Source organism: Billgrantia hypersalina, from assembly GCF_052584175.1.
In genome coordinates this window covers 1-55668 of the sequence record NZ_JBMIQI010000020.1, presented here as the reverse complement: position 1 = coordinate 55668, position 55668 = coordinate 1, and the positions used below count along the sequence as shown (strand labels likewise).

The following is a 55668-nucleotide window of genomic DNA, read 5'->3' as shown; positions in this document are numbered from 1 at the left end:
GGTTAGCTCTTCGGAGAGTCGCTATGTTTCCGCTGCCCTTGTCGCATTTGCCACGTCCGCCCGCCCCGACCCGCCTGATCCGTGCCATCGATCCCCGCGTGCCGCTCACATTCAAGCGCCATCTGATCGAGCCGTTGCTCAATCGCACCTTCGCCGAACCCCTGGCCGAGGGCGAGTTCGATGCGCTCGAGGGGAGGTGCATTTCGCTGCACATCGAGGACCTGGGTGTGGCACTGACGCTGACCCTCGAGGGGGGGCGGTTCAGGCTGACGGCCGAAGCGGGAGAGGCCGCCATCCGTGGCGGTTGGCGCGAATTTCTTTGCCTCGCGACCCGGCGCGAGGATCCCGACGCGCTGTTCTTCCAGCGCCGGTTGGTGATCGAGGGCGACACGGAGCTGGGCCTGATGGTCAAGAACTTGCTGGACAGTCGCGAGGAAGGGCTGGCCCAGGGCCGGCTCGGAGAATGGCTGGCGCGCTTCGAGCGCATGGCGCGTCAGGAACGTTGAACGATTTGAACTTTTGACCCTTACTGGAGATCCCTGCATGAGTACTTCCACCAAGGCCGTCAAGACATCCAACGAGGTGCCTATGCAAGCGCCCTCACGCGATATCTGGGACTCCAAGTATCGCCTCAAGGATCGTCATGGACGCCCCGTCGACAAGGACGTGGCAGCGACCTGGGACCGTGTGGCACGCGCCCTGGCGGCGGTGGAAGGCGAGCGTGCCGAGGAGTGGCTGCCCAAGTTCCGCTGGGCGCTGGAGAACGGCGCCATCCCGGCCGGCCGCATCATGTCCAACGCCGGCGCCGAGGACTACAAGCCGGCGGTGAGCCTTATCAACTGCACCGTCTCGCGCACCATCCGCGACTCCATGCACGACATCCTCTCCTCGGTGGTGGATGCCGGCATGACCCTCAAGGCGGGCTGCGGTATCGGCTACGAGTTCTCCACCCTGCGCCACAAGGGCGCCTTCGTGTTCGGCGCCGGTGCCGGCACCAACGGCCCGCTGGCGTTCATGGATATCTACGACAAGATGTGCTTCACGGTGGCCTCGGCGGGCGGCCGCCGCGGCGCGCAGATGGGTACCTTCGACGTCGGCCACCCCGATGTGAAGAGCTTCATCGAGGCCAAGCGCGAGGCCGGCAGGCTGCGCCAGTTCAACCTCTCGCTGCTGATTACCGACGAGTTCATGGAGGCGGTGAAGAACGACGCCGACTGGCCGCTGGCCTTCCCGCTGCACGCTGGCGAGAAGGAGGACGTCAAACCCGAGGACCTGATCTACCGCGACTGGCCGGTGATCGAGGACGGCTACAGCGTCGATGCCGAAGGCCGCGTGGCCTGCCGCATCGTCGAGGTGATCAAGGCGCGCGAGCTGTGGGACACCATCATGCGTTCCACCTACGACTTCGCCGAGCCGGGCTTCATCCTGATCGATCAGGTCAACCGCATGAACAACAACTGGTTCTGCGAGGAGATCCGCGCCACCAACCCCTGCGGGGAGCAGCCTCTGCCGCCGGAAGGCGCCTGCCTGCTCGGCTCGGTCAACCTGACCCGTTTCGTCATCGACCCCTTCGGCAAGAAGCCGCGCTTCGACTGGGAACGCTACCGCCAGGTAGTGGCGATCTTTACCCGCATGCTCGACAACGTCGTCGAGATCAGCGGCCTGCCGCTGGAGGGCCAGCGCCGCGAGATCGAGGCCAAGCGCCGCCATGGCATGGGCTTCCTCGGCCTCGGCTCGACCCTGACCATGCTCAAGATTCCCTACGGCTCGCCCGAGTCGCTCGCCTTTACCGAGGAAGTCAGCCGCAACCTGGCCCTCGAGGGCTGGAAGCAGGCGCTGGAGCTCTCCCGCGAAAAAGGCATGGCGCCGGTACTCGCCGAGGACTTCGAGATCACCCCGAAGATGATGCGCGAGCGTCCGGAGCTGGCGAAGGACGGTTACGAGATCGGCGATAAGGTGCCGGGGCGCATCCTGCATGCCCGCTACAGTCGCTACATGCAGAAGGTCGCTGAGGTAGAGCCGGAGCTGGTGGCCGCACTCGCCGAGCACGGGGCGCGCTTCACCCACCACAGCTCCATCGCGCCGACCGGCACCATTTCGCTGTCGCTGGGTAACAACGCCTCCAACGGTATCGAGCCGTCGTTCTCACACCGCTACTTCCGCAACGTGATCCAGTCGGGCAAGAAGACCAAGGAGCAGGTGGAGGTGGTCTCCTTCGAGCTCGCCGCCTACCGCCATTTCATCGCCAGCGATGCGGTGGAGAGCGACCTGCCCGACTACTTCATCACGGCCGACGCGGTCACGCCGCAGCAGCACGTGGCGGTGCAGGCGGCAGCCCAGGCTTGGGTCGACTCGGCCATCTCCAAGACGGTCAACGTGCCCACCGAGTTCCCCTTCGAGCAGTTCAAGGATCTTTACCTGGACGCCTACCAGAGCAAGCTCAAGGGCTGCACCACCTTCCGCTTCAACCCCGAGGCGTTCCAGGGCGTACTGGTGCGCGAGGACGACCTCAAGAACACCACCTACGTCTTCGAGCTTGAGAACGGCGAGACGCTGGAGCTCTCCGGCGACGAAAAGGTGGTTTACGACGGCGAAGAGCACAACGCGGCGAACCTGTACGACGCGCTGAAGGAAGGCACCTATGGGAAATGGTAAGCCTCTGCTCTCCCAACTGCCGGTAGCGAGGGGCGCCGGGGACAGGCCGAAGAGGAGGTCCTTCGCCATGGATGGCGAAGGTAGCGCCCAAGGAGGGGTTTACAGCGCCTCCTCGCAGGCCTGTCGACGGACAAGCCCCGAGCGAGTGAAGCTTCGCGCCTTTGAATTCTTTTCCGCAGGAGCCTGCTGATGGCCGTCGAAATCAAGTCCAAGATCGTTTCCTACAGCGTCAAGAAGGCGGTGGAAGCGCCGCCGCTGGCTGACGAGAATCCGCTCACGGTTCGTATTCCCTCGCGCCCGGAAGGGACGCTGGAAGCCGTTTCCGAGAAGATCTCCTACGTCGGCGCCGAAGGCCGCAAGAAGGTCTACCTGCTGGTGTCGTTCATGCCGGTAGAAGGCGTGCTCGACGGCAAGCGGGTGGTGATCGAGCGTCCGGTGGAGTTCTTCTTCCCGTCCGGCCAGCTCTCCAGCGAACACCAGTGGATCACCGCCACCATGCGTAGCCTGTCACTGGCCGCCCGCGGTGGTTACGTCACCCAGGCGGTGGCCGACCTGCGCAAGGTGGCCTGGGACAAGGGCCTGGTGCGCTGCGGCATGAACCGCTGGGGCAAGCCGATGTTTCACGACTCTGAGGTGGCGGCCATCGCCTGGTCGATCCAACAGATCCTATATCGCCGCGGCTTCCTCGACCAGGACGGCAACCAGGTGCCGGTGGAGGACCTGGTCAGCCGCTACGCCCACCGCCTGGCCCACGGCCACCCCTGGCAGCCGCCCACTCCTGAAGAGGAGGCGAAGGCTGAGCAGCAGGTGCAGCAGGCAAGCCAGGGCGAGGCCACGACCGAGCAGGGCGACGGCCCCACGGTGGTGGGGCACTGCCCGGAGTGTCGCGGCGAGCTGATCATGATGGATGGGTGTCCGACTTGCTACGCGGGCTGCGGCTGGTCCAAGTGTGGCTAGGCTGGGACGATAACTGGCGGCGCTCGGTCACCACCTCCTCCCCCGAAGCCGGACTTGCTCCGGCTTCGTCGTGTCCGGGCTTCAGGCGACGACGATTCTGGGGCCGCCGCTCTTGGTGGAGTGTGGCATGGGGCCGTCAGTGATCATCACGTCGAAGTCGTCGAGACGGGCGAAATAGGCGGGGCGGACCTGGCCGATCTTGCTCGCGTCGACGACCAGCAGGCGCTGCTCGGCGCAGGCGATGGCGGCCTGTTTGGGCGCGACCTCATGGAAGTGGAAGCAGCTTACGCCGCGTTCGGCGTGAACGCCTGCCGCGGACAGGAAGGCGCGGTTGATGCCCAGGCGCCGTATCGCGGCGTTCATGTCATCACTGCTGAATGAGTGTGAGCTGTCATGGTAGAGGCCACCCAATAGCACCAGGCGCACCTCGGGCAGCAGGCTCACTGCATTAGCCACATTGAGCGCATACGTCACCACGGTGAGACGCTTGTGGGCAGCCAGCAGGCCGACTAGCGGGGGCAGCGTGGTGCCGCAGTCGATGAACAGAGTATCGCCATCCGCAATGAAGCCGGCGGCCCGCTCGCAGAGTCGGCGCTTGGCCGGGGCGTGGCTGTCCTTCTGCATATCGAGATCGTAGACCGGCGCGTAGCGCGGGTGGGACGTCAGCACCAGGCGACCGCCAAGCAGCGTCATGGCGCCGTTGCTGGCGGCCACGTCACGACGGACGGTCATCTCCGAGACGCCACAGAGGCGGGCGGCTTCACTGAGACGAAGGGCGCCGCCGCCGGCGAGCGCCTGTTGCAGACGGGCCAGGCGCATGGCGCTGCGGTCGTTCATGTTCCACTTTCCTCCATGCTCTACGTTGTCACCGCTCGGCCGACGTTGCGGTTCCTTTGCATGCCTTGGCACCGTGCAGGCGAGCGCGATGCCCACGTTGGAATTATCACAACGAATGTTATAACTTTAACATTCCTGCGCGACTCCTGCGCGCTTCAACCACAATCAGGTGTGGTCCGTACCGCGGGCCAACCCAGCACGTACGGAAGGGACCCCCATGACGGCGCTCATGAGCTTGGTCGGTATGACGACACTGATCGTCATTGCTCTAATCTTCTCCAGCAACCGCCGCGATATCCGCTTGCGAACCGTGGGTGGCGCCTTCGCCATCCAGGCCGGCATCGGTGCCTTCGTGCTCTACGTGCCGTTCGGCCAGGCGGTGCTGCAGACGATTTCCGCAGGTGTCAGCCAGGTGGTGCTGTATGCCAATGACGGCATCGACTTCCTGTTCGGTGGCCTGGCCGACGTCGAGAGCATCGGCTTCGTTTTCGCGATCAAGGTATTGCCGGTCATCATCTTCTTTTCGTCCCTGATCGCCGTGCTCTATTACATCGGCATCATGCAGTGGGTGATTCGCATCCTCGGCGGCGCGCTGCAGAAGGCGCTGGGCACCTCACGCACCGAATCGCTCTCGGCCACCGCCAACATCTTCGTCGGCCAGACCGAGGCGCCGCTGGTGGTGCGCCCCTTCATCGCCCGCATGACCCCTTCGCAGCTGTTCGCGGTAATGTGCGGCGGGCTGGCCTCGGTGGCGGGTTCGGTGCTGGCCGGCTATGCGGCGCTGGGCATCCCGATGGAGTACCTGGTGGCGGCGTCGTTCATGGCCGCTCCCGGCGGGCTCTTGTTCGCCAAGCTGATCATGCCCGAGACCCAGGAGCCGGTGGACGACACGGAAGAAGCGAACCAGGTCATCGAGGAGGAGGACCGGCCGGTCAACGTTCTCGACGCGGCGGCCACCGGTGCCACCTCGGGGCTGCGCCTGGCGGCCAACGTCGGCGCCATGCTGCTCGCCTTCATCGGCTTGATCGCGCTGATCAACGGCATGCTCGGCGGCGTGGGCGGTTGGATCGGCGTCGAGGAGCTGAGCCTGGAGCTGATCCTTGGCTGGCTCTTCGCCCCGCTCGCCTTCGTCCTCGGTGTGCCCTGGGAGGAGGCGACGCTGGCCGGCTCCTTCATAGGCCAGAAGCTGGTAGTCAACGAGTTCGTCGCCTTCATCAACCTGTCGCCCTATGTGGAAGGCACCTCGATGGTGATGAATACCGGCCAGGCCATGAGCGGGCATACCGTGGCGATTCTTTCCTTCGCCCTGTGCGGCTTCGCCAACCTCTCGTCGATTGCCATCCTGCTCGGCGGCCTGGGGAGCATCGCCCCCAGCCGGCGCCATGACATCGCCCGCTTCGGCGTCAAGGCGGTGCTGGCCGGCACGCTCTCCAACCTGATGTCGGCGGCCATCGCCGGCTTCTTCCTCTCCATAGGCGGGGTGATCTGATGGCCACCGCAAATCCATTCCGTAGCGACAGGTAACGTCATGACCGAACTGCAGCAGGCCGCGCGCCAGGCCCTGGCGTTGATGGACCTCACCAGCCTCAACGACGACAACAGCGATGCCGTCATTCGCGAACTCTGCGCTCGCGCCGATACGCCAGTAGGGCACCCGGCGGCGATATGCATTTACCCGGCTTTCATCGCCACCGCAAGAGACGCGCTGGCCGAGCAGGGCCTGGCCGGCAAGGTGAAGGTGGCCACGGTGACCAACTTCCCCCGCGGCGAGGCCGATATCGAGCGTGCCGCGGCCGAGACACGCGCGGCCGTCGCCGCGGGGGCCGATGAGGTCGACGTGGTCTTTCCCTACCGCGCGCTGATGGCGGGCGACGCCGAGGTGGGCCGCGAGCTGGTTGCCGCCTGCAAGCATGAGTGCGGCGACAAGGTGCTCAAGGCGATTCTGGAAACCGGCGAGCTCAAGGAGGCGGGCCTGATCGACCGCGCCGGCATGCTCGCCATCGAAGGCGGCGCCGACTTCCTCAAGACTTCCACCGGCAAGGTGAAGGTCAATGCCACGCTGGACGCGGCCAAGATCCTGCTCACCGCGATCAAGGCGAGCGGGCGCGACGTGGGCTTCAAGGCCGCCGGCGGCGTGCGTACCGCCGAGGATGCCGCCGCCTACCTGCAGCTCGCCGAGCAGGTGATGGGGGCGGAGTGGATCACTCCGGCGCACTTCCGCTTCGGCGCCTCGGGCCTGCTGGGCAGTCTGCTCGACACCCTCGGCGAGACGGGCGGCAACGCACCGCATGGCGGCTACTGATGCGCTCGGGTGCCCTGCCCCAGGAGCGGATCCGTGCCAAGCGCGACGGTGAGGCGCTCCCGCCCGAGGCGATCCGTGAACTGATTGGTGACATCAGTGACGGCAGCCTCTCCGACGCCCAGGTGGGGGCGCTGGCCATGGCGATCTATCTCAACGGCATGAGTGCCGCCGAGACGGTGGCGCTGACCGAGGCCGTACGCGACTCCGGCGAAGTGCTGACGTGGCACGACCTCGACCTGTCGGGACCGGTGCTCGACAAGCACTCCACCGGCGGCGTGGGCGACCTCGTTTCGCTGGTGCTGGGGCCCTGGGTTGCCGCCTGTGGTGGTTTCGTGCCGATGGTCTCCGGCCGGGGCCTGGGCCATACCGGGGGCACCCTGGACAAGCTCGAGGCGATTCCCGGCTACGACATCGCCCCCTCGCGGGAGCGCTTTCGCCGCCTGGTGCGTGAGGCGGGCGTGGCCATCGTCGGCCAGACCGCCGAGCTGGCGCCGGCCGACCGGCGGCTCTATGCCATCCGCGACGTCACCGCCACGGTGGAGTCGCTGCCGCTGATCGTCAGCTCGATCCTGGGCAAGAAGCTCGCCTGCGGCCTCGATGCCTTGGTGATGGACGTCAAGACCGGCAGCGGCGCCTTTATGCCCACGCCCGAGGCATCACGCGAGCTGGCGCTGACGATTGCCGAGGTGGCGAGTCGGGCCGGCACGCCGACCACGGCGCTGCTCACCGACATGAGCCAGCCGCTGGCGCCCTGCGCCGGCAATGCCGTCGAGGTGCGCGAGGCGATTGCGCTACTGACCTGCGAGAAGAGTGGCGAGAAGCGGGGCGGTCGCCTGTTCGAGGTGACCCGCGAGCTCGCCGCTGAGCTGCTGCTGGCCGGTCGGCTGGTCGAGAACCGCGTTGTGGCCTTGGCCCTGCTCGACGAACGGCTTGCGAGCGGTGCCGCCGCCGAACGCTTCGCGCGCATGGTAGCGGGCCTGGGCGGCCCCGCCGACCTGCTCGAGCGTCACGACCGCTATCTGCCCCAGGCACCCGTCGTGCGCCCCGTATACGCTGAGCGTAACGGCAGGATCACGCGGATGGATACCCGCGCCGTGGGCCTGGCCGTAGTGGAACTGGGCGGCGGGCGGCGTGCGCCGGAGGATGCCATCGACCCCGCTGTCGGCCTGACCGGCATCGCCGCCCTGGGCGAGGCCCTCGACCGCGAGCGCCCCCTGGCCTGGGTGCACGCGCGAAGCGACGCCGAGGCCGAGCGCGCCGCGGTGCAGCTGCGAGCGGCCATCGAAGTGAACGACGTCGCGGCCGCCGGCGTCAGACTGCCTACACTCATTCAGGACGTGATACGTCGGGAGGCGCCATGACCCGTGCCATCGTGCTGGTACTCGATTCCTTCGGCATCGGCGGCGCGCCGGATGCGGTGGATTTCGGCGATGCCGGGGCCGATACCCTGGGCCATATCGCCGCCGCCTGTGCCCGGGGCAAGGCCGAACTGGCGCCCGGCCCCGCCGACGGTAGCGGCCGCAGTGGCCCGTTGTACTTGCCCAACCTGGCGCGGCTGGGGCTGTTCCACGCCCACCGCGAAAGCAGCGGCGCCTGGGCCGAAGGCGTGGCATCGCCCACGGAGGTAGTCGGTGCCTACGGCCATGCCCGCGAGATCTCCTCGGGCAAGGACACCCCCTCCGGTCACTGGGAGATCGCCGGCGTGCCGGTGCGCTTCGACTGGGGCTACTTTTTCGATCTCGAGGACAGTTTCCCGCCCGAACTGCTCGAGGCGCTCGAGCGCGAGGCAGGGCTGTCCGGCGTGCTGGGCAACTGCCACGCCTCGGGCACCGAGATCATCGCCCGGCTCGGCGAGGAGCACATGGCGAGCGGAAAGCCCATCGTCTACACCTCGGGCGACTCGGTGTTCCAGATCGCCGCCCACGAGGAGACCTTCGGCCTCGAGCGGCTCTATGCCCTGTGCGAAATCGCCCGCCAATTGCTCGAGCCCTACAACATCGGCCGGGTAATCGCACGGCCCTTCGTCGGGCAGGGCGCCGATGACTTCACCCGTACCGCCAACCGCCGCGACTACAGTGTCGAGCCGCCCGCACCGACAGTACTGCAGAAGCTCGAGGACGCTGGCGGCGAGGTGATCGCCATCGGCAAGATCGCCGACATCTACGCCCATTGCGGCGTGACGCGTACGGTCAAGGCCAGCGGCCACGATGCGCTGATGGATGCCACCCTGGCTGCCCTCCAGGAAGCCGGCGAACGTTCCCTCGTCATGACCAATTTCGTCGACTTCGACACCCTCTACGGCCATCGTCGCGACGTGGCCGGCTACGCCGCCGCACTGGAGGCCTTCGATGCCCGTCTGCCCGAGCTGCTGGAAAGATTGCATGACGACGACCTGCTGGTGATCACCGCCGACCACGGCTGCGACCCCACCTGGCACGGCAGCGACCACACCCGCGAGCGGGTGCCGGTACTGGCGCTGGGAGCGGGGCTCGAGCCCGGTTCGCTCGGTGCGCGCGACACCTTTGCCGACATCGGCCAGAGCGTGGCGGCGCACCTGGGCCTTTCGCCCATGGCCGACGGAAAGAGTTTCCTCCACGGCGTTTCCTCCGCCACCGAACAGTGACAGCCACAGGAGAACGTGATGGCGACCCCCCATATCCAGGGCGAACGCGGCATTTTCGCCGACACCGTGCTGATGCCCGGTGACCCGCTGCGCGCCAAGTACATCGCCGAGACTTTTCTCGAGGACGCGCGCGAAGTGAACAGCGTGCGCAACATGCTCGGCTACACCGGCCGCTATCGCGGTCGCGAGATCTCGGTGATGGGTCACGGCATGGGTATCCCTTCGGTGTCGATCTACGCCAAGGAACTGATTACCGACTATGGCGTGAAGCGGCTGATCCGGGTGGGCTCCTGCGGTGCAGTGCGCGACGACGTGGCGGTACGTGACGTGGTGATCGGCCTGGGCGCGAGCACCGACTCGGCAGTCAACCGCACCCGTTTCATGGGGCATGATTTCGCCGCCATCGCCGACTTCGAGCTGACCCGCCATGCGGTGGACGCCGCCGCGGCCCAGGGCGTAGCGGTGAAGGTGGGCAACCTGTTCTCGGCGGACCTGTTCTACAACCCCCAGGCGGAGCTGTTCACGCTGATGAAGCGCTACGGCATCGTCGGCGTGGAGATGGAGGCGGCGGGGCTCTACGGCGTGGCGGCGGAGTTCGGCGGCCGGGCGATGACCCTCTGCACGGTGTCGGATCACATCCTCAAGGGCGAGTCGCTGCCCAGCGAGGCCCGCGAGCGCAGCTTCAACGAGATGGTCGAGGTGGCGCTGGAGGCGGTGCTGCGCGACGACGAGGGGAGTGCAGCATGAGCGAGACCTTCGGGCAGAGCATCGATCCGGCCATCGTCGAGGCGCTGATCGGCGTACGCGGACGCGCCTACGCGCCCTACTCGGAGCATCCGGTCGGCGCGCTGGTGGAGAGCGAGAGCGGGGCGCGCTATACCGGCGCTAACGTCGAAGTGGCGCACTACAAGGGGCTGTGCGCCGAGGCCTCGGCCATCGCCGCTATGGTCAGCGCTGGCGATCGACGCCTGCGCCACGTCTACGTCATCGGCCCCGGCGAGCACCTGTGCTCGCCCTGCGGCGATTGCCGCCAGCGCATTCGCGAGTTCGCCGACGCCGAGACGCGAATCCACGTGCTCGACGCCCAAGGAGCACCGCTCAGGCACTACCGCATGGAAGAATTGTTGCCCGATGCGTTTGGGCCGGAGAACCTGGGGCGCTGAGCCGGCTGCATGGCGTGGCGTCCGCGCACCAGGAGCCTCAGGCGCTCGCTTCCTCCGACAGAATCAGGCACTCGACGAGCAGCTGACCTTCGATGTTGCGGCACACCCCGTTGAGCTGCACGGGCAGTTCCGTGCCGTCTCGTCCGAGCAACGTCATATGGACCCCTTCCGCCTTGCCGTGCAGCCGGATCATGGGGAAGAAGAACATCTGATGGAAGAGCCGGCTGGAGGGCGTGAGCACCGTGTCGATGGCGGCATTCTGAAGTTCGTCGGAAGTGAAGCCAAGCCAGCCGAGCAGCCGGTCGTTTACGGCGTGAATACGGCCTTCCAGAGTGAACGACAGGAAGCCGCACGGAAGCTGGTGAAGTTCGCTGCTGGTTCGCTGCCGGCCGGCGGGTGTCTGTCCGACCAGGTAGTCGCGCATCGCCGCGATGATCGCTTCGGGGTGGCTCATGTGCGGGCAGTGCCCGGTGGCGGCGAGAAGACGGTAGGTGCTGTTCGGCGTATTGTCGCGCATGTACTCCCCGACACCGATCGGTGCGATGGCGTCCTCCTCGGACTGTAGTATCAACGAGGGCACGGTCGCTTTCGGCAGGTCCTCCCGGTTGTCCGAAAAGAACGTGACCTTGGCGAAATTGTGGGCAATGACCGGATCGGTCGAACAGAAGCTCGTCTTGAGCTCTTCGGTCAGTTCGGGGCGGTCCTCGTTTCGCATGATGACCGGCGCGAGAAAGCTGGCCCACCCCAGGTCGTTCTTCTTCATCATGTCCAGCAGCCCTTCCAGGGAGGCCCGCTCGAAGCCCCCCTGATAGCCGCCTTCCTCGTTGAGGTAGCAGGGAGAGGGGCCGATCATGACGCTTCGGTCGAAGCGTTCGGGCTCGCGGAGGGAGGCCAGCAGCCCGATGACGCAACCCACGGAGTGCCCGACGAAGATGGCATCCGTAATGTCCAGGGCCGTCAGCACATCGATCACATCCTGGGCGTAGCCGTGCAGGCTTCCGTACTTGTCCGGACAGTAGGCCGACAGGTCCGACTCCCCCGCACCAACGTAATCGAACAGGACGACGCGATAGTCGTTGGCGAACGCAGGCACGATGTAGCGCCACATGTTCTGGTCGCAGCCGAAGCCGGCGGCGAAAATCATGGCCTGAGTGCCGTAGCCCATGACTTTGACGTTGTTCCGCTTGATGATGTTGCGCTTGATAGCCTGCTGCACGTGGGCTCCTGCCTGTCGTGATGGAATGTTGGCGTGTTCGGCTCTACTTCAACCCCAGGCGTTTCCCCAGTCGATGCAGGTTGCCGTTGTCGATGGCCAAGGTGCGTGCCGTTGCCGCCCAGTTGTTCTCATGGGATGTGAGTGCATGCTGAATGTACTGGCGCTGAAAATTCTCGGTCGCTTCCCGCAGGGCAAGCCACTTTTCGGGCGTCGCGGACGTCTCGGCGATGGCCACATCAGGCGTAGGCTGAAGGGCTCCGGAGAAGTCGAGGTGCTCGGCGGTGATCGTGACGATACCGCGTGGATAGGTTGCCGCGGCGCTCCGCTGCGCCTGAAGCTGCTCGCCCAATGCCCGCAGCGCCGCGCGGCTCAAGGTATGTTCCAGCTCCCTGACGTTGCCGGGCCAGTGCCAGGCGACCAGGGATTTCTCGGCGTGATGATCCAGGCGCAGGCTGGCCAGGCTCAGGCGAATGCGGTTGTCCTCGAGAAATTCACGGGCGAGAAGGGGAATGTCCTCCTGGCGTTCTCGCAGCGAGGGCACCTGGAGAGGAAAGGCGCTCAGCCGGTGGTACAGATCCTCGCGGAAACGACCTGCCGCCACCTCTTCGGCAAGGTTGCGGTTGGTCACCGTGATCACGCGAACGTCGATCTTAAGGGTATGTTCGCTGCCCAGCGGCTGTATCTCGCCCTCTTGAAGGGCTCGCAGCAGCTTGGGCTGAAGCGTCAGCGGTAATTCGCCAATCTCATCGAGCATGAGCGTGCCGCCATCCGCCATGGCGAAATGGCCGCGATGCTCCTTGATGGCGCCGGAAAAGGCGCCCCGCTTGTGGCCGAACAGTTCGCTCTCGACCAGATGCTCGGGCAAGGCAGCGCAATTGATCTTGATGAACGGCTTGTCGTGGCGAGTCGAACGCCTGTGCAGTTGCCTGGCGACTCGCTCCTTGCCGACCCCGGTCTCACCCAGCAGGAGTACACCCATACTGGTCGGGGCGACAAGCTGTATGGCCTCGTCGAGCCGGCACATGGCAGGGCTGCGCCAATGGGTGTGCCGGTCCCGCGCGGATGCTTCGCCATCGCCTTCGAAAGCATGGGGCAGGGCGAATCGCTGGCGATGGGCCAGACGCAGGCAGGCACCCAGCAGGTCGGCCGTGGCAGAGAGTCGCTCATCGTCGTTTGTATCGAATCGCCCAGGCGTCCGGCTTAGCAATACCAGCGCCCCGTTGGGGCGGTCGGCGTCGTGAAAGGCGATGCCGATAGCATCCCGGACATCGGTCAGCTCCTTTGCCAGCAAGTGGCCGAACGGTTCCGATAGTGGCGACTGCAGGTCGAGTCGCCATCGTTGCGGATGTTCTGTTACGGCGGGTGGCAGAGGGAGCGCCGCCTGGGTCAGTCGATGGTGACTTTTCGGGGCAAGCCCGTGAGAGGCGGCCAGCCGCAAATTTTCGCCATCGCCAGCGAGGAGAAGGGTGTAATCGGTAGCGAAGGAGGTCGAGAGCGCCTCGAGGCAGTTGGCCCAGGTGTCGTGCAGTTCCTTGCCGGCAAGCCCATCACTTAGCTGATGCAGCAATTTTCGCAGGGCCAGAAGTAGGGGCGCCATCGTTGTCATCCGTGTGTGTTTTTGACAATTCCTGAGTCTGTTAGACGCGTGTCATTTTCACATTGACGGCCAGCATGAGCAACCTGGCGTTGGTCATGGCGACAGAGGAAAATACAAGTGTGGGTATATAAAGGCTTTTTACTTTCTGACCAAGCCCTGGCTTTGTGGCACAGAGGTTGCAGGTACAAGACAATGCCTCGTCATTCAGGCGTTTGTACATTTGGGTCGATAGAGATACAACGTGATCCAAGGGGTAACACCCAGCTGTATATAAGCGTACCAGGCGCTTTGCCTTTACCTTACGTTAAGGAAGACCATGGGTAAGGCGCTTGTGAATTAGACAACTCTCAAGAGGTACATATACAGATGCTCATCCTGACCCGCCGTGTCGGTGAAACGCTAATGATTGGCGACGATACGAGCGTGACCGTTCTCGCAGTGAAAGGAAACCAAGTGAGAATCGGCATTCACGCACCTGCCAACGTCGCCGTACATCGTGAGGAAATTTACGAGCGCATCCAGAGTGAAGCGCGAGAAGGTATCACCAAGGAACACCAGCAGGCCGGACAATACCAGGTGGTCAGCCTGGTAGAGTGATGTCACCGCCTCAACCGCGCAATTCGATCCGTTCGAAGTGCGGTGCCAGGCGCTTGACCAGTCCCGCCAGCATGGCACGCGGCGGGGCGCCCGCCACCGGTTGGCAATAGGTCGGGTCGAGACAGTCGCGGGTGCGGGCCACCTGGATGGCGTAGCGGCGCACGCCACAGTCGGCCAAGGTCAGCGCCAGACGCTCCACGTCGGCCAGATCGAAGTCGCGCCAGTGCACGGTGGTGCGGCATTCGAAGGCCACGCCGCTGTCGAGCAGCGCCATCAGGCTCTGGCTGTTGCGCTGCCAGATGCCCGGCCGCCCGCAGATGCGGTCGAAGTCACGGCCGCGTCCCTTCACATCGAGCCCCACCCAGTCGAGATGCGGCAACAGGCGGTAAAGCCGGGCCGGGTAGGGTCCGGCGGTGTGCAAGCCTACCTTGAAGCCCATCGCCTTCACCTCGCGAATGGCGATTGGCAGGGCGTTATGCAGTGTCGGCTCGCCGCCGCTGAACACCACCGCCTCGAGCAACCCCCGACGCTCCTCGAGAAACTCCCGTACCGCCTGCCACTCGCTCTCATCACCACGTCGCGGCGGCATCCGCTGGCTATTGTCGCAGTAACCGCAGCGCAACGGGCAGCCCTGCAGGAACACCACGCAGGCCAGATGATCCGGGTAGTCCAGCGTTGTCATCTGGGTCATGCCTGCCACCGGCAGGCGGATGCCGTCGAGTGGTGTCGAGACTCCGTCTATGGCAATCAGCGACATGGCGATCTCCCTTGCACGTCAGTGATCAGTCCGCGGACAGGCGGGTGTTGTCCATGCCCGGGCGACCGTGCCAGTAGCCGTCGCAGACTTCGGCTTCGGCCAGGGCCAGCGGGTCGGCGGCGGGCAGCTCGCCGCGGCGGGCGGCATCGAAGGCGGCGACCACATGGGCCATGCCCTCGGCGCGCGGGCTCAGGCGTGCTACCGCCACGCCCATCGCGGCCATGTCGGCGACCTCATGGCGCAGGTCCTGGCAGGCGCCGGAGAGGGTCTGGATGCCGTTGAGGGTGAACACCTCCTTCGACTCCTGGGAGCGCAGCGCCAGGCCCTCGGGGTATTTCTGACAAACGAACTGGCAGCGATCCTTGGGCTTCTGGTGGCGCCGAGCGGTGAAGCAGCGCGACGACCAGGCCAGCGGCAGGTGGCCGTAGGCGAACACCTCGCAGGGCAAATCGAGCCCCTCGGCGGCGCAATCGGCAAGCAGGCGGGCGAGGTCGTGTCGCGACATCTCCACCGGTGCTTGCCAGCGGCGCATGCCGGCCCGGGCCATCACGCCGATGGCTGCCGGGTTGTAGAGGTTCAGCGCCGCTCCGGCGACGAACGGCAGGCCGGCCGCGGCCAGGCGCTGCAGCGCGCTCTGGTCGTTGGCTTCGACGGTAAACTCGCCGTTGTCGCACAGCTTGCGCAGGTCGCGTAGGTCGGCCTCGGACTCGATCAGGGTCTGGCTCGCCAGCACCACCTGCTTGCCGCTCTGGGCCAGTTCGCGACCAATGCCGAGCCAGTCGTCGAGCTTCATGTCGCGGCGTCGCGAGCAGACGGACTCGCCCAGGGTGACGATCTCCACCGGCCAGTCGGCGGCCTCGCGGTAGAAGTCGGCGTAGCGTTCTCGTGTCCAGTAGAACAGCACCGGGCCCAGGGCGAGCTGCAGGGTTGCGGAAGTCGGCATGTCGGCTCCTATTTCCAGCGGCGTTCGTAGGCGCCCAGGGTGGTGGTGGCGCCCTCGGAGACCTCACCGAGGCCGGCCATCCAGGCGGGCTCGGGGTGGAAGCGATCCGGTGTCTTCGCCAGGCGGTCCAGCGCCTGACGCCAGATGCCCGCGACCTTCGATACGTAAGCGGGGCTGCGCTGGCGGCCTTCGATCTTCACCGCGCTGATGCCCAGCTCGGCGAGTTCCGGCAGAAGTTCGAGGGTGTTGAGGCTAGTGGGCTCCTCGATGGCGTGATAGGTCTCACCGCCCACCTCGAAGCGTCCCTTGCACAGGGTGGGGTAGCCGGCCCGCTCGCCGTCGCCGTAGCGGTCGATCAGCACGCCGTTGAGCCGCGACTCGAGTCCTTGCGGGGTTTCCTCCCAGCGCACATGAGCCGCCGGTGAGCAGACACCGCGGGTATTGGGCGACTCGCCAGTGAGGTACGACGACAGATAGCAGCGCCCCTCCGCCATGATGCACAGGCTACCGAAGGCGAACACCTCGAGCTCCACCGGGCTCTGCTTGGCCAGATCGCGCACCTGGGTAATAGAGAGCACGCGCGGCAGTACGGCACGCTTGATGCCGAACTGGTCGTGGTAGAAGCGCAGCGCCTCATGGCTGGTGGCCGAGCCTTGCACCGAGAGATGGCGGGCCAGGTCGGGATAGCGCCGCGCGGCGTAATCGAGCAGGCCCATGTCGGCCATGATCAGCGCGTCGACGCCGAGCTCTGCGGCCTGGTCCACCGCACGGGTCCACTGTGACCAGCCGTCGGGTTGCGGATAGGTGTTGATGGCGCAAAACACCCGCTTGCCGCGGGCATGGGCGTAGTCGATGCCTTCGCGGGCGCGCTTGTCGGTGAAGTTGAGGCCGGCGAACTGCCGGGCGTTGGTGGCGTTCTGGAAGCCGAAGTAGACGGCATCGGCGCCTTCATCCACCGCCCGCTTCAGGGCCGGCAGGTTGCCGGCCGGGCAGACGAGCTCCATGTCGCTCTCCTCGCAGTCTGGATAAACCCGACCATGCTAGTCGACTACGAGAAAAGGACTTTTGATGCGAGTCATGGAGATGGAGAATAGCCTACAACGCCCACACCAGGGCCAGCAGCACTCCCCACGCCATCAGGCCGAACGCCATGACCGTATAGGTCGCCGACATCACCATCACGTCGTCGTCCTCGCGTTCGGTGAGCGCTTCCAGCCCGTGGTAGATCAGGCCGCACGACACCATCATGGCCAGCAGCACGCCACTGACGATGAACAGCATGTCGGGGATGAACAGCGTCAGGGAGGAGAACCACAGCGGCAGCGGTGCCATGGCAGCCAGCAGGTAGGCGTCGGCACGGTTGAGCCGAAGGCGGTGGGCATGGGCCACGCCGTGAATCAGCCAGCCCATCACCAGGAAGGTGAGCAGCTCGGCAGTGAACAGCGCCGGGGCGATGATGGCCCAGGGGCGCTCGGCCAGTCCGCTCAACAGGGTGTCGCCATGCCGGTGGATGGCGTAGTGCAGCATGAGCGGTGGCAACAGCGAAAGCGGCAGCACCACGCGCAGGATCAGGGCGTTGAGGGAGGGGCGCTCGCGGCGCAGCTGCTGCCAGCCACCCTCACGGGTGAAAGGGAGTTGCAGGATATGATTGATATCCATCAAGAGGCTCTCGCGTCAGGAAAATCATTATAGTTTTCCTTGGTTTAGCCGCGAAGCGAGAGCGTGTCAAGACACGAAGACGCCGGACAAATCAACGAGCGAGATGAAGCGCAAGGCGCAACACAGCGATTCGCTCGCGTAGTCATTCGTCTATAGCCCGATCTGGTGGGCTCGGTGGGTGAAGAATATCCCGCTCGGCGACTCCGCCGGTAGCCGCGCCAGCTCCTCGAAAGTGCGGGTGTCGTAGACCACCACCTGGTCGCTGTCCCGCGCCGAGATCCAGATGTGCTCGCCGCGAGGCGTGAACTCCTTGTGCAGGATCGACTCGCCCGGTTCGAGGGTCTGGATCACCTCGAGGCTCTGGGTATCGATTACCTGCACCCTGTCGTTGTTGGGATGGGCGAAGGTGACCCACACCTGGCGTTCGTCAGGGCGGCTCATGACGAAGATGGGTTGGCCGTGCACCTCGATCCGCTCGGTCAGCGACCAATCCTGGGTATCGGCCACCAGCACTTCGTTGCGCCCCACCGCGGGGAAGAACGCGCGGTTGCCGGCCATGGCCCAGCCCTCCAGGTGCGGCATCTTGTAGACCGGCAGGCGCTCCTCGCCTTGGCCGTAGTCGGGCAGGATGCGCTGCACGCCGTTTTCCGGATTCCAAAGGTCGAGCAGGGCCATGCCGTCTTCGCCGAATAGCCCGGCGATGTAGTAGCGGCCGTTGGGGGTCGTCAGGGCGTCGTAGGGCATGCTGCCCACGTTGCGGTATTTGGTGAGTTTCGGCGCCTCGGGCGTCATGTCGAGGGTCCAGATCTCGCCGGCCTCGAACAAGCTGAAGACAAAGATGTTGCCCGGCACGTCCACCACACCCACGACCTTGGCCTGGGCGCTGTTGCCGTCCGCCTGCTCGTAATTGGCCGGCACGTCGATCACCAGCTCCAGGGTGTCGACATCGAATACCTTCACGCCACCCGGCTCGTAATTGCCCACTGCGACGAAGCGGCCGTCCTGCGAGATGGCGCCACCGATACTGTTGCCCGACTGGACGATGCGGCCCGCGATTTCGCCGGTGAGCAGATCCAGCTTGGTCAGCCCACCGTCGCGACCGAAGACGAAAGCGTAGCGCGCGTCCCGGGTGAACTTGACCGAAGCGTGAGAGAGATCGCCGAAGCCCTCGATATGTCGCAGCACCGTTCGCGCCGTGGTATCCACCAGCGCTACGCTGCCGGTGGCACGCTCGATGACGACGCCGAGGTCGCCCGACCCGCGAAGTTCTGCCTGGAGAGCAGGCGGTTCGGCGAGTGCCTGGCTGCCGTTCATCAGCGTCAGGGTGGCGGCGGCCAGCAGGGTCTTAAGGCGCGACGGGGTGGGCATGCAAGGCCTCCGAATCAGTCTTGTTGCAACGTTTGCAGGCGGTTGTCGGTGCGCAGGTGCTCGGCCAGCCAGCGCGCCTCCGCCTCGCTGAGCAGGGACTCCCAGCCCGGCATGGCACTGCCGGGAACACCGTGGCGGATGATGTGGGCCAGCGCCTCGACGCTGAAGCCCTCCATGCGATCACGGGGCAGGGCCGGGCCGAGCCCGCCGCGCAGGGTCATGCCGTGGCAGGAGCCGCAGTCCTGATAGAGCAGGGTCTCGAGCTCGGCCTGGCGCTCGGTCCCCGGCACAAGGTCGCCTGCGGCTGCAGGCAGGGCCAGGGTGCCGAGAAGAAGCGGGATCAGGGCCAACGGGCGCATGGGCAACCTCGCACTAGCGGAACGATGTGTCACGGCAACCGCTGGGAGCGGCCCGTCACGGCAGTGTCGGGCCGCCGACGATGCGCCGCCTTGACCATCGTCAAGACGTTGACGTGTCGCATGACATCTTTGATGTACGTCAACGGCAGCGGCGATGAGAGCTGTCGCGCGTGATGGTGTATGTAATATACCGCTTAACGACATGCCGTCTTCGTTCCGCCCGGTACCCGCCCATGGCCACACTCTCCGCCCTCGACCGACACCTTATCGATGCCTTCCAGCGCGGCCTGCCGCTCTGCGAGCGGCCTTTCGCCGCCATGGCCGAGCGCCTGGGGACGAGCGAGGCGCAGGTGCTCGATTGCCTGAAGGCCCTGCAGCAGAGCGAGGTGCTCAGCCGAGTCGGGCCGGTCTTCGACCATGCCCGGGCCGGCGCCAGCCTGCTGGCGGCGGTGGCGGTACCCGAAGCCGAGCGCGATGCCGTAGCGGCGGTGATCAATGGTTCGCCGGGCGTCAACCACAACTATGCGCGCCAGGATCTGGCCAGCCAGCAGCCCTACAACCTTTGGTTCGTCATGACCGCCGCCGACGAGGTACAGCTCGAGGCGCGACTCGATGCGCTGGAGGAGGCGCTGGGCCGGCCGCTGCTTCGCCTGCCGATGGTCGAGGGCTACCACATCGATCTCGGCTTCCCCATACCCTGGGCCGACCTGGAGGCGTCATGAACCGGATGGCATCCCTTACCGCCCCTACGGCTCATGACCGGGCCGCTCCGCAGCGGCTACGGGCCCTGCTCGAGCGCGGCCTGCCGCTGACCGAGCGGCCCTGGCAGGCGCTCGCCGAACAGTGCGGCATGAGAGAGCAGGAGGTGCTGGCCTGGGTCGAGCGCTGGCAGCGTGAAGGATTGATCAAGCGCATGGGGCTGGTCGTGCGTCACCACGCCCTGGGCATCCGGGCCAATGCCATGGTGGTGTGGGACCTGCCCGACGAGGCCGTGGCCGAGGTGGGGCAGCGCCTGGCCGCGGAGCCCGCCGTCACGCTCTGCTACCGGCGCCGACGCCAGCGACCCGAGTGGCCCTACAACCTGTTCTGCATGATCCACGGCACCCGGCGCGACCGTGTGTTGGCCGCGCTCGACGAGATCGTCGCGCGGCAGGAGCTGCAGGAAATACCGCATCGCGTGCTGTTCAGCCTCAAGGCCTACAAGCAGTGCGGCGGTCGCTACACCCGCGAGGCGCAGCCATGAGCATCGTGCCTGCCCAACGGCCCGAGCCGGCTGACCTGGACGGCGCCGATCGGCGCATCGTCAACCGCCTGCAGGAGGGCTTGCCGCTGTGCGAGCGGCCCTACGCCGCGGTGGCCGCCGAACTCTCGCTCTCCGAGGGCGAGCTGCTCTACCGCCTGGAGCGGCTGTTGGAAGCCGGTGTGCTGAGCCGCTTCGGCCCCATGTATCACGCGGAGCGCCTGGGTGGCGGCCTGACCCTGGCGGCGCTGGAAGTCCCGGAAGCCGACTTCGAGCGGGTCGCGGCGGCGGTCAACGCCTTTCCCGAAGTGGCCCACAACTACCGTCGCGAGCATCGTCTCAACATGTGGTTCGTGCTGGCCACCGAGACCCCCGAGCGCATCAGCGAAGTGATCGAGGCGATCGAGGCCACCACCGGCCTGGCGGTATTCAATATGCCCAAGCAGGAGGAATTCCATGTCCGTCTCCACCTGCCCGTCTGAGCCGGCAGCGGCTGCCCTAGACACTAACGGCCTGGATGAAATCGACCGCGCCATCGTGCTGGCCACCCAGGCCGGCCTGCCGCTGGTACCGGATCCCTGGGGCGCGGTGGCCAAGCCGCTGGGCCTGGCCGGTGACGAGGTGCGTGTGCGCATGCAGCGCATGGTAGAGAGCGGGGTGATCCGCCGCATCGCCGCGGTACCCAATCATTACCGCCTGGGCTACGTGGCCAACGGCATGACCGTATGGGATGTGGACGATGCGCATATCGAGCGCTTGGGGCGGGAGGTGGCCGGCGTGCCCGGGGTGAGCCACTGCTACCGGCGCCCACGTCACCTGCCCGAATGGCCCTATAACCTGTTCGTCATGCTGCACGGGCGCAGCCAGGTCGAAGTGGAGCACCAGGCCGAGGCGCTGCGCACCCTGCTCGGCGACGCGTGCCGCGACCATCGCATCCTGTACAGCTCCCGCATTCTCAAGAAGACCGGCCTGCGTCTCGGCCGCCGGTCCGGCCCGCCGCGCTGAACTTGCGCCGCGCCAGAGGAGGTTTCCATGTTCCGCGTTACCCGCTACGTCAAATCGCTGCTCGAACCCTCACCGGTCCCAGCGGCCCACAAGCCCCCCGGCCCGGTCGTGATCTGGAACCTGATCCGGCGCTGCAACCTGACCTGCAAGCACTGTTACACGGTATCGGCGGACATCGACTTCAAGGGGGAGCTTTCCACCGAAGAGGTCTTCACCGTACTCGACGACTTGAAGCGCTTCCGCGTGCCGGCACTGATCCTCTCGGGCGGCGAGCCGCTGATGCGCCCGGACATTTTCGAGATTTCCCGCCGCGCCCGCGAATTGGGCATCTACACCGGGCTCTCCACCAACGGTACCCTGATCGACGAGAGCAACATTGCCCGCATCGCCGAGTGCGGCTACGACTATGTGGGCATCAGCATCGACGGCCTCGAGGCTACCCATGACGAGTTTCGCCGCCGAAAGGGCGCGTTTCGTGAGTCGATGCATGCGGTCAAGCTATGCAAGCAGCACGGCATCAAGGTGGGGTTGCGCTTCACCCTGACCCAGCAGAACTACGAACAGCTCGACGATATCCTGGCGCTGATCGACGAGCACGATGTCGACAAGTTCTACCTCTCGCACCTCAACTACGGCGGCCGCGGTCATCGCCACCGCAAGCAGGACGCCTGGTACCAGATGACTCGCGATGCCATGACGCGGCTGTTCGACCACTGTCGCAGCGAACTCGAGCGCGGCATCGAACGCGAGTACGTCACCGGCAACAACGATGCCGACGGCCCCTTCCTGCTGATGTGGGCGCGCAAGCACTTTCCCGACCAGGCCGAGGCGCTGGAGCGGCGCCTGATCCACTGGGGCGGCAATGCCTCGGGCGAACATATCGCCAACATCGACAACCTGGGCACGGTGCATCCGGACACCTTCTGGTGGGACCACGACCTGGGCAACGTGCGACAGCGTCCGTTCTCCGAGATCTGGCGCGACAGCCAGGATGCGCTGATGCAGGGCTTTCGCCAACGCCCGCGCCCGCTCAAGGGGCGCTGTGCCGACTGCCGCTTTCTTTCCATCTGCAACGGCAATACCCGGGTGCGGGCATGGAAGGTGACCGGCGATCCCTGGGAGGAGGATCCCGGCTGCTACCTCAGCAATCAGGAGATCGGCGTCGCAGAGAATCGCGAGCGTCGCGTGGCAGCACCCTACGACAGCATTCAAGCCATCGAGCTGTAGCCGTGCAGACCAAAAAGAGCAGGACGACCGTTGACGCTTCGGGGAGAGGCCGACCATGACCACACACTGCCATTCGCGACACCTGGGTTTCACTCTCGACGAAGCGCCGCTGGCGCCCGGCGAGGTCGCCATCGTCGGCGCCGGCCCCGGCGACCCGGGCCTGCTGACCCTGCGCGCCCTGTCGCTGCTGCAGCAGGCCGACTGCCTGGTCTTCGACCGCCTGGTGTCGCCCGAGGTACTGGCCCTGGCCCGGCCAGAGGCGAAGCGCTATTACGTGGGCAAGGCCTCGAGCCACCACGCGCTGCCTCAGGAGGAAATTAATACCCTGCTGGTGACGCTGGCGAGGAATGCAAAACGTGTGCTGCGCCTCAAGGGCGGCGACCCCTACATCTTCGGCCGCGGTGGCGAGGAGGCCGAACATCTCATCGCTTGCGGCGTCGGGTTTCGCGTGGTGCCGGGCATCACCTCGGCCTCGGGCTGCTCCAGCTACGCGGGCTTTCCGCTCACCCATCGCGACCATGCCCAGAGCGTGACCTTCGTCACCGGCCACGCCAAGGCCGACGGCGAGCTGGCGCTGGACTGGGCCGCCCTGGCGGTGCCCCACCATACCGCCGTGTTCTACATGGGCCTGGCCAACGCCGCGCTGATCAGCCGCGAGCTGCAGCGCCACGGCCTGCCGGCGGAGCATCCGGTCGCCCTGGTGGAGCGTGGCACCACTCCCGAGCAGCGCCACGTGCTGACCACCCTGGGCGAGCTGGAAGCAGCGATCGAGCGCGAGGCGCTCAAACCGCCGACCCTGATCGTCGTGGGCGAGGTGGTACGCCTGGCCGATACCCTGGGGCCTGGCATGACGTCAATGGCACGCCACGACGTCGAAGCGGGCGACGCGAGGAGGTTGGCCGTATGAGGGGCGTTGCGACGTTGCTCGGCGCGGTGCTCGGCCTGGCGCTGACCGTTGCGTCGTCGGCCCAGGCCGACGCGCCCGACCCGAGCATGCTCTATCACCAGCACTGCGCAGCCTGTCATGGCGTCGGCCGGCTGGGCGGCATCGGCCCGGCGCTGCTGCCGGACAATCTCTCGCGCCTGAAGCCCGCCGAGGCCGTGGAGGTGATCCGCGACGGCCGCCCGGCCACGCAGATGCCCGCCTTCGACGCGCTGCTCGATGAGGCCGAGGTCGCCGCCCTGGCCGAGTGGATCTACGAGCGCCCGGAGGTCGAGCCGAGCTGGAGCGAGGAGGACATTCTCGCCAGTCACGTGGTCAATCACTACCACGGCACCCTCCCCGACGAACCGGTGTTCGAGGTGGAAGACCTCATGAACCTGTTCCTGGTGGTGGAGATCGGCGATCACCACGTCAGTCTGCTCGACGGTGACCGCTTCGAGCGCATCGCCCGTTTCCCCAGTCGCTACGCGCTGCATGGCGGGCCCAAGTATTCGCCGGATGGCCGCTACGTCTACTTCGGCTCACGCGACGGCTGGGTGACCAAGTACGATATCTACAACCTCGAGGTTACCGCCGAGGTGCGCGCCGGCATCAACATGCGCAACATCGCCGTCTCCGCCGACGGCAACTACGTGCTGGCCGGCAATTACCTGCCCCACAGCCTGGTGCTGCTCGACGCCCGTAACCTCGAGCTGATCGCCTCGATCCCGGTGGAGGGGCTCGGGGGCGACACCTCTCGGGTCAGCGCCGTGTATACCGCACCGCCACGCAACAGCTTCGTCGTGGCACTGAAGGACATACCCGAGGTGTGGGAGATCCGCTGGCCGGAAGAGCGGGCCGAAGGCGACGAGCCGCTGGTGGGGGACTTCGCCCTGCACCGCATGGCGGCGCCGGACTACCTCGACGACTTTTTCTTCGATCCCGGCTACCGCTACCTGGTGGGCGCGGCCCGCGGCGGCAAGGGCGGGCAGGTGTTCGACCTGGACAGCGAAGCCAAGGTCGCCGACCTGCCGCTGGAAGGCATGCCGCACCTGGGCGCCGGCATCACCTGGGAACTGGACGGCCGCCGGGTGATGGCGATGCCGCACATCGACCGGGGCCTTGTCTCGGTGTTCGACATGAGCGACTGGTCGCTGATCACCCAGATCGAGACCGACGGCCCCGGCTTCTTCATGCGCAGCCATGCGAACTCGCGCTACGCCTGGGTCGACGTGTTCTTCGGCCCCAACCACGACCGCGTCCACGTGATCGACAAGCAGAGCCTGGAGATCGTCGAGACGCTGATTCCCGAGCCGGGCAAGACCGCCGCCCACGTGGAGTTCGACCGCCGCGGCGAGACCCTGCTGCTGAGCATCTGGGACGACGACGGCTACCTGCTGTGGCTCGATGCCGACACCCGGGAGGAGCTGGGGCGCATGCCGATGAAGAAACCCTCCGGCAAATATAACGTTTGGAACAAGACCCAATACGAGGAGGGCACGAGCCATTAGAAAGAAGCATTCTTGATATCCGTCATGAAGTCGCCCGGCGTGAGTCGCCATAATGGACTTGTCCAAGCATTCCAGTCGGGTAATACGCCATGACAACTTCCCCTGCCGTCGACCGCCAGCCGCGCCTGCCCCTTGCGCGACTGGCCTTTCGTCCATTCTTCCTGCTGGCCTCGCTGTTCAGCGTGCTGGCGATGGTGGTGTGGTTCGCGTTCTGGCACGGCGACATCCTGCTGCGGCCCCACGGTGGGCTGATGTGGTGGCACCAGCACGAGATGATCTTCGGCTTCGGCGCCGCCGTGGTGGTGGGCTTCCTGCTCACCGCGGTGCAGAACTGGACGGGGCGCAAGAGCCTGAGCGGCACGCCGCTGCTCGGTCTGGTGGCGCTGTGGCTGGCGGCGCGAGTACTGCTGGCATACCCCTTCGGCCTCCCCACCTGGTGGCTGGCGACCCTCGACCTGGCTTTTTTGCCGCTGGCGGCGCTGATCATGGGTCGCCTGGTGATCGCGGCGCGACTGTGGCGTAACCTGATGTTCGTGCCGGTGCTGCTGCTGCTGGCCGCGGCCAACCTGGCCATGCATTTCGGCGTTGCCCTGGGCAGGGTCGAGCTGATCCGTGAAGGGGCCTACCTCGGCGTGCTGCTGATCGCCGTGCTGATGGTGCTGCTGGGCGGACGGGTGATTCCCTTCTTCACCTCACGCAAGCTGGGGCGGGCGCAGCCGGCTCCCGTTCCGCTGCTGGAGAAGGTGACCCTGGGCTCGGTGCTGGCGGTGGTGCTGATGCAGCTTGCCGTGCTGCTCGGCTTGGCGGTGCCTGCGGCCCTGCACGCCGCGGTGATGCTGGTCGCGGCAGTGGCCAGCTTCGTGCGCCTGCTGCGCTGGGAGGGTTATCGCACGCTGCACGAGCCGCTGCTGTGGGGGCTTCACCTGAGCTACGCTTTCGTGCCGGTCGGGCTGGCGATGTGGGCACTGGCGCTGCTGGGGGCCTTCCGCGTCGAACTCGCCGTGCATGCATTGGCCATCGGCGGCATCGGTTCCATGATGCTGGCCATGATGGCGCGGGTGTCACTCGGTCATACCGGAAGACAGATACGCACCCTGCCGGGGATCGGCGTGGCCCTGGCGCTGATGTTCGGCGCCGCCGTGCTGCGTTCGCCGGTGCTGGCCGCTTTCCCGCAGATCACCCACTGGATCTACAACCTGAGCATCCTGTTCTGGTGTATCGCCTATCTCATCTTCCTGTTTCACTATACGCTGCCGCTATTGAGCGCCCGTGTGGACGGGCAGGATGGATAGCGAGCAAGTGGGATAGACGGAGCCAGAGGATGATCGAGCACTATTTCCTGATCAAGCACCTGCACATGACCACGGCGGTGCTGAGCGTGACCTTCTTTATCGTACGGGCATGGTGGTCGGTGCGTGAGGTCACGCTGCTGCAGCGGCGCTGGGTCAGGATCCTGCCTCATATCAACGATACCCTGCTGCTCGCGCTTGGCGTCACGCTGATGGTGATGTTGTCGATGTGGCCCCACCAGCACCCGTGGCTCGCCGCCAAGCTACTGGGCCTGCTCGGCTATATCCTGCTGGGGACGGTGGCGATCAAGCGCGGACGCACGCCGCAGACCCGCGCTATCGCGGCAGTGGCGGCGGTCGTGGTCTTCGGCTACATGCTGGGTGCGGCCATAACCAAGGACGCCCTGTTCTTCTGGCCTTTCTGACGTCTACCTGAGCGGCACTTTTCCCGGTGGGCCTGGCTTCTATACTAAGGCCTGCCGAGACATTCATGACAAGACGAGGAGTCACGCATGGCCAATCACGATCTCCCCTCCGGTGCCGGCAAGGTGGCCGACGACTATCCCGAGGTATGGCGCGCTTTCGCTACGCTGGGCAAGGCATGCGCCGAGGCCGGCCCGCTGGATGCCCGCACGCGGCGCCTGGTCAAGCTGGCGCTGGCCGTGGGCGGCGGCTCCGAAGGGGCCGTGCACTCGCATATGCGCCGCGCCGTGGACGAAGGTATCGAGCCCGAGGCGCTCAAGCAGGTGGCCATGCTGGCGATTCCCACCCTGGGTCTGCCGGCCGGTGTAGCAGCGTTGACCTGGATCGAGGACATCACCGACCGCGACAAGTGAGCCTTGCCAGCACGGCGGGTCGTTCCGACCCGCCGTGCGACATTGCGACACAGCCCGCCTGACCCCCCGCCTGCCGCCGCTTTTCAGCCTCATCGCCCCCCTATTGACCGGCGTCAATGTCCTGCCCCGCCCGGGGTTGTAATCTAAACATGCATCATAGATACATCTTTACAAGGGTGGGACGCGCCAACCTCGGCAGCAGGTCCCGTAGGCAAGCCAACACGAGCAAGGGGGGATGGCCATGACCGAAGGCCTCACCAAGGCGGCGGCCCGCAACATCTTCTATGGCGGTTCGCTGTTCTTCTTTCTGTTGTTCACCGCACTGACGGCGCACAGCCATTGGTACATGGTGACAAAGTCCACCGACAAAGGGGGGCTCACCGAGTCCGTCGAGCTGGGCAAGCACGTGTGGGAAGAGAACATGTGCATCAACTGCCACAGCATCATGGGCGAGGGGGCCTATTTCGCTCCTGAACTGGCCAACGTATGGGAGCGCTATGGCGGCCACAGCAACCCCGAGGGTGCCCGCATGGCGCTGGCCGCCTGGATGAAAGCCCAGCCGACCGGCGCGCCGGGTCGTCGCCAGATGCCTTACTTCGACCTGACCGATGAGGAAATGACCGCACTGATCGATTTCCTCGAGTGGACCGATTCCATCGACGACCAGAACTGGCCCCCGCACCCCGCCGGCTGAGGCGGTGATACCGGGTTGAGGCAAGGAGAACGAATACGATGAAATACGAAACCCAGAAGGTGGCCCTGCCATTCTTCGCCGTGGCCATGGCACTGTTCGCGCTGCAGATCGTCTTCGGCCTGCTGGCAGCGACGGTCTATGTGTCCCCCCACTTCTTGGCCGAGCTGATGCCGTTCAACATCATGCGCGTCAGCCATACCAATCTGCTGATCGTGTGGCTGTTGATCGGCTTCATGGGCTGTACCTACTACCTGATGCCGGAAGAGGCCGAACAGGAAATCCACAGCCCCGGCCTGGCCTACCTGCAGCTGGCCATCTTCGCCTTCGCCGGTGCGGCGGCCCTGGTGGGCTACCAGTTCGGCATTCACGAAGGACGCGAATTCCTCGAGCAGCCGTTCTGGATCAAGGTGCTGATCACCATCTCGTACCTGATCTTCCTGTTCAATACCAGCATGACCCTGCTCAAGGGACGCAAGACGGCCATCAACCTGGTGCTGATGCTGGGCCTGTGGCTGGCGGCGGTGTTCTGGCTGTTCGCCTTCTACAACCCCTCCAACCTGGCGGTGGACAAGCTCTACTGGTGGTGGGTCGTGCACCTGTGGGTCGAAGGCGTGTGGGAATTGATCATGGCCTCGCTGCTCGGCTACCTGCTGATCAAGATGTCCGGCGTCGACCGCGAGGTCATCGAGAAGTGGCTCTACGTGATCGTCGGCCTGTCGCTGTTCTCCGGCCTGCTGGGCACCGGTCACCACTACTACTGGATCGGCGCGCCGAGCTACTGGCAGCCCATCGGCAGCATCTTCTCGACCCTCGAGGTGATCCCGTTCTTCGCCATGGTGGTGTTCGCCTTCTACATGTTCTGGAAGGGCAGCCGTAATCACCCCAACAAGGCGGCCATGCTGTGGGCACTGGGTTGCCCGACCATCGCCTTCTTCGGTGCCGGCGTGTGGGGCTTCATGCACACCCTGTCGTTCATCAACTACTACACCCACGGCACCCAGCTCACCGCCGCCCACGGCCACCTGGCCTTCTACGGCGCCTACGTGATGCTGATCCTCGGTGTGATCACCTACGCCATGCCGCAGATCCGCCGCAGCCAGCCGTATAACCAGGTGCTGAACATGTGGGGCTTCTGGATCATGACCTCGGCCATGTGCTTCATGACCTTCACCCTGACCTTCGCCGGTGTCGTGCAGACCCACCTGCAGCGAGTGCTGGGCATGAACTACATGCAGGTACAGAGCCAGCTCGATCTGTTCTACATCATGCGCCTGGGAACCGGCGTGGCCGTGACCATTGCCGCGATCATGCTGATCTACTCGTTCTTCGGTCCCGCCCGCGAGCAAGTGCCCGCTACCAGCAGGCCGCTGGCCGCCGTTGAGTGACCGTCTCTCGATGGGGTGCATGAGCGCCCCATCGAGCCTTCCCCTGGAGTGACGCCCATGTCCCATATCGCTACCGCTTCCGCCCAGAAGTTCGAGCAGGAGCTGCCCTATTACGAACCGGTCGGCAACGAATGCGCCCTGTTCGAACAGGCCTACCAGCAGCGCCTGCCGCTGCTGCTCAAGGGTCCGACCGGCTGCGGCAAGACGCGCTTCGTCAGCCACATGGCGGCGAAGCTGGGTCGACCGTTGTTCACCGTGTCGTGCCATGACGACCTGACCGCCGCCGACCTCACCGGCCGCTACCTGCTGCAAGGTGGCGAGACCCGCTGGGTCGACGGCCCGCTGACCCGCGCCGTGCGCGAGGGCGGTATCTGTTATCTCGACGAGGTGGTCGAGGCGCGCAAGGACGTCACCGTGGTGCTGCACCCGCTGACCGACGACCGCCGGCTGCTGCCGCTGGAGCGTACCGGCGAGCTGCTCGAGGCACCCGACGATTTCATGCTGGTGGTCTCCTACAACCCCGGCTACCAGCACATTCTCAAGTCGCTAAAGCCAAGTACTCGCCAGCGCTTCGTGGCGATGTCGTTCGATTTCCCGCCGCCCAAGGTGGAGTGCGAGATCGTCGCTCGCGAGAGCGGCCTGGCCTATGACCGCTGTGCCGCCCTGGTCAACCTGGCCGCCAGCCTGCGCGCCATGAAGGGGCAGGACCTGGAAGAGGGCGTTTCCACGCGCCTGCTGGTCTACTGCGCCACGCTGATCAAGGCCGGCATGCCGATCCTCGACGCCGCCTGCGCCACCCTGGTCGAGCCGCTGTCCGACGACGAGGACGTGCAGCAAGGCCTGATGGAAGCGATCAAAGCCACCTTTGGTTAACCCACACTGTTGCCGCGGCACTGGATGATCGGTACCTGCCCACGCGAGGGGCGCCGGGGGCAGGCCAAAGAGGAGGTCCTACGCCAGGGATGGTGTAGGTAGCGTACAAGGATGTATTCACAGCGCCTCCTCGACGGCCTGCCGCCGGATCAGCCCCGACTATTTGCCCAGGAGACGATGCATGCTGGACTTTCTTGAGGTCGAAGAATTCGTCGGTCGCCGTTGGCACCGCTGGGCCTCCAGTGCGACCAGTTACCCCGACCATCCCGACTCGGCGGTGCGTCTCGATTCGCTGCGCGCCATGCTCGGCGTATTCTTCCGCAGCGGCGGCGGCGAGGCCGGCGTCGAGGTGTCGGCCATCGCCCGGCGCAATTCGAGCCACCGGCTATCGCTGCGCCAGCGGCTGGGGCTGGACGAGGAGCCGCTGGACCAGGCCCGCCGCGACGAGGAGCACTTGCTGCTGCCGCCGCGCATCGCCCTGTTCCCCCAGGCCGAGCTCAACCGCGACCTCTACCTGTGGTTGACCGCCTATCTTGCCCTGGGCGAGCTTCCGGCCAGGCTCGATGATCCGCTCCAGCGCGACCTCGCGGCGCTGCGCACGGCTCGACGCACCACCCAGGCAGTGCTTGAACGCTTCCCGGGCCTCACCGAATGCTATGCCCGGCTGTGCCAGGCACTGCGCGCGGTGCGCCCGCAGCGCAAGCGCCTGCCGCCCATGGAGACCGCGCTCGAGGCGGCCCTGCTCGCCCAGCTTGGCGCCCCGGCGCCCGAGGCCGGCTGGGCGCTCGCCATGTATGACGCCGTTCTCGACGACACGCTGCCACTGGATGGCTTCCACGCCCCGCGCGGCTACCGCCCGCCACTGCCGGTGCCACTGTGGGGCGACGTGGTGGCGTTGGGTACCCGCGAGGGCGAACGCGAGACAATCGACGACTCCGACGTCGCCGTGCGGCGCGACCAGCAGGCCGACGACGGCGGCAAGCGCAAGGCGGACCGCCGCGAGCAGGACCAGGCCGACCGCGACGACCCGCTGATGCTCAACGCCTCGGAAAAGATGCTCTCCTGGGCCGAGATGGTGAATCTCAACCGTCACGTCGAGGACGAGGAGGAGGAGACGGCCAAGGAGGCCGCCGATCAGATCGATGAGATCGTGCTCAGTCCCAATCGCAAGCAGGCCGCCTCGCGGCTCAAGCTCGACCTCGACCTGGCGCCTGACGAAGCCAGCGGTGGCCGTTTGAGCGGTCGGCATACCTATCCCGAATGGCATCACCGCAAGCAGGTCTATCTGCCCGACCACTGCGTGGTATTGAGCGACGTGCAGAGCGAGGAGGGCGAGCAGTGGGAGCCCGACGAGGCCACCCGGCGCCGCATCCGCAAGGTACGCCGTGAATTTGAAGCGCTGCGCCCGCGGCGCGAGATCCTGCGCGGTCAGCTCGACGGTACCGAGCTCGACATGGACGCGGTGATCCGCTCGCGCTGCGATCTGGCGGCCACCGGCGAGACCAGCGATCGGCTCTACATGGCGGCGCGTCAGCAGGCCCGCGACCTGGCGGTATCGATCCTGATCGACGTCTCGCTCTCCACCGAGGCGTGGCTCGAGGACCGGCGTGTTCTCGATGTCGAGAAGGAAGCGCTGCTGGTGCTGGGCCACGGCCTGGCCGGTTGCGGCGACGACTACGCCATCCACTGCTTCACCTCGCACCGCCGTCACAAGGTGTGGGTCAATACGCTCAAGAGCTTTGACGAGCCCATGAGCGATCGGGTGGGGCGGCGCATCGCGGCGCTCAAGCCGGGCCACTACACCCGCATGGGACCGGCGATTCGCCACGCGACCCAGGAACTCGCCAAGCGTCCCAATCGCCACCGTCTGCTGCTGGTGCTGACCGACGGCAAGCCCAACGATACCGACTACTACGAAGGGCGCTACGGCATCGAGGACACCCGCCGGGCCGTGCTCGAGGCGCGTCAGCAGGAGGTTCGCGTGTTCGGCGTCACCGTCGACAGCGAAGGGCACCGCTACGTGCCGCACCTGTTCGGCCGCGGCAGCTACGCCATCGTCAACCGGCCCGAGCACCTCTCGCTCGCCTTGCCGGGCATCTACCGCCAGATCATCGGTTCCTAGGAAGGAGATATGGCCATGACCAATCCGCGTCTCGCCATCGCCGTCGCCATCGGCCTCGCCATCGGGCTGGCCGTGGTGCTGCCCATCGCCTGGCTGATCAACAACCGCGACTGGGGCGTGGGGCTGATGCTGCTTGTGCCCGTCATCGTCTACGGGATGATGCGCCTGGCCCGGGTGCTCGAAGCCTGGGCGCGCAACCCACCGCCGCTCCCGCACTCGTCAACCCGCGACCGTCCTCCCCGCTAGCTGCCATCGAAAGCCTGAAACGACATCGCCCGGCCACTCGGCCGGGCGATGTCGTTTCAGGTCAACCGTGGCTCAGAACATCCGCGGCGCGGCATAACCGGCACCGATCAGCGCCAGCGTGAACAGCACCAGTCCCACGAAGGTACCCTTCCAGGCCGGCGTCGACGCGCGCAGGTTGAGATAGACCATCAGCAGCCGCTGAGCCTTGAACCCGGTGGCAACGAGTACCAGCAGCGCCGAGGCCAGCGGCAGCGGCTCCCAACTGGCCTGGTCCAGCCGCGCGGAGAACATTGCCACCAGCGTCAGTACCATCAGCGTCAGCCAGGTGATCAGCAGGCGGCGGGTGCCGGGGAGTGCGGTCATGCATCACCTCGTGGGGAGTCGTGGTGAGCCTCAGCGCAGCAAAGCGCCTTCAGCGCAATAAATAGACAAGCGGATAGAGCAGAATCCAGATCAGGTCGACCATGTGCCAGAAGGCCGCCGCCGTCTCGACGTTCTCGGTCGAGGTACGCCAGCTCACCAGCGCCAGCAGCCCCAGGCCGAACAGCACATGGGCGAAATGAAAGGCGGTCAGGCCGTAGTAGTAGCTGAAGAAGAGATGGGTTTCCGGCGTGATGCCCACGGAAAACTTGCCGGCGTACTCGACGATCTTTATCGCGCAGAACAGCACCCCGAGTCCCATGCTTGCCGCCAGCCACTGGCGCGCCCGGCGGTGTCGATCGGCGCTGATCGCCTCCACGGCGAGCGCCACGCACAGGCCACTGGTAAGCAGGACCAGCGTGTTGAGGCCGCCCATCAGCGGGTCGAGCTGCTGCTGGGCGGCATTGAAACCGGCCACGTCGCCGGCGCGCTGCCAGGCATACAGGCCGAAGAAGGCGGTGAAGACCAGCAGTTCGCTGAGTATCAGCACCCACATCAGCGGGTTGCCGGGCAGTGCCGAAAGCGGCCCCCAGCCCGGGTTGGGCAGGGGGCGGGAGGGAGTGCCTTCAGTCATGCAGGCTTACGCTGGCGCCGCCGAGCCAAAGGCTGCGTGGCGCGTCGATGGCGCGGCCCGCCATCAGCCGGTGTATGCCCACGCCGCAGCGCGCCACCATCCAGATCAGGCAAGCAGTGAAGAAGCCGTAGCCCAGCGCCCAGGGCGCCCAGGCGGACGCACCGACCAGGCCCAGCACATGCCAGGCCGCCAGAAAGATCGCCGCGCCGACGATGCCGAGCCAGAAGGTACGGATCTGGAACTGCAGGTGGGTGGCGACCCAGTCGGCCACGGCGCGACGGCGCAGATATGCCAGCAGCACACCCACCGGTGCCGTGACCACGGCCAGCACGCTGCCAAGGAAGAGAATGTAGATTACCGCGGCAAGCTTGGTGCCGCGCTCGTCGCCCTGGACGGCGCTTGGGGGGAAGGTCGCGGAATTCGAGGTCATGGCCACCTCCTGGTCGGGTTGGCTGGGGGGAGTCGGGTTCGCCCGCCTGTACGGTTCCACTGTGCCTCACCCTGCCGAAAACATCCTTGTCGCAGGTCAAAGCCCGACTGTTTCGCTAGGGATTAGGCTTTGCCTGAAAAAGCGGCGACCGAAGTCGCCGCGCTTTCTAGGCCCGAAGGTTCGGCTCAGCCCTGCTGCGGCTTGGCTTGGCTTGCGGCTTGTTCCTGCTCTTCGATCATGCGGTCCACCGAGGAGACGTAGTACTCCTCGTCGAACGCGCCTTCCGGTTCCTTCAGCCACACCAGGCAGATCAGCCAGCTGAGGAAGGCGCCGGTGGCGATGATGTAGAAGAACTGGGTGGGGGTGACGAAGGTGAAGATGGTCAGGTAGACCACCGCTCCCACGTTGCCGTAGGCGCCGGCCATGCCCGAGATCTGGCCGGTGATGCGGCGCTTGATCGAGGGAATGATGCCGAAGGTGGCGCCCTCTGCCCCCTGCACGAAGAAGGAGGTGAAGATGGTGATGGCGATGGCGACGATCAGGGGCCAGTTCGAATTGAGCAGGCCCATCAGCACGAAGCCGATGCCGATGCCGAACATGTAGCTGAGCATCACGAAGCGGCGGTTGCCCATGCGGTCCGAGACCAGCCCGCCCATGGGGCGTGCCACGAGGTTCACGAAGGCGAACGACGCGGCGATCATGCCCGCAGCGGCGGCGGTCAGCCCCCAGGTCTCCTCGAAGAACATCGGCAGCATGGAGACCACGGCCAGCTCGGCGCCGAAGTTGGCGAAGTAGGTACTGTTGAGGGCGGCCACGCTACTGAAGGAGTACTTGTCGTCCTCCGGCACGCCCTTCTTCAGGATCGGCACGTTGACCCGCAGGATCTGCACGACCTGGTAGACCACCACGGCGGCGATCGCCATGTAGCAGAACAGCGCGCCGGTGGAGGAGAGATAGCCCATGCCCTCGATGCGCCATACCAGGATCGCCAGGCAGCCCACCAGCGGAATGGTCCAGAGGATCAGCTTGACCATGTCGCCCCAGGAGCTCACCTCCATGGCAAGCGCCTTGCGCGCCTTGCGGTGGGCCTTGGCATCGGGGCCGTCGGTGATGGCGAACCAGTAGAACACGCCGTAGGCGGCCATCACGATGGCGCTCATGCCGATGGCGTAGCGCCAGCCGTCCGCACCGCCGAACAGGGTGAGCGCGATGGTGGGCAGCGTCATGGCGGCGGCGGCGGAGCCGAAGTTGCCCCAGCCGGCATAAAAGCCTTCGGCGAAGCCGATGTCCTTGGGCTTGAACCACAGCGCGGTCATGTGGATGCCGACCACGAAGCTGGCGCCGATGGAACTGAGTACCAGACGCGCGATCAGCAGCTGCGACATGCTGTTGCCGAAGGCGAACACCAGCGCCGGCACCGCCATGGTAACCATCAGCACCGAGAACACCCGGCGCGGGCCGAAGCGGTCGAGTGCCATGCCCACGATGATGCGCGCCGGAATGGTCAGCGCCACGTTGACGATGGCGAACAGGCGGATATCGTCGCGGGTCAGCCAGTCGACGCTCTTGAGCATGCTCGATGCCAAGGGCGCCATGTTGAACCAGACGTAGAAGGTGATGAAGAAGGCGATCCAGGTCAGGTGCAGGGCCCTGATCTCCGGACTGCGGAACTTGAAGACGGCGGACACTTTCATGGTCGTATCATCCTGAAGTGAAAGCTCGAATAGCCAGGCGTGACGGGATCGCCGTCAGGGGCTGGGCAGGATCAGCAGCGGACACTCGACGCGCCGGGCAAGAAACGAACTGACCTTGCCGAACGTCATGTAATCCAGCTCGTCGACGAAGTAGCTCAGCGACTGGGCGATGATGCCGCCGTCGGGCTTGCTGCTGTGGCGGGCGATGACCAGCACGTCCGGCTGGTGCTTCTGGGTGGCGCGCAGCAGCATCTTGCGCGCATCGCCCTCGGCCAGCATCCAGTCCACCTCGAAGCCTTCCTGGTGGGCGAAATCGGCGCCCTCCTTGAGGGCCGCCTTCAGTTCCTCGTACTCCTGCTGGAACAGCGTCTCGTTGGCGTCGGTGGCGTCGCCGGGGTTCTCGGCCACGCCGACCAGCAGCAGCGTGGGGGCGTTGCAGCGAAACAGGCTGACGCTCTGGGCCAGGGCCAGCTTGGCGTTGCGCGAGCCGTCATAAGCGATCATGACTTTCATGACATCCCTCCGAAGAAGGCAAGGTAAGGGGTGTGCTCTGGCCTAGGGCCAGAGCACCGATGACCGCATCAGGGGTTTTTGACGTAGGCGTTGGGGCGCAAGTAGAACCACCAGTTCACCACCAGGCACACGGCGTAGAAGATCGCGAAGCCGTACATGGCGAGCTCGGGGGTACCGGCGCGGATCTGGCTGCCCATCACCACCGGGGCGATGAAGGCGCCGTAGGCGGCCACGGCGGAAGTCCAGCCCAGCACCGGGCCCTTCTGCTGGGCGTCGAAGATCACGCCGATGCTGCGGAAGGTGGAGCCGTTGCCGATGCCGCTGGCGGCGAACAGGATCACGAACAGCAGCATGAACAGGGCGAAGTAGCTGTTGGGATCGGTGGAGTTATAGGCCAGCATCATCACATAGCCGGTCACCGCCGAGGCCACCACCATGATCACCGAGATCGCCTGGGTGACGATGGAGCCGCCCACCTTGTCGGAGATCCAGCCGCCGATGGGGCGGATCAGGGCGCCGACGAACGGACCGATCCAGGCCCAGGTCAGGGCGCTGGGCGCATCGGGGTTGGCGATGCGAGTGACGCTACCGTCGGCGGCCACTTCCATCATGTTGCCGAAGATCACGTTGATGGAGAGCGGCAGCGCCGCGGAGAAGCCGATGAACGAGCCGAAGGTCAGGATGTAGAGCACGGTCATCGACCAGGTGTGCTTGTTCGAGAAGATGGCGAACTGCTTCTGGATGTTGGGCTTGATGTCGCCGGGAATCAGGCGCAGCAGGCCCAGCGTCAGCAGGATGGTCACCGGCAGGGCGACCCACATGCCCAGCCACTGCAGCGTGACGACGCCCACCACGGTGGCGACGACACCCACGCCGTAGAGCCCCAGGATCTTGCCGAAGGCTTGCAGCGGCGCGCCCGGGTTGGGCGTGATGGGGCGCAGGTTGTTCATGCCGAACCAGCTGAGGAAGGCCAGCGGCACCAGGAACACCAGCCAGACGAAGCCGGCATTCTGGATCCAGGTTTCGGTGCCCGCCTCGATGCGGCCGATCAGCGTACCGCTGGAGCTCTGCAACTCCATGGAACCGCCGGCGAAGGCGCCGAACAGGCCCACGGTCATTACCAGCGGAATCAGGATCTGCATGGTGGTGACGCCGAAGTTGCCGAGCCCGGCGTTCATGCCCAGCGCATAGCCCTGCTGCTTCTTGGGGAAGAAGGTCGAGATGTTGCTCATCGAGGCGGCGAAGTTGCCGCCGCCGATACCCGAGAGCAGGGCCAGCGCCTGGAACACCCAGAACGGCGTGCCGGGATTCATCAGCGCCAGGCCGGTGCCCAGGGCGGGGATTATCAGCAGCGCTGTGGTCAGGAACACGGTGTTGCGCCCGCCGGCGATGCGAATCATGAACGAGGCGGGGATGCGCAGCGTGGCGCCGGCGAGGCCGGCGATGGCGGTCAGCATGAAGAGCTGGTCGACGCTGTAGGGGAACCCCAGGTTCTGCATCTGGGTGGTGATCATGCCCCACATCATCCATACCGCGAAGCCCATCAGCAGGCAGGGGATGGAGATCCACAGGTTGCGCGAGGCGATGCGCTTGCCCGTTTGTTGCCAGAACTGCTCGTTTTCCACGTCCCAGTGCTCGATGTCGGCATTCTTCGGTCTGCCGGCGTCGAGCTTGCCGATATCGACGCTCGATTTAGCCATGACGTTACCCCTCGTGGTTCGACTGATCCCGCGTTGCGACGTCCGTCCTGACCGGGATCAATTCAGGTTCGGTTGAGGCAAAGATACGTCGCGGGAAAGAGCCGCGAAACCGGCCGAAAACGCAGGGAAAACAGGTGTCTACCACTTGAGGGGTAGCAGTGGTATTCAGTTAAGTCATTGATTTTTGGAAAAAGAGAAAATCGCTGGGGCATGAAAAAGGCGCCTTGTCGGCGCCGTGGAGTCTTTGGAGGTATCCACACAGAACCTCCGCTACCTATCGCGTTATTTGCCGTCGATGCCCTCTTGCACGGCCCACACCGCCGCCTCCACCCGCGAGCGTAGGTTGAGCTTCTTGAGCAGGTGCTTGACGTGTACCTTCACCGTGCCTTCGGAGATATCGAGCTTGCGTGCGATCAGCTTGTTGGAGAGTCCGGCCGCCAGCTCGCGCAGGATCTCGCGTTCGCGCTGGGTCAGGCTGTGGATATCGGGCGTGGCCGGTGCCGTGCGCTGGTTGCGCAGGGCCTCGGCGAGCAGGGCGGTGAGGTTCTCGCTGACCACCATGCGGCCCAGCGCCGCCTGGCGCAGCTGGCGCACCATCTCCTCCGGTTCCATGTCCTTGAGCAGATAGCCGTCGGCGCCCCCGCGCAGGGCGGCCAGCAGGTCCTCCTCGTGGTCGGAGACGGTGAACATCACGATGCGCCCGGCATAGCCCGACTCGCGCAGCGCCTTGAGCGTCTGGATGCCGTCCATGCCGGGCATGTTGAGGTCGAGCAGAATCATGTCCGGGTCGAGCTCGGCGGCGAGTTTGACGCCCTGCTCCGGCTCGCCGGTGTCGCCGACGAGCTGGAGATCGTCCTCCAGTTCGAGCAGCTGGGCCACGCCGCGGCGCAGCAGCGGGTGGTCGTCGATGATCAGGATACTGGCGGGGGTCTCGTTAGCTGACTGGCCCATGATGTCTCAGTTTCCTTGGTCGTGAAGAAGGGAGTCGGTGGCCGGCTGGCGCGTGATCAGGCGTGCCGTCTGCGGCGTGAAGGTCACCTCCACGCAGGCACCGCCCTCGCCGCGGTTGCATAGCTTCAGCTCGCCACCCAGGGTATTCGCCCGGTCGCGCATGATGATCAGTCCGTAGTGCATGGGCGGCGAGTCGTCGTTCTCGAGACCCACGCCGTCGTCCTCGATGCGCAGCACGATGCGGGCCTCGTGAAACTTCACCGTGACGGCGGCCCAGTGTGCCTCGGCATGCTTGTGCGTGTTGCTCAGCGCCTCGCGGGCGATCTGCAGTACATGGATCTCCTCGTTGGGGTTGAGGAGATGAGGCGGCACGTCGTAGTGGAGCTCCACCGGCGCGCCCATGCGCTCGGAGAACTCCTCGGTGGTCTGCAGCAGGGCGGTCTGCAGCCCGGGGCCCTCGAGCTTGAGGCGGAAGGTGGTCAACAGCTCGCGCAGCTGGCGGTAGGCACTGTTGAGGCCGGTGCGCAACTCGTCGAACACCGCGGCCTGAACCTCGCGCGGCGCCTCCTTGGCCTGCATGCGCTCCAGCCGCGCCACCTGCATCTTGAGGTAGGAGAGCGACTGCGCCAGGGAGTCGTGCAGCTCACGGGCGATGATGGTGCGCTCGTTCATCAGCGAGACCTGCTGCTCCTCCTCGATGCGCCGCTGTAGATAGACCGCGGTGGCCAGTTGGTCGGCCAGGGCGTTGAGCAGGCGGCGTACGCTGTCGGAGAGGCGCTCGCCCTTGGGGTGCCAGACCTCCAGGGTGCCCAGCATCTCGTCGCCCACGCTCACCGGCAGCAGCACGCAGTCGCCATCCTCGGTGTCGGAGAGGCGCACGGGTCGGGGGGCGATCAGGCAGGCGTGGCAATCGTGGTCGCGGCAATAGTCCGGACGCCGCGCGGCATGGGTGGCGAGTATCGGCACCTGGCGGTCGGCGTGGGGGTCGTTGAGCGACAGCCGGATGGGCCCGATGTCGAGCAGTTCCGCCACCCGGCGCAGCATGGGCGCGGCACTGGTACAGAGATCGTTGCCGCCGCCGTAGAGCGAACGGCTGCCGTCGTGGAGAATCTGCATCACCTGGTTGCTGCGCTCGAGCTCCTGGGTCTTGCGATTCACCCGCGCTTCCAGGTCCGCGTAGCTGGCCCCGAGCTCCTCGGTCATGGTGTCAAAGGTGCGGCCGAGCATGGCCAGCTCGTCGTTGCCCTTGAGCTGGGTGCGCAGCGAGAAGTTGTGGCGAGAGGCCTCGCGGGCGAGCACCATCAGCTGGCGCAGCGGCGCCACCAGGTTGTGGCGGATGTCATGGAGCGCGATGGCCACCACCACCGCCGTGAGGACCAGGAACAGGATCTGCAGGGCGCTGAGCAGGCGGATCTTGGCTTCGGTGTTGTGCTCGAGCTGGGAGACCATCTGGTCGATTTCGCTCACCAGGCCGTCGAGCGTGCGGTTGAGCGACTCGATGTTCACCGTCCGGGTATCGACGGCCTCGTTGATCTCGGGGGCCAGCTCGTTGTGCCAGCGCGACAGCACCAGGCGGTATTGACGCCTCAGGTCATGGGCTTCGGAGACGGGAATGGCGCCGGTCAGTTCCTCGCTCTCCAGGCGCGCCTCGAAGCGGTTCTTCAGCACGTGCACCGCGGCCTGGTGATCCATCGACGGAATGCGTTCGTAGCGCTGCAGGGCGGCCACGATCTGGTAGGTGTTCATGCGCAGCGAGCCGGCGACATTGATCGCCGCGGCATCGCCCCGGCTGCCGCCGGCGACGGCCATGGTCACCACGATGCTGATCAGGGCCATGGCGCTGATCGCCAGCAGCGAGGCGACGATACGGGCCACGAGAGAGCGTTGCAGCAGTTTCAAGAGGGCGCGAACTCCGGAAAAGGACGGTCCTGGGACACTATACCCCAAGGGGCGGTGGCGCATCCTACCGGGAGATTCGCCAGGCTGCTACCAAAGAGGTACCTCGTATGCTCTTTTGACCCCGAGGGGCGGGTTAACGAGAATCACTTTGACCACGTTACGGGACCTACCGTTCATGACGTCCGCCGAAAAAGCCCACCCCGCGGGCCCGCAGGTCGACTATCGCTCGCTGGTGGTCGTGCTGCTGTCGCCGCTGGCCTTCGCCCTGGTGTTCGCCAGCTGGACCATCTTCGCCGTGCTCGGGGTCGAGCTCATGCAGGGGCTCGGCTTCGGCGAGGTGCAGTTCGCCCTGCTGCTGGCCATGCCGATGTTCACCGGTGCACTTTCGGCGCTGCCGCTGGCGGCGCTGGCCCGGCTGGTGGGCGGTCGCCGAGTGATGATCGGCTGTTTGCTGCTGATCTGTCCCTTCCTGTGGGCAATTGCTCATTCGAACGACTATTGGGAGTTCCTGCTCGCCGGTGCCGGGCTGGGCGTGGGCGCCGGTTCCCTGGCTGCGGGCCTGGTCTACGTGGCGGCGCTGTGTCCGCGCCGCCATGCCGGCCTGGCGCTGGGGCTCTATGGCGCCGGCATGCTCGGCGCCGGGCTGACCTACTTCCTGCTGCCGTTGATCAGCCAGGCCTACGGCTGGCCGATGGCACCCAAGCTCTACCTGTTGCCGATCGGGCTGGTGGCGCTGCTGCTGTGGCTGTTTGCCGAGGAGGCGCCGAGGGACCGGGGCGAAACGAGAGCGATCGGCATGATGACGGCACTGCCCGGCGGACTGCCTCCATCCGCGGTATGTCGCCTGGCGCTCTACTACAGCTTCTTCTACGGCGCCTTCGTGGCGCTGGCACTGTGGCTGCCTGCCTATCTCATGCATCAGTACCACCTGTCGCTGATGGCGGCGGCCCTCTGGGCGCTGGTCTTCACCCTGCCCGGCGGGCTGGGGCAGATTCTCGGCGGCGCGCTGGCTGACCGGCGGGACTTCCGCGACCTGCGCTGGTGGGTCAGCGCCTGCGTGATGGCCTGCCTGTTCCTGCTTTCCTATCCCGACTTCACCATGCAGATCCATGGCGTGCACGGCGATCTCACGCTGGACTTCTCCATGCCGCTGGCCGGCTTCGCCGCGCTGCTGGCGATCATGGGGCTGGCGATGGGCATCGGCAAGGGCAGCCTGATGTGCCTGCTGTACCGCGACCACGGTGACGACATGGCCCGCGCAGGCGGGCTGGCACTGGCCCTGGGCGGACTGTTCGCCGCCGTGCTGCCGCTGATGTTCGTAGTGGGCAACGAGTGGATCGGCATCCGCACCGCCGGCTTCATGTTCCTCTACGCCGCGCTGGCGCTGTGCATGCTGGTGATGCTCTGGGACGGCGCGCGCCTGCGTTCCCGTTCCGCTGCGCCTTCCCCCACCCAGGCGGATTAACCCCCTTTCACCGGGCCATCTATCACCTTGTGGGTAGACGGGGTGTATATGGAGGTAACCGGGCAGTATTCCGCGTTTCGATCCCCCAGAATCCAGCTCATGAACCTGCCTGCCGGTCGTGCCAGACACGCAGCGCGGCACGGCAGGCGGGGTGGCCCGGGCGGCCACGCATCACTTCAAGAGCCTGGAGACGACCATGAGTCACTTCTTAGATCGGCTGAATTTCTTCCGCAAAGCGCGCGAGCCCTTCGCCAATGGCCATGGCGAGACCCGCGCGGAGTCCCGTGGCTGGGAAGACGGCTACCGGCAGCGCTGGCAGCACGACAAGATCGTGCGCTCCACCCACGGCGTGAACTGCACCGGCTCCTGCAGCTGGAAGATCTACGTCAAGAACGGCCTGGTCACCTGGGAAACCCAGCAGACCGACTACCCGCGCACCCGTCCGGACCTGCCCAACCATGAGCCGCGGGGCTGCCCGCGGGGTGCCAGCTATTCCTGGTACATGTACAGCGCCAACCGCCTCAAGTACCCGCTGATCCGCAAGCCCCTGCTCAAGCTGTGGCGCGAGGCCAAGCAGCAGCACGGCGACCCGGTCGACGCCTGGGCCTCCATCGTCGCCGACCCGGCCAAGACCAAGCAGTACAAGCGTGCCCGCGGCATGGGCGGCTTCGTGCGCGCCGACTGGGACGAGCTCAACGAGCTGATTGCCGCATCCAACGTCTACACCGCCAAGCAGTACGGCCCCGACCGCATCCTCGGTTTCTCGCCGATTCCCGCCATGTCGATGGTCAGCTACGCCGCGGGCAGCCGCTACCTGTCGCTGATCGGCGGCGTGTGCATGAGCTTCTACGACTGGTACTGCGACCTGCCGCCGGCCAGCCCGCAGACCTGGGGCGAGCAGACCGACGTGCCCGAGTCGGCCGACTGGTACAACTCCGGCTACATCATCGCCTGGGGCTCCAACGTGCCCCAGACCCGTACCCCGGATGCCCACTTCTTCACCGAAGTGCGCTACAAGGGCACCAAGACCGTCTCCATCACGCCGGACTATGCCGAGGTCTCCAAGCTCACCGACGAGTGGCTGTCGGTCAAGCAGGGCACCGACGCCGCCCTCGGCATGGCCATGGGCCACGTCATCCTCAAGGAGTTCCACCTCGAGAAGCCCAGCGCCTACTTCACCGAGTACGTGCGCAAGTACTCCGACATGCCCTTCCTGGTCGAACTCGAAGCCCGCGAGGACGGCAGCTTCGTGCCCGGCAAGCAGCTGCGCGCCAGCGACTTCGAAGGCAGCATGGGCCAGGACAACAACCCCGAGTGGAAGACCGTGGCGTGGGACGAGCTGTCCGACCGCCTCGTGGTGCCGAACGGCTCCATCGGCTTCCGCTGGGGCGAGAAGGAAGAGAACCAGGGCAAGTGGAACCTCGAGGAGCGTGATGCCGGCGGCGCCGAGATCAAGCCGCTGCTGACGCTGGCCGAGCACCACGACGATGTAGCCAAGGTCGCCTTCCCCTACTTCGGCGGCATCGCCCACGAGCACTTCGACCACGTGGCCGGCAACGAACTGCTGTTCCACAGCCTGCCCGCCAAGCGCCTGAAGAAGGCCGACGGTAGCGACGTGCTGGCGGTGACCGTCTTCGACCTGATGTGCGCCAACTACGGCATCGACCGTGGCTTCGGCGAGGACGACGGCGCCACCTCGCTGGACGAGGTCAAGCCCTACACCCCGGCGTGGCAGGAGAAGATCACCGGCGTACCCGCCGAGCAGGTCGCCCGCATCGCCCGTGAGTTCGCCGACAACGCCGACAAGACCCGGGGTCGCTCCATGGTCATCGTGGGTGCCGCGATGAACCACTGGTACCACATGGACATGAACTACCGGGGCCTGATCAACATGCTGGTCATGTGCGGCTGTATCGGCCAGAGCGGCGGCGGCTGGGCCCACTACGTGGGTCAGGAGAAGCTGCGCCCGCAGACCGGCTGGACCCCGCTGGCCTTCGGCCTCGACTGGCAGCGCCCGCCGCGCCACATGAACTCCACCTCCTTCTTCTACAACCACTCTTCCCAGTGGCGCTACGAGAAGCTCGAGGTCAAGGAGATCCTCTCGCCGCTGGCCAACCCGGCCGACTACAGCGGCAGCCTGATCGACTTCAACGTGCGCTCCGAGCGCATGGGCTGGCTGCCCTCGGCGCCGCAGCTCGGCACCAACCCGCTACGCCTGGCCGAGAAGGCCAAGGCCGCCGGCATGTCGACCAAGGACTACGCCGTCCAGCAGCTCAAGAGCGGCGAGCTGGCGTTCGCCGCCGAGGACCCGGACAGCCCGCAGAACTTCCCGCGCAACATGTTCATCTGGCGCTCCAACCTGCTGGGCAGCTCGGGCAAGGGCCACGAGTACATGCTCAAGTACCTGCTGGGTACCCGCCACGGCATCCAGGGCAAGGACCTGGGTGAATTCGGCGGCAGCAAGCCGGAAGAGGTGAAGTGGCACGACGAGGCGCCGGAAGGCAAGCTCGACCTGGTGGTCACGCTGGACTTCCGCATGTCCTCCACCTGCCTCTACTCGGACGTCGTGCTGCCGACGGCGACCTGGTACGAGAAGAACGACCTCAACACCTCGGACATGCACCCGTTTATTCACCCGCTGACCGCGGCCACCGACCCGGCGTGGGAGTCGCGCAGCGACTGGGATATCTACAAGGGCATCGCCAAGGCGTTCTCGAAGGTGTGCGTGGGCCACCTGGGCGAGGAGACCGACCTGGTCACCCTGCCGCACCAGCACGACTCCCCGGCCGAGCTGGCCCAGCCCGAGGTCAAGGACTGGAAGAAGGGCGAGTGCGAGCCGATCCCCGGCAAGACCATGCCGGCGCTGATCGAGGTCAAGCGCAACTATCCCGAAACCTATGAGCGCTTCACCTCCGTGGGCCCGCTGCTCGAGACCATCGGCAACGGCGGCAAGGGCATCGCCTGGAACACCGAGTCCGAGGTCGAGCTGCTCGGCAAGCTGAACTATCGCAAGACCGAAGGCCCGCACAAGGGACGGCCGAAGATCGAGACGGCGATCGACGCCGCCGAGATGATCCTGACCCTGGCGCCGGAAACCAACGGCCACGTGGCGGTCAAGGCGTGGGACGCGCTGTCCAAGATCACCGGCCGCGACCACACCCACCTGGCAACGAACAAGGAAGAGGAGAAGATTCGCTTCCGCGACATCGTCGCCCAGCCGCGCAAGATCATCTCGAGCCCGACCTGGTCCGGCCTGGAGGACGAGCACGTCTCCTACAACGCCGGCTACACCAACGTGCACGAGCTGATTCCATGGCGCACCGTCAGCGGCCGCCAGCAGTTCTACCAGGACCACCCCTGGATGCGTGCCTTCGGCGAGAGCCTGCTGACCTATCGTCCGCCGATCAACACCAAGACGGTGACCGGCTTCCAGATGCCGGAGGACAACGGCAACCCGACCAAGGCGCTGAACTGGATCACCCCGCACCAGAAGTGGGGCATCCACTCCACCTATAGCGACAACCTGCTGATGCTGACGCTCAACCGCGGCGGCCCGGTGGTGTGGATGTCGGAGACCGATGCCCAGGAGATCGGCATCGAGGACAACGACTGGATCGAACTGTTCAACGCCAACGGCGCGATCACCGCGCGGGCCATCGTCAGCCAGCGGGTCAAGGCCGGCATGGTGATGATGTACCACGCCCAGGAGCGGCAGGTGAACGTGCCGGGTTCCGAGGTCACCAAGACCCGCGGCGGCATGCACAACTCCGTGACCCGGGTGTGCCCCAAGCCGACCCATATGATCGGCGGCTACGCGCAACTCTCTTACAGCTTCAACTACTACGGAACCGTTGGCTCCAACCGCGATGAATTCGTCCTGATCCGCAAGATGAAGAGAGTCGACTGGCTGGACGGCGAAGGCAACGACAGCGTTCAGGAGGCCGTGAAATGAAGATTCGTTCCCAGGTAGGCATGGTCCTCAACCTCGACAAGTGCATCGGGTGTCATACCTGCTCGGTCACCTGCAAGAACGTCTGGACCAGCCGCGAAGGCATGGAATATGCCTGGTTCAACAACGTCGAGACCAAGCCCGGCATCGGCTATCCCAAGGAGTGGGAGAACCAGGACAAGTGGAAGGGCGGCTGGATGCGCCGCAAGGACGGCAAGATCGAACCGCGCATCGGCGGCAAGTGGCGGGTACTGGCGAACATCTTCGCCAATCCCGACCTGCCCGTGATCGACGACTACTACGAGCCGTTCGACTTCGACTACCAGCACCTGCACACCGCCAAGCAGGGCGATCACCAGCCGGTGGCGCGGCCGCGTTCGCTGGTCTCCGGCGAGCGCATGAAGAAGATCGAATGGGGCCCGAACTGGGAGGAGATCCTCGGTACCGAGTTCGCCAAGCGCCGCAAGGACAAGAACTTCGAGCAGGTGCAGGCCGATATCTACGGCCAGTTCGAGAACACCTTCATGATGTACCTGCCGCGGCTGTGCGAGCACTGCCTCAACCCGGCGTGCGTGGCATCGTGCCCGAGCGGCGCGATCTACAAGCGCGAGGAGGACGGCATCGTCCTGATCGACCAGGAGAAGTGCCGCGGCTGGCGGATGTGCATCTCCGGCTGCCCGTACAAGAAGATCTACTACAACTGGAAGACCGGCAAGTCCGAGAAGTGCATCTTCTGCTACCCGCGCATCGAAGCGGGCATGCCGACCGTGTGCTCCGAGACCTGCGTGGGCCGCATCCGCTACCTCGGCGTGCTGCTCTACGACGCCGATCGCATCGAGGAAGTGGCAAGCTCCCCGGACGTGCGCGACCTCTACCACCGCCAGTGCGAGATCTTCCTCGACCCGCACGACCCGGAAGTGATCGCCCAGGCCAAGCGTGACGGTATCGCCGACAACGTGATCAAGGCCGCCCAGGAGAGCCCGGTCTACAAGATGGCCATGGACTGGGGGCTGGCGCTGCCGCTGCACCCCGAGTACCGCACCCTGCCCATGGTCTGGTACGTGCCGCCCCTCTCGCCGATCCAGTCGGCCGCCGAGGCCGGCAAGGTCGAGTACGACGGCGTGCTGCCCAAGATCGAGTCGCTGCGCATCCCGGTGCGCTACCTCGCCAACATGCTCACCGCCGGTGAGGAGGAGCCCGTGGTGCTGGCGCTCAAGCGACTGATGGCGATGCGCGTCTTCATGCGCAACAAGCACGTCGAAGGCAAGCACGATACCGAGGTGCTCGACGCCGTGGGGCTCTCCGAAGCCCAGGTAGAGGAGATGTACCGGTATCTGGCCATCGCCAACTACGAGGATCGTTTCGTGGTGCCCACCAGCCACCGCGAAATGGCCACCGAAGCCTTCCCCGAGCGCGGCGGCTGCGGCTTCAGCTTCGGCGACGGCTGTCACGGCGAGAGCAAGCCGAGCCTGTTCAACGGCCGCAAGCAGACCAGCGCGCTGGTCAAGCCGGTCGACGTCTTCGATCCGAAAACCGGCTCCAAGGAGACACACCATGGCTGATGCAGCGCTGAAAATCGAACCCGTCGTCGGCATGCGCAGCCTGCGCGTGCTGGCCCGCCTGCTCGACTACCCCACCCCGGCGCTGCAAGGCGCCGTGGATGAACTGATCGAGGCGCTCGATGCCGAGCGCCGCCTGCCGGCGGCGCTGCGCGGCGACCTGATGAGCTGGTGCCAGCGCATCCATGAGGCCGACCTGCTCGAGCTGCAGTCCGAGTACGTGGCGCTGTTCGACAAGGGCCGCGCCCACTCGCTGCTGTTGTTCGAACACGTCCACGGCGAATCCCGCGACCGCGGCCAGGCCATGGTCGACCTGATCGAGGATTACAAGGCCGCCGGCTTCGAGCTCGACGCTCGCGAGCTGCCCGACTACTTGCCGCTGTTCCTGGAGTACCTCTCCACCCGCAGCGAGGAGGAGATCGGCCGCTGGCTGGGCGAGATCCGCCACATCCTGGCGCTGCTGACCGCACGCCTCGAGGAGCGCGGCGCCGACCAGGCCCTGGTGACCCGCGCGCTGCTGGCCCTGATCGACGCCGAGGACGACGTCGAGGCGCAGCGTGAGGCCGTGGTGAGCGAGAAGCGCGACGACACCCCCGAGGCGCTGGACGCGGTATGGGAAGAGGAAGCGGTGCGCTTCTCCGCCAAGTCCGACGAAGACTGCGCGCTGCAGTCCGCCGAGGGGCGGCGCCTGGCCGAGCGCAAGCGGCAGATCCAGGGCGAGGCGGTTCGCATCCTCGACCCCGTCGATGCCGCCAAGAAACGTTAACGGAGACCTGTCATGAACTACATCGATTCCCTGCTGTTCGGGCTCTACCCCTACCTCGCCGGCAGCGTCTTCCTGATCGGCTGCCTGATGCGCTACGACCACGGCCAGTACACCTGGAAGACCGGCTCGAGCCAGATGCTGTCGTCGAAGAACATGCGCCTGGCCAGCAACCTGTTCCACATCGGCATCATCACCATCTTCTTCGGCCACCTGGTCGGCCTGCTCACGCCGCACTGGCTCTATGAGCCCTTCATCACTCCGGGCGCCAAGCAGGTGCTGGCCGTGGTGGTCGGCGGTATCGCCGGCGTGATGTGCCTGGTGGGCGGCGCCATGCTGTTCCATCGTCGCCTGACCAACCCGCGGGTGCGCGCTTCCTCCAGCACCATGGATACCGTGATCATCGGCCTGTTGGTACTTCAGGTAGCGCTGGGGCTGCTCACCATCCTGCCCACCCTGGGGCACCTGGACGGCAGCGCGATGCTGCAGTTCTCCGGCTGGGCACAGTCCATCGTCTACTTCCAGGGCGGCGCCGCCGCGTACCTGGAAGGTGTGAGCTGGATCTACAAGCTGCACATCCTGGTCGGCCTGACCATCGTGCTGGTGTTCCCCTTCACCCGCCTGGTGCATGTGTGGAGTGCCCCGATGGGGTACGTGACGCGGCGCTACCAAATCGTCCGTCGTCGCGCCGGTGGGGTCTGACAGGTTCAAGCCGGCTGCGCTAGCTCAGCTTCAACCTTGGCACCAGCCGTGAGGGGCGCCGGGGGTAGGCCGAAGAGGAGGTCTTTTTCCATGGAGGGAAAAAGTAGCGTCCAGGGAAGGATTCACAGCGCCTCCTCGACGGTCCGGCGCCCCGGGGCCTGCCGGCGGAACAGCCCCGGGCACCGACAGCCGCTTATGTCATGTATTAGAGGATCGTCACCATGCAAATGATCGAGATCGCACAGCTGCCGGGCCGCTATGCGCCGCCGCCCGTCAAAGTCGGCGACAAGGCCATCGCGGAGGAGAGCATCGCCCGCGAGATGCAGTACCATCCCGCCGCGACCGCCGGCGAGGCGCAGCTCATGGCGGCCCGCGCCCTGGTGGTACGCGAGCTGCTGCGCCAGCGCGCCGTCGAACTCGGTCTGGTCGCCGATACTGACGACGAAGGCGATAACGATGCCGCTATCGCCGCCCTGCTGGAGCAGGAGCTGGAGGTGCCGGAGCCCGAGGAAGAGGCCTGCCGCCGCTACTTCGACGCCGACCCCGAGCGCTTCAGCGCACCGACCCGCATTGCCGTGCGCCACATCCTGTTGGCCGCCGCTCCCGACGATGCCGAGGCCCGCGACTCGCAGTATCGTCTGGGCGAGGAGCTCATCGCCGAATTGCAGACCATTCCGGAGCGCTTCACCGAATTCGCCATGCGCCACTCCGACTGCCCCTCCAGGAGCGAAGGCGGCGAGCTGGGCTGGCTGGCCCCGGGGCAGACCGTGACCGAACTCGACCGTGCGCTGCAGCACCTGCCCGAAGGGCTGCACGACCGGCCGCTGGCCTCGCGCTACGGCTGGCACGTGGTCAGCATCGACGAGCGTGCCGGTGGCCAGCGCCTGCCGTTCGAGCAGGTGGCCGGCCGCGTGCGTCATACCCTGCGCGAACAGGCCACCCGCCGCGCCCTGCGCCACTACCTGCTGATGCTGGAAGCCGAGATCGGCGTCGAAGGTGTCGAGTTGGATGACGACAGCGCCAGCTCGTTGATGCAGTAAGAAATTTTCATGTCATGGGTACCGACCCTGGCGGTCGGTACCGGAGGAGCCGTCATGTCCCACGTTCACGCCAACACCCGCTTCGTGCCGCTCGGCATCAGTGTGCTCACCGTCTCCGATACCCGCGGCTTCGACCGCGACGGCAGCGGCGACCTGCTCAGCGAGCGTCTCTCCGAGGCCGGCCATGCGCTGGTCGAGCGGCGCATCGTACCCGACGACATCTACCGCATCCGCGCGGTGGTTTCGAAGTGGGTGGTACGCGACGACATCCAGGTGATCCTGGTCAACGGCGGCACCGGCTTCACTGCGCGCGACACCACGCCCGAGGCGCTGACACCGCTGTTCGACCGGGCGATCGACGGCTATGGCGAGCTGTTCCGCCAGCTCTCCTTCGACAGCATCGGCACCTCCACCGTGCAATCGCGGGCGGTGGGCGGCGTGGCCAACCGCACCCTGATCTTCGCCATGCCCGGCTCGCCCAAGGCTTGCGCCACCGCCTGGGACGGCATTCTCGAAAGCCAGCTCGATGCGCGCACCCGGCCGTGCAACTTCGTCGCCATGGTCTTGCCCGAACAGCAGGCGTGCGGTTCTCGCGAAGCGCAGGCAGTACCTGACCGCGGTCAAGGAGTGCGCGCATGAGCTGTGCCAGTCTTGGCAAGGGATTGCTCGACCTGGAGGTGGCGCGGGCGCGCATGATCGCTGCGGCCGAGCCGGTGCGGGGCGAGGAAAGCGTGGCGCTGGAGCAGGCGGCGGGCCGGGTGCTGGCACGTGACCTGAAGGCACGCCTCGACATGCCCGGTATCGACAACAGTGCGATGGACGGCTACGCCCTGCGCACGGCGGAACTGAGCGATGCCGGCCTGCCGGTGGCGCTGCGGGTTCCGGCGGGCGCCGATGTCGAGACGCTGCCGGAGGGCGGCTGCGCACGCATCTTTACCGGCGCACCGGTACCCCAGGGCGCCGACTGCGTGGTGCCTCAGGAGCGGGTACGGCTCGACGAGGCCGGGCGCGTGCATGTCGTAGGCGAAGCCCGGCCGGGCGCCAACATCCGTCGCCGTGGCGAGGAGTATTGCGCAGGCGATGCGCTGCTGCCGGCGGGCTGGACCCTGGACGCCGCGGCACTGGCGATGCTGGCGAGCCAGGGCATCGCCGAGGTGCCGGTACTGCCGCGGCTCAAGGTGGCCTTGATCTCCACCGGCGACGAGCTGGTCGAGCCGGGTGAGCCCTTCGCCCCCGGCCGGGTCTACAACAGCAACCGGGTCATGCTGAGGGCGCTGCTGGAGCAGGTCGACTGCGACGTGTTGGACCTGGGCATCATTGCCGACGACCCCGACGCGCTGCGCCAGGCGTTCGGCGCCGCCCGCGACGGGGCCGACCTGGTGGTGTGCACCGGCGGGGTCTCGGTCGGCGAGGAGGACCACGTCAGGCCCGTGCTCGACGAACTGGGCGGGCTCTTCTTTCACGGCGTGGCGATGAAGCCGGGCAAGCCGTTCGCCTTCGGCTACCTGGACGATGGCACACCCGAGGGCGTGCCGTTGATCGGTCTGCCGGGCAATCCCGTGGCCTCGCTGGTGGGTTGGCATCTATTGGCCAGGCCTTTCATCCAGGGATGCCAGGGCCGCAGCGTCGCGCCGCTGCAACAATATCGCGTCCGCGCTGGCTTTTCGCGGCGGGGCAGTCCGGGGCGGCGCGAGCTGCTGCGCGTCGTCATCGACTGGCAGGGTGGCGAACCGCTGGCCCTGCTGGCCGGCGGGCAGGGCTCCCACATGCTGCATGCCGCAAGCCAAGCGCACGGCTATCTGATGATGGCCGCCGATACCGACGTGGAGGAAGGTTATGAATACCCCTATCTGCCCGCTGGACAGTTCGTCGACTGATCTGCTGTTCAAGCCTAAGCAGCTCCGCGAGCTGGTCCGCGGCGTGCCCTGGCTGGGCGAGCTGGACGAGGATGACGTCACCGCGCTGCTCGAGGATACCGAGCTGCATTCGCTGAAGACCCGCGAGTGGTTGTTCCGTCAGGATGCCCCGGCTCACTGGCTCTACATCGTCATCAACGGCGCGGTGCGCCTGGCGCGCAGCGCCGGCGATGGCCGCCTGGCCACCATTCGCTGCGTGGAGCGCGGCGGCACCTTGGGCGAGCTGAGCATGGTCTCCAGTGCGGGGGTCTATCTCTACTCCGCCGAGGCGCTGCGGCGCACCCACGTGCTGGCGATTCCCGCCAAGCGCTGTCGCGAGATCATGGATCGCCAGCCCGCCTGTCGCGCCGAGTTCATGAGCCGCCTGGCGCTGGAGCTCACCGAGCGCCTCGAGGACCTGGCGCTGCTGACCCAGGCCGACGCCATGTCGCGGCTGGTCAGCTACATTCTGCGCCAGCTGCCGGCGGGACGCAGCAAGAGCCCACGAGTGGTGCGCCTGTCGATTCCCAAGCGCTGGCTCGCCGCCCAGCTGGCCATGACGCCGGAAACCCTGTCGCGTCTGCTGGCCAAGCTGCGCGACGGCGGCGTGATCGGCATCGACCGCCAGCGCCTGACGGTGCTCGACGAACAGAAGCTGCGCGACGCCATGCTGGCCGACGACTAGCTTGCCGCTGCCAGGGCGGTAAGCGGAAGGTCGAGCGCAGGCACTTATTTGGATAACGCCAAGGGAGGCTGTATGTCCCGAACCGCGAACAAACCCCGCACCCTGGTCTACTCCTGCTCCGGCTGCTCTGACGTGGCGCAGCTGGCCAACGACGTCGCCGTGAGGCTCGATCACAGCGGTGTCGCCGAGATGTCCTGCATTTCCGGCGTCGGCGGTGGCGTGCCCGGGCTGGTCCGCACCGCGCGGTCGGGCCGACCCATCGTCGCCATCGACGGCTGCCAGATGCACTGCGTCACCCACTGCCTGGCCAATGCCGGCGTCACGGCGACCGAGCACGTCAAGCTTTACCAGCAGGGCTTTCGCAAGCGCCGCGGCCTGCGCTACGACGACGAGACGGTGGTCGAGGTGGCCGAGCAGGTCGGCGAACTGATCGCCCGGCTGCCGATGGACGCGGCGTCTTACGTCGAGGAAAACGCATGAGCCTGACCGACGGCTTCGGCCGCACCGTCCGCTACGTTCGCTTGTCGGTTACCGACCGCTGCGATTTCCGCTGCGTCTACTGCATGGCCGAGGAGATGACCTTCCTGCCCCGGGCCCGGCTGCTCACGCTGGAGGAAATGGCCACGCTGTCGCGGGCCTTCGTCGAGCTGGGCGTGGAGAAGATCCGCCTGACCGGTGGCGAGCCGCTGGTGCGCCGCGGCATCGAGGAACTGGTGGCAAAGCTCGGTGCGCTGCCGGGGCTGCGCGACTTCGGCATGACCACCAACGGCGCGGGACTCGCCAAGCACGCCCGCGCGCTGCGTGAAGGCGGGCTCAAGCGGCTCAACGTCAGCCTGGATTCGCTCAGGCCCGAGCGCTTCCGCGCCCTGACCCGCACCGGCGACCTGGCGCGCGTGATCGACGGCATCCGCGCCGCCCGCGAGGCCGGCTTCGAGCGCATCAAGCTCAATGCGGTGATCCTCAAGGGGCGCAACGACGACGAAGTGCTCGATCTGGTCGAATTCGCCCGCAACGAGCGCGTCGATATCAGCTTCATCGAAGAGATGCCGCTGGGCCAGAACATGAGCCATGATCGTGCCGAGACGTTCTGTTCCAGCGACGACGTGCGCGCTGCCATCGAAGCGCGTCACACCCTGCTGCCCACCACCGAGAACACCCTGGGGCCGTCGCGTTATTTCCGCATGCCCGACAGCGACTCGCGCATCGGCTTCATCTCGCCGCACAGCCATAACTTCTGCGCTGCCTGCAATCGCGTGCGCGTCACTGCCGAGGGCCGCCTGCTGCTGTGCCTGGGCAACGAACACTCGGTCGACCTGCGCGCCGTGATGCGCCGTTACCCCGGCGACCTCGAACGGCTCAAGGCCGCTATCGTCGCCGCCATGCAGAAGAAGCCCGAGCGGCACCACTTCACCACCGACGGTGACGTGCAAGTGGTGCGCTTCATGAACATGACGGGGGGGTAGCAGGCTGCCGCTGGCGGCTTCAGTGGCTTAGTGCCGCCAGCACGCTCTCCCGTGACTTCCGTTCGCGCTCGGCGTAGAGCGCGAGTTCATCGATGATGGCGACGCCGAGTGCCCCCTCGAGCGCCTCGCGGCTGGCATTGCCGGCGTAGGTCTGACCATCCCCTCCACCCAGGTTGGACTGGAAGATGCCCGCCGCGCTGACCGGCAGGAAGTCCTCGTAGGTGATCGGGCGCGCTTCCACCAGGCCGCGTTCGACCAGCGTCTCAAGGTCGGTTTCGTCAATGGCGGCCGCGGCCTTGCCCGCCTCGGTGAGGCGGTATTCGAAGTACGCCAGGCCCTGGCGGCGCAGCGCGTCCTCGTCGTCGGGAAATGCCGAGAAGACCTCCGCCAGGACCCGCTGATGGCTCTCGTTGTCGAGCCCCTGGGTCCGCGTGCGGGATTCGCCCAGCAACCGGTCATAAAGCGCGCGCCCCTCGGCGGTCAGCGCCACGCCGCGCTGCTCGATCTCGCCGAAGCGGGCCGTATGCGTGCCCTGCTGGCGTTCGGCGAAGCGGATGGGTTCCTCGAGCGCCTTGAAGCTGGTCTGACGCAGGAGGATCGGGCAGTCGCGCCGGGGCGGACCTTCTATCACCGCCTTGGGTTTGATGCCCACCTCGGGCATGCGCCGCTGAACCTCGTCGATATCCAGGGTACGCGGTGTCAGGTGGTTGATGTGCGGCCCGCGGAAGCATATGACGTCGGCGATCAGGCGATGTTCGGCATGCAGCGCTTCGTAGGTGGCCAGGTCGACGGTGGCGTCGCTGTGCCAGCGGAAGGTTTCCAGTGCCTCGGCCACGAAGCGGTCCGCTTCCGTTTCCGTGAGACCACCCTGCTGCTCGAAGCGCTCGACGAGTTCCCGTGCCGCCGGGGTGAAGATGTCGCGTTCGGCAAGAATCGCCGCGGCACGCTCGCGCAGGGCGTCGTTTTCGATCAGCTCCAGGCGCAGCAGCGAGGTGAACAGGCGGAAGGGGTTGCGGGCCAGTGCCGTGTCATCAATAGGGCGGAAGGCGGTGGAGTGTACCGGCACGCCGGCCACGGAAAGATCGTAGTAACCCACTGGATGCATGCCCATCACGGCGAACAGACGGCGCAGCATGGCCATCTCCTCGGCGCTGCCCACGCGAATGGCGCCGTGGCGCTCGACACCGAGCCGCTCGAATTCGTCGTAGGCGGCAAGGCGTTCCGCCAGGGCCGGGTCGCGGGCCAGGGTGTCCCGGTTCACCTGGTCGACCAGCTCGAGCAGCGTCTCGTACTGGGGGACTTCGGCCTGGTACATGGCCGACATGGCACGGGAGAAACGGTCGCGAATGACGTCGGCCGAGAGGTAGTGCGGGTGGTTCATGTGTCTATCCTGTGGCTGGTGTTAACGGATGCGTTGAGTCGCGGTGATTCTCCTGGCCGGGGTCGGCCAGGTCGAGAGGTTTTCAGCACGGCCAACAACCCTTGCAGCGGATGAAGCAGCGCCTTGCCGGAGAGCCGCCCAGCCTGGCTGCGGCAGGAGTAGCCGGTCGCCAGCAGGCGGCCGCGGTTGGCCGCGTCCTCCA

At 66.0% G+C, this 55668-nt stretch carries 55 protein-coding genes; 36 read left to right on the top strand and 19 right to left on the bottom strand.

Annotated elements, in window-relative coordinates; translation table 11 throughout:
* The first annotated feature begins 23 nt into the window (after positions 1-23).
* The 3 genes from ubiT (at position 24) to ACOJCM_RS19025 (ending at position 3612) form a co-directional block, all read left to right on the top strand.
* Positions 24-506: a ubiquinone anaerobic biosynthesis accessory factor UbiT gene (gene ubiT, locus ACOJCM_RS19035; protein WP_445213659.1), complete on the top strand. Its 483-nt coding sequence runs from the start codon at positions 24-26 to the stop codon at positions 504-506.
* 37 nt (positions 507-543) lie between these two features.
* Positions 544-2655 carry an adenosylcobalamin-dependent ribonucleoside-diphosphate reductase gene (locus ACOJCM_RS19030; RefSeq protein WP_445213658.1) on the top strand — a complete coding sequence of 704 codons (2112 nt, stop codon included), beginning with the start codon at positions 544-546 and terminating at the stop codon, positions 2653-2655.
* A 189-nt stretch (positions 2656-2844) separates the two neighbouring features.
* A complete protein-coding gene (locus ACOJCM_RS19025) occupies positions 2845-3612 on the top strand; it encodes a ribonucleoside-diphosphate reductase (RefSeq protein ID WP_445213657.1) in 768 nt (255 codons plus the stop codon).
* Between the two features lie 81 nt (positions 3613-3693).
* On the opposite strand, the gene ACOJCM_RS19020 is transcribed toward ACOJCM_RS19025, so the two are convergent.
* The gene (locus tag ACOJCM_RS19020; RefSeq protein ID WP_445213656.1) at positions 3694-4449 is read right to left on the bottom strand and encodes a DeoR/GlpR family DNA-binding transcription regulator; all 756 of its coding nucleotides are present in this window, start codon (positions 4447-4449) and stop codon (positions 3694-3696) included.
* 217 nt (positions 4450-4666) lie between these two features.
* Here ACOJCM_RS19020 and ACOJCM_RS19015 point away from each other — a divergent pair, with 217 nt between their 5' ends.
* Genes ACOJCM_RS19015 through cdd form a run of 6 tightly spaced genes read left to right on the top strand, consistent with a single transcriptional unit; the run spans position 4667 to position 10537 of the window.
* The gene (locus ACOJCM_RS19015; protein WP_445213655.1) at positions 4667-5938 is read left to right on the top strand and encodes a NupC/NupG family nucleoside CNT transporter; all 1272 of its coding nucleotides are present in this window, start codon (positions 4667-4669) and stop codon (positions 5936-5938) included.
* Positions 5939-5977: 39 nt separating this feature from the next.
* Complete coding sequence (deoC, locus tag ACOJCM_RS19010; protein WP_445213654.1) at positions 5978-6751, top strand: deoxyribose-phosphate aldolase; 774 nt, start codon at positions 5978-5980, stop codon at positions 6749-6751.
* Positions 6751-8112, top strand: coding sequence for a thymidine phosphorylase (gene deoA / locus ACOJCM_RS19005; protein ID WP_445213653.1), 1362 nt, complete (start codon positions 6751-6753; stop codon positions 8110-8112). The genes deoC and deoA overlap by 1 nt, the downstream gene beginning before the upstream one ends.
* Positions 8109-9374, top strand: coding sequence for a phosphopentomutase (locus ACOJCM_RS19000; protein ID WP_445213652.1), 1266 nt, complete (start codon positions 8109-8111; stop codon positions 9372-9374). Before deoA ends, ACOJCM_RS19000 begins: the two co-directional genes overlap by 4 nt.
* Before the next feature lie 18 nt (positions 9375-9392).
* Entirely contained in the window at positions 9393-10121 is a 729-nt protein-coding gene (gene deoD / locus ACOJCM_RS18995) for a purine-nucleoside phosphorylase (protein WP_445213651.1), read from the top strand.
* Positions 10118-10537: a cytidine deaminase gene (gene cdd, locus ACOJCM_RS18990; RefSeq protein ID WP_445213650.1), complete on the top strand. Its 420-nt coding sequence runs from the start codon at positions 10118-10120 to the stop codon at positions 10535-10537. The genes deoD and cdd overlap by 4 nt, the downstream gene beginning before the upstream one ends.
* A gap of 37 nt (positions 10538-10574) precedes the next feature.
* Here the strand turns inward: cdd and ACOJCM_RS18985 are convergent, their stop codons facing one another.
* Both ACOJCM_RS18985 and norR read right to left on the bottom strand, forming a co-directional pair.
* Positions 10575-11753 (bottom strand): alpha/beta fold hydrolase, encoded by a 1179-nt coding sequence (locus ACOJCM_RS18985; protein ID WP_445213649.1) that lies wholly within the window; start codon positions 11751-11753, stop codon positions 10575-10577.
* Positions 11754-11796: 43 nt separating this feature from the next.
* The gene (gene norR / locus ACOJCM_RS18980) at positions 11797-13350 is read right to left on the bottom strand and encodes a nitric oxide reductase transcriptional regulator NorR (protein WP_445213648.1); all 1554 of its coding nucleotides are present in this window, start codon (positions 13348-13350) and stop codon (positions 11797-11799) included.
* Positions 13351-13716: 366 nt separating this feature from the next.
* Here norR and csrA point away from each other — a divergent pair, with 366 nt between their 5' ends.
* Positions 13717-13947 (top strand): carbon storage regulator CsrA, encoded by a 231-nt coding sequence (gene csrA / locus ACOJCM_RS18975; protein WP_445213647.1) that lies wholly within the window; start codon positions 13717-13719, stop codon positions 13945-13947.
* Between the two features lie 10 nt (positions 13948-13957).
* Here the strand turns inward: csrA and ACOJCM_RS18970 are convergent, their stop codons facing one another.
* The 6 genes from ACOJCM_RS18970 to ACOJCM_RS18945 form a co-directional block, all read right to left on the bottom strand.
* Entirely contained in the window at positions 13958-14704 is a 747-nt protein-coding gene (locus tag ACOJCM_RS18970) for an anaerobic ribonucleoside-triphosphate reductase activating protein (RefSeq protein ID WP_445213646.1), read from the bottom strand.
* A gap of 25 nt (positions 14705-14729) precedes the next feature.
* Positions 14730-15647 carry a U32 family peptidase gene (locus tag ACOJCM_RS18965; RefSeq protein ID WP_445213645.1) on the bottom strand — a complete coding sequence of 306 codons (918 nt, stop codon included), beginning with the start codon at positions 15645-15647 and terminating at the stop codon, positions 14730-14732.
* 8 nt (positions 15648-15655) lie between these two features.
* A complete protein-coding gene (gene ubiU, locus ACOJCM_RS18960; protein ID WP_445213644.1) occupies positions 15656-16651 on the bottom strand; it encodes a ubiquinone anaerobic biosynthesis protein UbiU in 996 nt (331 codons plus the stop codon).
* A gap of 91 nt (positions 16652-16742) precedes the next feature.
* On the bottom strand, positions 16743-17306 hold the full coding sequence (locus ACOJCM_RS18955; RefSeq protein WP_445213643.1) for a YIP1 family protein: 564 nt from the start codon (positions 17304-17306) through the stop codon (positions 16743-16745).
* A gap of 150 nt (positions 17307-17456) precedes the next feature.
* Positions 17457-18674 (bottom strand): cytochrome D1 domain-containing protein, encoded by a 1218-nt coding sequence (locus tag ACOJCM_RS18950; RefSeq protein ID WP_445213642.1) that lies wholly within the window; start codon positions 18672-18674, stop codon positions 17457-17459.
* A gap of 14 nt (positions 18675-18688) precedes the next feature.
* Positions 18689-19033, bottom strand: a complete 345-nt coding sequence (locus ACOJCM_RS18945; RefSeq protein ID WP_445213641.1) for a c-type cytochrome — start codon at positions 19031-19033, stop codon at positions 18689-18691.
* A 233-nt stretch (positions 19034-19266) separates the two neighbouring features.
* On the opposite strand from ACOJCM_RS18945, the gene ACOJCM_RS18940 reads away from it, so the two are divergent.
* The 15 genes from ACOJCM_RS18940 to ACOJCM_RS18870 all read left to right on the top strand — a co-directional run bounded on the left by ACOJCM_RS18940 (position 19267) and on the right by ACOJCM_RS18870 (position 32383).
* Positions 19267-19755: an Lrp/AsnC family transcriptional regulator gene (locus ACOJCM_RS18940; RefSeq protein ID WP_445213640.1), complete on the top strand. Its 489-nt coding sequence runs from the start codon at positions 19267-19269 to the stop codon at positions 19753-19755.
* Positions 19752-20276 carry a siroheme decarboxylase subunit beta gene (gene ahbB / locus ACOJCM_RS18935; protein WP_445213639.1) on the top strand — a complete coding sequence of 175 codons (525 nt, stop codon included), beginning with the start codon at positions 19752-19754 and terminating at the stop codon, positions 20274-20276. Before ACOJCM_RS18940 ends, ahbB (ACOJCM_RS18935) begins: the two co-directional genes overlap by 4 nt.
* The gene (locus ACOJCM_RS18930) at positions 20273-20755 is read left to right on the top strand and encodes an Lrp/AsnC family transcriptional regulator (protein WP_445213638.1); all 483 of its coding nucleotides are present in this window, start codon (positions 20273-20275) and stop codon (positions 20753-20755) included. Before ahbB (ACOJCM_RS18935) ends, ACOJCM_RS18930 begins: the two co-directional genes overlap by 4 nt.
* Positions 20730-21278, top strand: coding sequence for a siroheme decarboxylase subunit beta (gene ahbB, locus ACOJCM_RS18925; protein ID WP_445213637.1), 549 nt, complete (start codon positions 20730-20732; stop codon positions 21276-21278). The genes ACOJCM_RS18930 and ahbB (ACOJCM_RS18925) overlap by 26 nt, the downstream gene beginning before the upstream one ends.
* A 27-nt stretch (positions 21279-21305) precedes the next feature.
* The gene (gene nirJ, locus ACOJCM_RS18920; RefSeq protein WP_445213636.1) at positions 21306-22505 is read left to right on the top strand and encodes a heme d1 biosynthesis radical SAM protein NirJ; all 1200 of its coding nucleotides are present in this window, start codon (positions 21306-21308) and stop codon (positions 22503-22505) included.
* Positions 22506-22560: 55 nt separating this feature from the next.
* Positions 22561-23412 (top strand): uroporphyrinogen-III C-methyltransferase, encoded by an 852-nt coding sequence (cobA, locus tag ACOJCM_RS18915; protein ID WP_445213635.1) that lies wholly within the window; start codon positions 22561-22563, stop codon positions 23410-23412.
* Entirely contained in the window at positions 23409-24938 is a 1530-nt protein-coding gene (locus ACOJCM_RS18910) for a cytochrome D1 domain-containing protein (protein ID WP_445213634.1), read from the top strand. Before cobA ends, ACOJCM_RS18910 begins: the two co-directional genes overlap by 4 nt.
* Positions 24939-25027: 89 nt before the next feature.
* Positions 25028-26230 (top strand): NnrS family protein, encoded by a 1203-nt coding sequence (locus tag ACOJCM_RS18905; protein ID WP_445213633.1) that lies wholly within the window; start codon positions 25028-25030, stop codon positions 26228-26230.
* 29 nt (positions 26231-26259) lie between these two features.
* Complete coding sequence (locus ACOJCM_RS18900; RefSeq protein ID WP_445213632.1) at positions 26260-26652, top strand: SirB2 family protein; 393 nt, start codon at positions 26260-26262, stop codon at positions 26650-26652.
* Between the two features lie 87 nt (positions 26653-26739).
* Positions 26740-27063 (top strand): carboxymuconolactone decarboxylase family protein, encoded by a 324-nt coding sequence (locus ACOJCM_RS18895; protein WP_445213631.1) that lies wholly within the window; start codon positions 26740-26742, stop codon positions 27061-27063.
* 241 nt (positions 27064-27304) lie between these two features.
* Positions 27305-27757 carry a c-type cytochrome gene (locus ACOJCM_RS18890; RefSeq protein ID WP_445213630.1) on the top strand — a complete coding sequence of 151 codons (453 nt, stop codon included), beginning with the start codon at positions 27305-27307 and terminating at the stop codon, positions 27755-27757.
* Between the two features lie 38 nt (positions 27758-27795).
* Positions 27796-29142, top strand: coding sequence for a cbb3-type cytochrome c oxidase subunit I (locus ACOJCM_RS18885; RefSeq protein WP_445213629.1), 1347 nt, complete (start codon positions 27796-27798; stop codon positions 29140-29142).
* Between the two features lie 57 nt (positions 29143-29199).
* Entirely contained in the window at positions 29200-30015 is an 816-nt protein-coding gene (locus tag ACOJCM_RS18880) for a CbbQ/NirQ/NorQ/GpvN family protein (protein ID WP_445213628.1), read from the top strand.
* Positions 30016-30196: 181 nt separating this feature from the next.
* The gene (locus tag ACOJCM_RS18875) at positions 30197-32137 is read left to right on the top strand and encodes a nitric oxide reductase activation protein NorD (protein ID WP_445213627.1); all 1941 of its coding nucleotides are present in this window, start codon (positions 30197-30199) and stop codon (positions 32135-32137) included.
* Positions 32138-32152: 15 nt separating this feature from the next.
* The gene (locus tag ACOJCM_RS18870) at positions 32153-32383 is read left to right on the top strand and encodes a hypothetical protein (protein ID WP_445213626.1); all 231 of its coding nucleotides are present in this window, start codon (positions 32153-32155) and stop codon (positions 32381-32383) included.
* A 72-nt stretch (positions 32384-32455) separates the two neighbouring features.
* Here ACOJCM_RS18870 and ACOJCM_RS18865 read toward each other — a convergent pair whose 3' ends face one another.
* The 8 genes from ACOJCM_RS18865 to ACOJCM_RS18830 form a co-directional block, all read right to left on the bottom strand.
* Complete coding sequence (locus tag ACOJCM_RS18865) at positions 32456-32746, bottom strand: cytochrome C oxidase subunit IV family protein (RefSeq protein WP_445213625.1); 291 nt, start codon at positions 32744-32746, stop codon at positions 32456-32458.
* 49 nt (positions 32747-32795) lie between these two features.
* Entirely contained in the window at positions 32796-33377 is a 582-nt protein-coding gene (locus ACOJCM_RS18860) for a cytochrome c oxidase subunit 3 family protein (protein WP_445213624.1), read from the bottom strand.
* A complete protein-coding gene (locus ACOJCM_RS18855; RefSeq protein WP_445213623.1) occupies positions 33370-33807 on the bottom strand; it encodes a DUF4870 family protein in 438 nt (145 codons plus the stop codon). The genes ACOJCM_RS18860 and ACOJCM_RS18855 overlap by 8 nt, the downstream gene beginning before the upstream one ends.
* 185 nt (positions 33808-33992) lie before the next feature.
* On the bottom strand, positions 33993-35501 hold the full coding sequence (locus tag ACOJCM_RS18850) for an MFS transporter (protein ID WP_445213622.1): 1509 nt from the start codon (positions 35499-35501) through the stop codon (positions 33993-33995).
* A gap of 54 nt (positions 35502-35555) precedes the next feature.
* A complete protein-coding gene (locus ACOJCM_RS18845) occupies positions 35556-36014 on the bottom strand; it encodes a universal stress protein (RefSeq protein WP_445213621.1) in 459 nt (152 codons plus the stop codon).
* A gap of 68 nt (positions 36015-36082) precedes the next feature.
* Positions 36083-37714: an antiporter gene (locus tag ACOJCM_RS18840; protein WP_445213620.1), complete on the bottom strand. Its 1632-nt coding sequence runs from the start codon at positions 37712-37714 to the stop codon at positions 36083-36085.
* Positions 37715-37996: 282 nt separating this feature from the next.
* Entirely contained in the window at positions 37997-38665 is a 669-nt protein-coding gene (gene narL, locus ACOJCM_RS18835) for a two-component system response regulator NarL (protein ID WP_445213619.1), read from the bottom strand.
* A gap of 6 nt (positions 38666-38671) precedes the next feature.
* Positions 38672-40564, bottom strand: coding sequence for a histidine kinase (locus tag ACOJCM_RS18830; RefSeq protein ID WP_445213618.1), 1893 nt, complete (start codon positions 40562-40564; stop codon positions 38672-38674).
* 175 nt (positions 40565-40739) lie between these two features.
* On the opposite strand from ACOJCM_RS18830, the gene ACOJCM_RS18825 reads away from it, so the two are divergent.
* From ACOJCM_RS18825 to moaA, 11 genes are all read left to right on the top strand, one after another.
* Positions 40740-42029, top strand: coding sequence for an MFS transporter (locus ACOJCM_RS18825; protein WP_445213617.1), 1290 nt, complete (start codon positions 40740-40742; stop codon positions 42027-42029).
* 196 nt (positions 42030-42225) lie between these two features.
* The gene (locus tag ACOJCM_RS18820; RefSeq protein ID WP_445213616.1) at positions 42226-45981 is read left to right on the top strand and encodes a nitrate reductase subunit alpha; all 3756 of its coding nucleotides are present in this window, start codon (positions 42226-42228) and stop codon (positions 45979-45981) included.
* Complete coding sequence (narH, locus tag ACOJCM_RS18815) at positions 45978-47540, top strand: nitrate reductase subunit beta (protein WP_445213615.1); 1563 nt, start codon at positions 45978-45980, stop codon at positions 47538-47540. The genes ACOJCM_RS18820 and narH overlap by 4 nt, the downstream gene beginning before the upstream one ends.
* Positions 47533-48303 carry a nitrate reductase molybdenum cofactor assembly chaperone gene (gene narJ / locus ACOJCM_RS18810; RefSeq protein ID WP_445213614.1) on the top strand — a complete coding sequence of 257 codons (771 nt, stop codon included), beginning with the start codon at positions 47533-47535 and terminating at the stop codon, positions 48301-48303. The genes narH and narJ overlap by 8 nt, the downstream gene beginning before the upstream one ends.
* A gap of 12 nt (positions 48304-48315) precedes the next feature.
* Positions 48316-49002, top strand: a complete 687-nt coding sequence (gene narI, locus ACOJCM_RS18805; RefSeq protein ID WP_445213613.1) for a respiratory nitrate reductase subunit gamma — start codon at positions 48316-48318, stop codon at positions 49000-49002.
* 221 nt (positions 49003-49223) lie between these two features.
* A complete protein-coding gene (locus ACOJCM_RS18800; protein WP_445213612.1) occupies positions 49224-50042 on the top strand; it encodes a peptidylprolyl isomerase in 819 nt (272 codons plus the stop codon).
* Between the two features lie 54 nt (positions 50043-50096).
* A complete protein-coding gene (gene moaB / locus ACOJCM_RS18795) occupies positions 50097-50681 on the top strand; it encodes a molybdenum cofactor biosynthesis protein B (RefSeq protein ID WP_445213771.1) in 585 nt (194 codons plus the stop codon).
* The gene (locus ACOJCM_RS18790; RefSeq protein WP_445213611.1) at positions 50678-51919 is read left to right on the top strand and encodes a molybdopterin molybdotransferase MoeA; all 1242 of its coding nucleotides are present in this window, start codon (positions 50678-50680) and stop codon (positions 51917-51919) included. The genes moaB and ACOJCM_RS18790 overlap by 4 nt, the downstream gene beginning before the upstream one ends.
* Positions 51879-52622 carry a Crp/Fnr family transcriptional regulator gene (locus ACOJCM_RS18785; protein WP_445213610.1) on the top strand — a complete coding sequence of 248 codons (744 nt, stop codon included), beginning with the start codon at positions 51879-51881 and terminating at the stop codon, positions 52620-52622. The genes ACOJCM_RS18790 and ACOJCM_RS18785 overlap by 41 nt, the downstream gene beginning before the upstream one ends.
* Before the next feature lie 72 nt (positions 52623-52694).
* On the top strand, positions 52695-53102 hold the full coding sequence (locus tag ACOJCM_RS18780) for a putative zinc-binding protein (RefSeq protein WP_445213609.1): 408 nt from the start codon (positions 52695-52697) through the stop codon (positions 53100-53102).
* On the top strand, positions 53099-54085 hold the full coding sequence (moaA, locus tag ACOJCM_RS18775; protein WP_445213608.1) for a GTP 3',8-cyclase MoaA: 987 nt from the start codon (positions 53099-53101) through the stop codon (positions 54083-54085). Before ACOJCM_RS18780 ends, moaA begins: the two co-directional genes overlap by 4 nt.
* A 19-nt stretch (positions 54086-54104) precedes the next feature.
* Here moaA and hglS read toward each other — a convergent pair whose 3' ends face one another.
* Positions 54105-55466 (bottom strand): 2-oxoadipate dioxygenase/decarboxylase HglS, encoded by a 1362-nt coding sequence (gene hglS / locus ACOJCM_RS18770; RefSeq protein WP_445213607.1) that lies wholly within the window; start codon positions 55464-55466, stop codon positions 54105-54107.
* Positions 55463-55668: hypothetical protein (locus tag ACOJCM_RS18765; protein WP_445213606.1), on the bottom strand; the 206-nt coding region annotated here is incomplete at its 5' end. The genes hglS and ACOJCM_RS18765, both read right to left, overlap by 4 nt.

Coding starts and splice junctions, on each gene's coding strand:
- ubiT (WP_445213659.1), top strand. CDS start 24: ATGTTTCCGCTGCCCTTGTCGCATTTGCCACGTCCGCCCGCCCCGACC.
- ACOJCM_RS19030 (WP_445213658.1), top strand. CDS start 544: ATGAGTACTTCCACCAAGGCCGTCAAGACATCCAACGAGGTGCCTATG.
- ACOJCM_RS19025 (WP_445213657.1), top strand. CDS start 2,845: ATGGCCGTCGAAATCAAGTCCAAGATCGTTTCCTACAGCGTCAAGAAG.
- ACOJCM_RS19020 (WP_445213656.1), bottom strand. CDS start 4,449: ATGAACGACCGCAGCGCCATGCGCCTGGCCCGTCTGCAACAGGCGCTC.
- ACOJCM_RS19015 (WP_445213655.1), top strand. CDS start 4,667: ATGACGGCGCTCATGAGCTTGGTCGGTATGACGACACTGATCGTCATT.
- deoC (WP_445213654.1), top strand. CDS start 5,978: ATGACCGAACTGCAGCAGGCCGCGCGCCAGGCCCTGGCGTTGATGGAC.
- deoA (WP_445213653.1), top strand. CDS start 6,751: ATGCGCTCGGGTGCCCTGCCCCAGGAGCGGATCCGTGCCAAGCGCGAC.
- ACOJCM_RS19000 (WP_445213652.1), top strand. CDS start 8,109: ATGACCCGTGCCATCGTGCTGGTACTCGATTCCTTCGGCATCGGCGGC.
- deoD (WP_445213651.1), top strand. CDS start 9,393: ATGGCGACCCCCCATATCCAGGGCGAACGCGGCATTTTCGCCGACACC.
- cdd (WP_445213650.1), top strand. CDS start 10,118: ATGAGCGAGACCTTCGGGCAGAGCATCGATCCGGCCATCGTCGAGGCG.
- norR (WP_445213648.1), bottom strand. CDS start 13,350: ATGGCGCCCCTACTTCTGGCCCTGCGAAAATTGCTGCATCAGCTAAGT.
- csrA (WP_445213647.1), top strand. CDS start 13,717: ATGCTCATCCTGACCCGCCGTGTCGGTGAAACGCTAATGATTGGCGAC.
- ACOJCM_RS18970 (WP_445213646.1), bottom strand. CDS start 14,704: ATGTCGCTGATTGCCATAGACGGAGTCTCGACACCACTCGACGGCATC.
- ACOJCM_RS18965 (WP_445213645.1), bottom strand. CDS start 15,647: ATGCCGACTTCCGCAACCCTGCAGCTCGCCCTGGGCCCGGTGCTGTTC.
- ubiU (WP_445213644.1), bottom strand. CDS start 16,651: ATGGAGCTCGTCTGCCCGGCCGGCAACCTGCCGGCCCTGAAGCGGGCG.
- ACOJCM_RS18955 (WP_445213643.1), bottom strand. CDS start 17,306: ATGGATATCAATCATATCCTGCAACTCCCTTTCACCCGTGAGGGTGGC.
- ACOJCM_RS18950 (WP_445213642.1), bottom strand. CDS start 18,674: ATGCCCACCCCGTCGCGCCTTAAGACCCTGCTGGCCGCCGCCACCCTG.
- ACOJCM_RS18945 (WP_445213641.1), bottom strand. CDS start 19,033: ATGCGCCCGTTGGCCCTGATCCCGCTTCTTCTCGGCACCCTGGCCCTG.
- ACOJCM_RS18940 (WP_445213640.1), top strand. CDS start 19,267: ATGGCCACACTCTCCGCCCTCGACCGACACCTTATCGATGCCTTCCAG.
- ahbB (WP_445213639.1), top strand. CDS start 19,752: ATGAACCGGATGGCATCCCTTACCGCCCCTACGGCTCATGACCGGGCC.
- ACOJCM_RS18930 (WP_445213638.1), top strand. CDS start 20,273: ATGAGCATCGTGCCTGCCCAACGGCCCGAGCCGGCTGACCTGGACGGC.
- ahbB (WP_445213637.1), top strand. CDS start 20,730: ATGTCCGTCTCCACCTGCCCGTCTGAGCCGGCAGCGGCTGCCCTAGAC.
- nirJ (WP_445213636.1), top strand. CDS start 21,306: ATGTTCCGCGTTACCCGCTACGTCAAATCGCTGCTCGAACCCTCACCG.
- cobA (WP_445213635.1), top strand. CDS start 22,561: ATGACCACACACTGCCATTCGCGACACCTGGGTTTCACTCTCGACGAA.
- ACOJCM_RS18910 (WP_445213634.1), top strand. CDS start 23,409: ATGAGGGGCGTTGCGACGTTGCTCGGCGCGGTGCTCGGCCTGGCGCTG.
- ACOJCM_RS18905 (WP_445213633.1), top strand. CDS start 25,028: ATGACAACTTCCCCTGCCGTCGACCGCCAGCCGCGCCTGCCCCTTGCG.
- ACOJCM_RS18900 (WP_445213632.1), top strand. CDS start 26,260: ATGATCGAGCACTATTTCCTGATCAAGCACCTGCACATGACCACGGCG.
- ACOJCM_RS18895 (WP_445213631.1), top strand. CDS start 26,740: ATGGCCAATCACGATCTCCCCTCCGGTGCCGGCAAGGTGGCCGACGAC.
- ACOJCM_RS18890 (WP_445213630.1), top strand. CDS start 27,305: ATGACCGAAGGCCTCACCAAGGCGGCGGCCCGCAACATCTTCTATGGC.
- ACOJCM_RS18885 (WP_445213629.1), top strand. CDS start 27,796: ATGAAATACGAAACCCAGAAGGTGGCCCTGCCATTCTTCGCCGTGGCC.
- ACOJCM_RS18880 (WP_445213628.1), top strand. CDS start 29,200: ATGTCCCATATCGCTACCGCTTCCGCCCAGAAGTTCGAGCAGGAGCTG.
- ACOJCM_RS18875 (WP_445213627.1), top strand. CDS start 30,197: ATGCTGGACTTTCTTGAGGTCGAAGAATTCGTCGGTCGCCGTTGGCAC.
- ACOJCM_RS18870 (WP_445213626.1), top strand. CDS start 32,153: ATGACCAATCCGCGTCTCGCCATCGCCGTCGCCATCGGCCTCGCCATC.
- ACOJCM_RS18865 (WP_445213625.1), bottom strand. CDS start 32,746: ATGACCGCACTCCCCGGCACCCGCCGCCTGCTGATCACCTGGCTGACG.
- ACOJCM_RS18860 (WP_445213624.1), bottom strand. CDS start 33,377: ATGACTGAAGGCACTCCCTCCCGCCCCCTGCCCAACCCGGGCTGGGGG.
- ACOJCM_RS18855 (WP_445213623.1), bottom strand. CDS start 33,807: ATGACCTCGAATTCCGCGACCTTCCCCCCAAGCGCCGTCCAGGGCGAC.
- ACOJCM_RS18850 (WP_445213622.1), bottom strand. CDS start 35,501: ATGAAAGTGTCCGCCGTCTTCAAGTTCCGCAGTCCGGAGATCAGGGCC.
- ACOJCM_RS18845 (WP_445213621.1), bottom strand. CDS start 36,014: ATGAAAGTCATGATCGCTTATGACGGCTCGCGCAACGCCAAGCTGGCC.
- ACOJCM_RS18840 (WP_445213620.1), bottom strand. CDS start 37,714: ATGGCTAAATCGAGCGTCGATATCGGCAAGCTCGACGCCGGCAGACCG.
- narL (WP_445213619.1), bottom strand. CDS start 38,665: ATGGGCCAGTCAGCTAACGAGACCCCCGCCAGTATCCTGATCATCGAC.
- ACOJCM_RS18825 (WP_445213617.1), top strand. CDS start 40,740: ATGACGTCCGCCGAAAAAGCCCACCCCGCGGGCCCGCAGGTCGACTAT.
- ACOJCM_RS18820 (WP_445213616.1), top strand. CDS start 42,226: ATGAGTCACTTCTTAGATCGGCTGAATTTCTTCCGCAAAGCGCGCGAG.
- narH (WP_445213615.1), top strand. CDS start 45,978: ATGAAGATTCGTTCCCAGGTAGGCATGGTCCTCAACCTCGACAAGTGC.
- narJ (WP_445213614.1), top strand. CDS start 47,533: ATGGCTGATGCAGCGCTGAAAATCGAACCCGTCGTCGGCATGCGCAGC.
- narI (WP_445213613.1), top strand. CDS start 48,316: ATGAACTACATCGATTCCCTGCTGTTCGGGCTCTACCCCTACCTCGCC.
- ACOJCM_RS18800 (WP_445213612.1), top strand. CDS start 49,224: ATGCAAATGATCGAGATCGCACAGCTGCCGGGCCGCTATGCGCCGCCG.
- moaB (WP_445213771.1), top strand. CDS start 50,097: ATGTCCCACGTTCACGCCAACACCCGCTTCGTGCCGCTCGGCATCAGT.
- ACOJCM_RS18790 (WP_445213611.1), top strand. CDS start 50,678: ATGAGCTGTGCCAGTCTTGGCAAGGGATTGCTCGACCTGGAGGTGGCG.
- ACOJCM_RS18785 (WP_445213610.1), top strand. CDS start 51,879: ATGAATACCCCTATCTGCCCGCTGGACAGTTCGTCGACTGATCTGCTG.
- ACOJCM_RS18780 (WP_445213609.1), top strand. CDS start 52,695: ATGTCCCGAACCGCGAACAAACCCCGCACCCTGGTCTACTCCTGCTCC.
- moaA (WP_445213608.1), top strand. CDS start 53,099: ATGAGCCTGACCGACGGCTTCGGCCGCACCGTCCGCTACGTTCGCTTG.
- hglS (WP_445213607.1), bottom strand. CDS start 55,466: ATGAACCACCCGCACTACCTCTCGGCCGACGTCATTCGCGACCGTTTC.